The 56,530-nt window shown below is 64.2% G+C and carries 50 protein-coding genes and 1 pseudogene (2 of these 51 cut by a window edge); 13 read left to right on the top strand and 38 right to left on the bottom strand.

Annotation, left to right across the window (positions count from 1 at the left end; all coding sequences use genetic code 11):
* The 11 genes from HNO53_RS16605 to HNO53_RS16655 all read right to left on the bottom strand — a co-directional run.
* Positions 1–946: the 5' portion of a porin gene (locus HNO53_RS16605; RefSeq protein ID WP_209473701.1), read on the bottom strand. The gene continues 203 nt to the left of window position 1, outside the view; only the first 946 of its 1,149 coding nucleotides appear in the window; it begins with the start codon at positions 944–946; the stop codon falls past the left edge of the window.
* Positions 947–1,121: 175 nt separating this feature from the next.
* Positions 1,122–2,855, bottom strand: a complete 1,734-nt coding sequence (locus tag HNO53_RS16610; protein ID WP_209473702.1) for a PAS domain-containing hybrid sensor histidine kinase/response regulator — start codon at positions 2,853–2,855, stop codon at positions 1,122–1,124.
* A 16-nt stretch (positions 2,856–2,871) separates the two neighbouring features.
* Entirely contained in the window at positions 2,872–4,035 is a 1,164-nt protein-coding gene (ercA, locus tag HNO53_RS16615) for an alcohol dehydrogenase-like regulatory protein ErcA (protein ID WP_209473703.1), read from the bottom strand.
* A gap of 120 nt (positions 4,036–4,155) precedes the next feature.
* Positions 4,156–5,310: a pyrroloquinoline quinone biosynthesis protein PqqE gene (gene pqqE, locus HNO53_RS16620; RefSeq protein WP_209473704.1), complete on the bottom strand. Its 1,155-nt coding sequence runs from the start codon at positions 5,308–5,310 to the stop codon at positions 4,156–4,158.
* Positions 5,303–5,578: a pyrroloquinoline quinone biosynthesis peptide chaperone PqqD gene (gene pqqD, locus HNO53_RS16625; protein ID WP_209473705.1), complete on the bottom strand. Its 276-nt coding sequence runs from the start codon at positions 5,576–5,578 to the stop codon at positions 5,303–5,305. Before pqqD ends, pqqE begins: the two co-directional genes overlap by 8 nt.
* Positions 5,575–6,342: a pyrroloquinoline-quinone synthase PqqC gene (gene pqqC / locus HNO53_RS16630; protein ID WP_209473706.1), complete on the bottom strand. Its 768-nt coding sequence runs from the start codon at positions 6,340–6,342 to the stop codon at positions 5,575–5,577. Before pqqC ends, pqqD begins: the two co-directional genes overlap by 4 nt.
* A gap of 57 nt (positions 6,343–6,399) precedes the next feature.
* A complete protein-coding gene (gene pqqB, locus HNO53_RS16635) occupies positions 6,400–7,329 on the bottom strand; it encodes a pyrroloquinoline quinone biosynthesis protein PqqB (protein WP_209473707.1) in 930 nt (309 codons plus the stop codon).
* A 72-nt stretch (positions 7,330–7,401) separates the two neighbouring features.
* Positions 7,402–7,473: a pyrroloquinoline quinone precursor peptide PqqA gene (gene pqqA, locus HNO53_RS16640; protein ID WP_209478690.1), complete on the bottom strand. Its 72-nt coding sequence runs from the start codon at positions 7,471–7,473 to the stop codon at positions 7,402–7,404.
* Positions 7,474–7,671: 198 nt separating this feature from the next.
* Positions 7,672–9,855 (bottom strand): ATP-binding protein, encoded by a 2,184-nt coding sequence (locus HNO53_RS16645; RefSeq protein WP_209473708.1) that lies wholly within the window; start codon positions 9,853–9,855, stop codon positions 7,672–7,674.
* A 27-nt stretch (positions 9,856–9,882) separates the two neighbouring features.
* On the bottom strand, positions 9,883–10,422 hold the full coding sequence (locus tag HNO53_RS16650) for a putative pterin-binding protein (protein ID WP_240549009.1): 540 nt from the start codon (positions 10,420–10,422) through the stop codon (positions 9,883–9,885).
* A 94-nt stretch (positions 10,423–10,516) separates the two neighbouring features.
* Positions 10,517–11,329, bottom strand: a complete 813-nt coding sequence (locus HNO53_RS16655) for a DUF2189 domain-containing protein (RefSeq protein ID WP_209473709.1) — start codon at positions 11,327–11,329, stop codon at positions 10,517–10,519.
* A gap of 237 nt (positions 11,330–11,566) precedes the next feature.
* On the opposite strand from HNO53_RS16655, the gene HNO53_RS16660 reads away from it, so the two are divergent.
* Complete coding sequence (locus HNO53_RS16660; RefSeq protein ID WP_209473710.1) at positions 11,567–11,938, top strand: c-type cytochrome; 372 nt, start codon at positions 11,567–11,569, stop codon at positions 11,936–11,938.
* A 10-nt stretch (positions 11,939–11,948) separates the two neighbouring features.
* The gene (locus HNO53_RS16665; protein WP_209473711.1) at positions 11,949–13,265 is read left to right on the top strand and encodes an NAD(P)/FAD-dependent oxidoreductase; all 1,317 of its coding nucleotides are present in this window, start codon (positions 11,949–11,951) and stop codon (positions 13,263–13,265) included.
* A 17-nt stretch (positions 13,266–13,282) separates the two neighbouring features.
* On the opposite strand, the gene HNO53_RS16670 is transcribed toward HNO53_RS16665, so the two are convergent.
* The 5 genes from HNO53_RS16670 to HNO53_RS16690 all read right to left on the bottom strand — a co-directional run bounded on the left by HNO53_RS16670 (position 13,283) and on the right by HNO53_RS16690 (position 19,544).
* Positions 13,283–13,711: a universal stress protein gene (locus tag HNO53_RS16670; RefSeq protein WP_209473712.1), complete on the bottom strand. Its 429-nt coding sequence runs from the start codon at positions 13,709–13,711 to the stop codon at positions 13,283–13,285.
* A gap of 12 nt (positions 13,712–13,723) precedes the next feature.
* The gene (locus HNO53_RS16675) at positions 13,724–16,321 is read right to left on the bottom strand and encodes a TRAP transporter permease (protein WP_209478692.1); all 2,598 of its coding nucleotides are present in this window, start codon (positions 16,319–16,321) and stop codon (positions 13,724–13,726) included.
* A 128-nt stretch (positions 16,322–16,449) separates the two neighbouring features.
* Positions 16,450–17,430 (bottom strand): TAXI family TRAP transporter solute-binding subunit, encoded by a 981-nt coding sequence (locus HNO53_RS16680; RefSeq protein ID WP_209473713.1) that lies wholly within the window; start codon positions 17,428–17,430, stop codon positions 16,450–16,452.
* Between the two features lie 282 nt (positions 17,431–17,712).
* On the bottom strand, positions 17,713–19,101 hold the full coding sequence (locus tag HNO53_RS16685; protein WP_209473714.1) for a KamA family radical SAM protein: 1,389 nt from the start codon (positions 19,099–19,101) through the stop codon (positions 17,713–17,715).
* A gap of 212 nt (positions 19,102–19,313) precedes the next feature.
* Complete coding sequence (locus HNO53_RS16690; protein ID WP_209473715.1) at positions 19,314–19,544, bottom strand: DUF2798 domain-containing protein; 231 nt, start codon at positions 19,542–19,544, stop codon at positions 19,314–19,316.
* A 153-nt stretch (positions 19,545–19,697) separates the two neighbouring features.
* Between HNO53_RS16690 and HNO53_RS16695 the strand changes: the two genes are divergently transcribed.
* Positions 19,698–20,213, top strand: coding sequence for a macro domain-containing protein (locus tag HNO53_RS16695; RefSeq protein WP_209473716.1), 516 nt, complete (start codon positions 19,698–19,700; stop codon positions 20,211–20,213).
* On the opposite strand, the gene HNO53_RS16700 is transcribed toward HNO53_RS16695, so the two are convergent.
* The 3 genes from HNO53_RS16700 to HNO53_RS16710 form a co-directional block, all read right to left on the bottom strand.
* Positions 20,201–21,505, bottom strand: a complete 1,305-nt coding sequence (locus HNO53_RS16700; protein WP_209473717.1) for a TRAP transporter large permease — start codon at positions 21,503–21,505, stop codon at positions 20,201–20,203. The two genes, HNO53_RS16695 and HNO53_RS16700, sit on opposite strands and share 13 nt — an antisense overlap.
* Positions 21,495–21,974, bottom strand: coding sequence for a TRAP transporter small permease (locus tag HNO53_RS16705; RefSeq protein ID WP_209473718.1), 480 nt, complete (start codon positions 21,972–21,974; stop codon positions 21,495–21,497). The genes HNO53_RS16700 and HNO53_RS16705 overlap by 11 nt, the downstream gene beginning before the upstream one ends.
* 70 nt (positions 21,975–22,044) lie before the next feature.
* The gene (locus HNO53_RS16710; RefSeq protein WP_209473719.1) at positions 22,045–23,055 is read right to left on the bottom strand and encodes a DctP family TRAP transporter solute-binding subunit; all 1,011 of its coding nucleotides are present in this window, start codon (positions 23,053–23,055) and stop codon (positions 22,045–22,047) included.
* Positions 23,056–23,246: 191 nt separating this feature from the next.
* Between HNO53_RS16710 and HNO53_RS16715 the strand changes: the two genes are divergently transcribed.
* Positions 23,247–24,104: a DMT family transporter gene (locus HNO53_RS16715; protein ID WP_209473720.1), complete on the top strand. Its 858-nt coding sequence runs from the start codon at positions 23,247–23,249 to the stop codon at positions 24,102–24,104.
* Here HNO53_RS16715 and HNO53_RS16720 read toward each other — a convergent pair.
* From HNO53_RS16720 to puuE, 10 genes and pseudogenes are all read right to left on the bottom strand, one after another.
* On the bottom strand, positions 24,093–24,599 hold the full coding sequence (locus HNO53_RS16720; RefSeq protein WP_209473721.1) for a DUF192 domain-containing protein: 507 nt from the start codon (positions 24,597–24,599) through the stop codon (positions 24,093–24,095). The genes HNO53_RS16715 and HNO53_RS16720 overlap by 12 nt on opposite strands.
* A 4-nt stretch (positions 24,600–24,603) precedes the next feature.
* A complete protein-coding gene (locus HNO53_RS16725; RefSeq protein ID WP_209473722.1) occupies positions 24,604–25,353 on the bottom strand; it encodes a GntR family transcriptional regulator in 750 nt (249 codons plus the stop codon).
* 105 nt (positions 25,354–25,458) lie between these two features.
* Positions 25,459–26,947: pseudogene (gene pyk / locus HNO53_RS16730) on the bottom strand (pyruvate kinase).
* Positions 26,944–28,248 (bottom strand): glycerate kinase type-2 family protein, encoded by a 1,305-nt coding sequence (locus HNO53_RS16735; RefSeq protein ID WP_209473723.1) that lies wholly within the window; start codon positions 28,246–28,248, stop codon positions 26,944–26,946. The pseudogene pyk and the gene HNO53_RS16735 overlap by 4 nt, the downstream one beginning before the upstream one ends.
* A 221-nt stretch (positions 28,249–28,469) precedes the next feature.
* Positions 28,470–29,354: a 2-hydroxy-3-oxopropionate reductase gene (locus HNO53_RS16740; RefSeq protein WP_209473724.1), complete on the bottom strand. Its 885-nt coding sequence runs from the start codon at positions 29,352–29,354 to the stop codon at positions 28,470–28,472.
* A gap of 229 nt (positions 29,355–29,583) precedes the next feature.
* The gene (gene hyi / locus HNO53_RS16745; RefSeq protein ID WP_209473725.1) at positions 29,584–30,357 is read right to left on the bottom strand and encodes a hydroxypyruvate isomerase; all 774 of its coding nucleotides are present in this window, start codon (positions 30,355–30,357) and stop codon (positions 29,584–29,586) included.
* 79 nt (positions 30,358–30,436) lie between these two features.
* On the bottom strand, positions 30,437–32,212 hold the full coding sequence (gcl, locus tag HNO53_RS16750) for a glyoxylate carboligase (RefSeq protein ID WP_209473726.1): 1,776 nt from the start codon (positions 32,210–32,212) through the stop codon (positions 30,437–30,439).
* A 174-nt stretch (positions 32,213–32,386) separates the two neighbouring features.
* Entirely contained in the window at positions 32,387–32,872 is a 486-nt protein-coding gene (locus HNO53_RS16755) for an ureidoglycolate lyase (RefSeq protein WP_209473727.1), read from the bottom strand.
* 202 nt (positions 32,873–33,074) lie between these two features.
* Positions 33,075–33,908 (bottom strand): bifunctional allantoicase/(S)-ureidoglycine aminohydrolase, encoded by an 834-nt coding sequence (locus HNO53_RS16760; protein WP_209473728.1) that lies wholly within the window; start codon positions 33,906–33,908, stop codon positions 33,075–33,077.
* Between the two features lie 180 nt (positions 33,909–34,088).
* Complete coding sequence (gene puuE, locus HNO53_RS16765; protein ID WP_209473729.1) at positions 34,089–35,021, bottom strand: allantoinase PuuE; 933 nt, start codon at positions 35,019–35,021, stop codon at positions 34,089–34,091.
* Between the two features lie 571 nt (positions 35,022–35,592).
* On the opposite strand from puuE, the gene HNO53_RS16770 reads away from it, so the two are divergent.
* The 3 genes from HNO53_RS16770 (at position 35,593) to HNO53_RS16780 (ending at position 39,368) form a co-directional block, all read left to right on the top strand.
* On the top strand, positions 35,593–36,339 hold the full coding sequence (locus HNO53_RS16770) for an aspartate/glutamate racemase family protein (protein ID WP_209473730.1): 747 nt from the start codon (positions 35,593–35,595) through the stop codon (positions 36,337–36,339).
* Between the two features lie 119 nt (positions 36,340–36,458).
* Positions 36,459–37,835 carry an NCS1 family transporter gene (locus HNO53_RS16775; protein WP_240549010.1) on the top strand — a complete coding sequence of 459 codons (1,377 nt, stop codon included), beginning with the start codon at positions 36,459–36,461 and terminating at the stop codon, positions 37,833–37,835.
* A gap of 75 nt (positions 37,836–37,910) precedes the next feature.
* Positions 37,911–39,368: an NCS1 family nucleobase:cation symporter-1 gene (locus tag HNO53_RS16780; protein WP_209473731.1), complete on the top strand. Its 1,458-nt coding sequence runs from the start codon at positions 37,911–37,913 to the stop codon at positions 39,366–39,368.
* 136 nt (positions 39,369–39,504) lie between these two features.
* Here the strand turns inward: HNO53_RS16780 and HNO53_RS16785 are convergent, their stop codons facing one another.
* The 3 genes from HNO53_RS16785 to uraH all read right to left on the bottom strand — a co-directional run bounded on the left by HNO53_RS16785 (position 39,505) and on the right by uraH (position 42,009).
* Complete coding sequence (locus HNO53_RS16785) at positions 39,505–40,251, bottom strand: GntR family transcriptional regulator (protein ID WP_209473732.1); 747 nt, start codon at positions 40,249–40,251, stop codon at positions 39,505–39,507.
* A 122-nt stretch (positions 40,252–40,373) separates the two neighbouring features.
* Positions 40,374–41,576 (bottom strand): urate hydroxylase PuuD, encoded by a 1,203-nt coding sequence (locus HNO53_RS16790; RefSeq protein ID WP_209473733.1) that lies wholly within the window; start codon positions 41,574–41,576, stop codon positions 40,374–40,376.
* 79 nt (positions 41,577–41,655) lie between these two features.
* Positions 41,656–42,009, bottom strand: a complete 354-nt coding sequence (uraH, locus tag HNO53_RS16795) for a hydroxyisourate hydrolase (RefSeq protein ID WP_209473734.1) — start codon at positions 42,007–42,009, stop codon at positions 41,656–41,658.
* Positions 42,010–42,201: 192 nt separating this feature from the next.
* On the opposite strand from uraH, the gene uraD reads away from it, so the two are divergent.
* Entirely contained in the window at positions 42,202–42,726 is a 525-nt protein-coding gene (gene uraD, locus HNO53_RS16800) for a 2-oxo-4-hydroxy-4-carboxy-5-ureidoimidazoline decarboxylase (RefSeq protein WP_209473735.1), read from the top strand.
* 130 nt (positions 42,727–42,856) lie between these two features.
* Here uraD and HNO53_RS16805 read toward each other — a convergent pair whose 3' ends face one another.
* Positions 42,857–44,521: a methyl-accepting chemotaxis protein gene (locus HNO53_RS16805; RefSeq protein ID WP_209473736.1), complete on the bottom strand. Its 1,665-nt coding sequence runs from the start codon at positions 44,519–44,521 to the stop codon at positions 42,857–42,859.
* A 418-nt stretch (positions 44,522–44,939) separates the two neighbouring features.
* Here HNO53_RS16805 and HNO53_RS16810 point away from each other — a divergent pair, with 418 nt between their 5' ends.
* On the top strand, positions 44,940–46,331 hold the full coding sequence (locus tag HNO53_RS16810; protein WP_209473737.1) for a uracil-xanthine permease family protein: 1,392 nt from the start codon (positions 44,940–44,942) through the stop codon (positions 46,329–46,331).
* A gap of 186 nt (positions 46,332–46,517) precedes the next feature.
* On the opposite strand, the gene HNO53_RS16815 is transcribed toward HNO53_RS16810, so the two are convergent.
* Positions 46,518–47,369, bottom strand: a complete 852-nt coding sequence (locus tag HNO53_RS16815) for an outer membrane protein OmpK (RefSeq protein WP_219790479.1) — start codon at positions 47,367–47,369, stop codon at positions 46,518–46,520.
* A gap of 110 nt (positions 47,370–47,479) precedes the next feature.
* Entirely contained in the window at positions 47,480–48,898 is a 1,419-nt protein-coding gene (locus HNO53_RS16820) for a uracil-xanthine permease family protein (protein WP_209473738.1), read from the bottom strand.
* Positions 48,899–49,213: 315 nt separating this feature from the next.
* Here HNO53_RS16820 and HNO53_RS16825 point away from each other — a divergent pair, with 315 nt between their 5' ends.
* Positions 49,214–49,825 (top strand): phosphoribosyltransferase, encoded by a 612-nt coding sequence (locus HNO53_RS16825; RefSeq protein WP_209473739.1) that lies wholly within the window; start codon positions 49,214–49,216, stop codon positions 49,823–49,825.
* Positions 49,826–49,921: 96 nt separating this feature from the next.
* On the opposite strand, the gene HNO53_RS16830 is transcribed toward HNO53_RS16825, so the two are convergent.
* Both HNO53_RS16830 and HNO53_RS16835 read right to left on the bottom strand, forming a co-directional pair.
* Positions 49,922–50,275 carry a phasin family protein gene (locus HNO53_RS16830; RefSeq protein WP_209473740.1) on the bottom strand — a complete coding sequence of 118 codons (354 nt, stop codon included), beginning with the start codon at positions 50,273–50,275 and terminating at the stop codon, positions 49,922–49,924.
* 119 nt (positions 50,276–50,394) lie between these two features.
* On the bottom strand, positions 50,395–51,102 hold the full coding sequence (locus HNO53_RS16835) for a glutathione S-transferase N-terminal domain-containing protein (RefSeq protein WP_209473741.1): 708 nt from the start codon (positions 51,100–51,102) through the stop codon (positions 50,395–50,397).
* Positions 51,103–51,462: 360 nt separating this feature from the next.
* Here HNO53_RS16835 and HNO53_RS16840 point away from each other — a divergent pair, with 360 nt between their 5' ends.
* Positions 51,463–53,166 carry an L-lactate permease gene (locus tag HNO53_RS16840; protein ID WP_209473742.1) on the top strand — a complete coding sequence of 568 codons (1,704 nt, stop codon included), beginning with the start codon at positions 51,463–51,465 and terminating at the stop codon, positions 53,164–53,166.
* A gap of 33 nt (positions 53,167–53,199) precedes the next feature.
* On the opposite strand, the gene glcC is transcribed toward HNO53_RS16840, so the two are convergent.
* Positions 53,200–53,976 carry a transcriptional regulator GlcC gene (gene glcC / locus HNO53_RS16845; protein WP_209473743.1) on the bottom strand — a complete coding sequence of 259 codons (777 nt, stop codon included), beginning with the start codon at positions 53,974–53,976 and terminating at the stop codon, positions 53,200–53,202.
* 199 nt (positions 53,977–54,175) lie between these two features.
* Between glcC and glcD the strand changes: the two genes are divergently transcribed.
* Positions 54,176–55,672, top strand: coding sequence for a glycolate oxidase subunit GlcD (gene glcD / locus HNO53_RS16850; protein WP_209473744.1), 1,497 nt, complete (start codon positions 54,176–54,178; stop codon positions 55,670–55,672).
* A 12-nt stretch (positions 55,673–55,684) separates the two neighbouring features.
* Positions 55,685–56,530, top strand: partial view of a glycolate oxidase subunit GlcE gene (gene glcE, locus HNO53_RS16855; RefSeq protein WP_209473745.1) — the 5' portion only. 246 nt of this gene lie beyond the right edge of the window; 846 of the gene's 1,092 nt are visible here — the first part of the coding sequence; the start codon lies at positions 55,685–55,687; the stop codon falls past the right edge of the window.

Consider the following 56,530-nt stretch of genomic DNA (forward strand, 5'->3'; position numbering starts at 1 on the left):
GGTTGGCACCGAAACGATAGCCGCCCTGCAGCAGGTAGCCGTCGCTGTCCACTTCGCGCAGCGCCGCATTGCCCACGTTGTTGGTGAAGAAGGCATTGATGCCTTTGGCATTGAACCCCGACGCGCTAAGCGTGAGGGACCCCATGGCGGCCTGCACGCCATAGCCCAGACCGCGCGACGTCACCTCGTCCACATCGTCATCGCTGTTCTCGGACGTCTGGTACTGACCGTTCAGCCAGGTGTAGACATCGATACCCCCCAGCGTGGTTTCCCAGGTGAGCTCGGACTCGAAGCGCGGCGCTTCTTCGTAGCGGCGCCCCAGCGGGCTCTCGTCGGCGGTATGCACCGGGTCGAAGATACCCGCGGCCAGGCGCAGTCCACCGGCCTTGGGCGTACGATAGGTGATCTGGGCGGAGGGAAACGGATAGGGGTAGCCAGAGCCGATGTTGCCGAACGAGACGCCACCGAAATCCACCAGCCCCAGGGTGTCGCTGACCTGTCCATGACCGGACAGCAATTGGTCGAGGAAGATATTGGAACGGGCGAAAAGGCCGAAGTCCTTGCCCACCAGCACCTCGCCCCAGTCCCCCTCGATGGTACCGTAGAACTGACGCACATCGATGCCGGTCTCGGTACCGTTGTCGTCGCTGTCGTTGATGGTCACCCAGAAGGAGGAACGGGCCGCCAGCGTCAGCGCACCGACCTCCCGCGAGGCATTGAAGCCGATCCAGTTGGGCAAGAAGCCCATCTTGACCCGCGACTGGCGCCGGTCGAAGCGAGAGTCGGCCGCATCGACCTCGGTATTGACGTAGAAGGCATTGATGTAGCCATCGGCGCTGAAACGGGTGCTATCGCCTTCGAAGAGGGTGATCTCCGCCTGGGCGGTATGGGCAGCGGCGGCCAACACGGCGGCCAGGCCCAGCGACAATGGGGTTTGCATACGCATTTTGATTGTTCTCCCTTTTCCTTGCAGGACCACGGATTGCGGCCCCCGGGAGGGAGTATCCGGAGCGCTTTGCTTCACCTCCATGCCTCCTGGGAGGGAGGGATGACTGGCCTTGGTGGCTGATACCGAAGCCTTACGCCTCGGTACGCAAGCAGGACATTGGCGGCATGTCGCCCTATGGGTCGACTCCGCTGGAGAGCAGTTGGCTGAGCACGGCCCGCAGCTTGCCTGAGCGCAGCGGCTTGTTGAGATACGGCAGGCCAGCCGCGCGCAGGCGCTGCAGCCAGGCGTCGCTGCGCTCGGCGGTGAGAACGACCGCGGGCAGTCGTGGGTGATCCCAGTGCTCGCGCAGGCGCCACACCAGTTCGTCACCGGTCACCCCGTCATCCAGGTGCAGGTCTACCAGCAGGAGATCCGGCGGCGATACGGCGAGCGCTTCCTCGGCATCCACCGCCAGCGAACAGGTCATGCCCCAGCCTTCCAACAGCCCTTGCATGCTGGCCAGGATACTCGGCTCGTTGTCGACCACCAGCACCCGGTAGCCGCTCAGATCCGATTTGGGCAGCATAGCTGGCGCTGCCAAGCGTGGCTGGCAACCCGGCGTGCCCGACGGTACGCGCACCGCGAAGCAGGAGCCCCGCCCGGGCCAGGAGCGTACCGTCACCTCATGCTCGAGTCGTGCGACGATGCGTTCGACGATGGCCAAGCCCAGCCCCACCCCCTTGCGGTCACGGGCGTGGCGCGATTCGACCTGGTGGAATTCGCGGAAGATCGCGTCGAGCTGATCCGCCGGGATCCCGGTGCCGCTGTCCCAGACCTCGACCCACAGCGCACCGCCGCGACGACGCGTCCCCAGCAGTACCCGGCCCTGGGGCGTATAGCGACAGGCATTGGAGAGCAGATTGCGCAATACCCTCGCCAGCAGGCGATAGTCGCTGACGACCCAGGCATCGGCAACGCAGTTACGCAGCGCGAGCCCCTGGCTGTCGGCCAGCGTGGTGAACTCCGCCGCCAGGGATTCGGTCAGTTCGCGCAGGGCGAAGGGTTCCAACTGCGGCTCGACACGGTCCTGATCGAGACGGGCGATATCCAGCAGGTCGGTCAGCAGCTCCTCGGCGCCCTCCAGCGATAGATGGATGCGCTGCGCCAGCTCCTGCACCTCGGTCTCCAGACGACGTTCGAGCAGGGTGGCGACCAGCAGGCGCGCGGCGTTCATCGGCTGCAGCAGGTCATGGCTGGCGGCGGCCAGGTAGCGATCCTTGCTGCGGTTGGCCTGCTCCGCGGCGTCACGCGCCTCGCGCAGCTCGACCTCGATGCGACGACGCTCGGCGATTTCCTGGCGCAGTTCGTCGTTGAGCCGTTCCAGCTCACGGGTACGGTCCTGGACGCGCGCCTCGAGTTGCTCGTTCAGTTGCTCGAGGCGACGCCTGGCCTGCTCGCGCTCGGTGATGTCGGCGACGAAGGCCTCCATCACCAGCTCGTCGTCCGCCGATGGCTTCTGTACCACCGTCATGGCCACCGGCACACTGCGCCCTCCCTCGCCGCGCAGGTGCGTCGTGTAGCCCACGACCCGACCTTCATCGAGCAGTCGCCGTTGCACCTCGCGGGCATCCGCGGGGTCGACGAACAGGGCCGCCAGGGTGGTACAGCGCGCCAGAGTGGTAGCAACATCGCCGTCGCCCAGCATGCATGCGAGTGCGGGGTTGGCGGCCCGCAGCCCGCCGTTCAGCGATGCCTGGAAGATGCCGTGCAGGGCATTCTCGAACAGCCACTTGTAGCGGTTGCGCTCTGCCTCGAGCTCTGACATGCGTGCCGTCAGCTCGGGGTAGTAGCTCTTGCGCGCCGACTGGCTGCCGAGACCGATCAACTCGCTGACCGAGAGTCCATCCGGGTCGGAAGGTTTCTTCAAACGGCCTCCCAAGGCGCTAGAGTGCCTCTTCGTAGACCACCGCCACGTCCCGCAGGCAGGAGCGCCGCGGGTTAGTGAGGATGCAAGGATCCTCCACGGCGTGTTCGGCCAAAAACGGCACGTCGCTGCTGCTCACTCCGGCGCTGCCCAGCGTTCCGGCGAGCCCTACCGCCCGCTTGAGTTCGACCAGATGAGCGATGAGCCGCTGCTTGATGCTCTGCTGAGATAGCCCGCGGCAATCGATGCCAAGCGTCTGCGCCACCCGAATGAAGCGCTCCGGAGCCGCCTCGAAGTTGAAGGCGACCACATGCTCGAGAAGCATCGAGTTGCACAGCCCGTGGGGCAGGTCGAGAAAACCGCCCAGGCTGTGCGACATGGCGTGTACCGCCCCCAGGATGGCATTCGAGAAGGCCAGCCCCGCCTGCATGCTGCCCAGCATCACCTGGGCTCGCAGCTCCCCGTCGTGTGGATTGTCCACCAGTGCCACGAGGTTGGCATTGATCAGGCGCATCGCCTCCAGCGCATGGCTGTCGGTCAACGGTCCGCTGCCGGTGGAGACGAAGGCCTCGATGGCGTGCACCAGCGCATCGACCCCGGTACAGGCGGTGAGGAACGGATCCATGGTCAGCGTGACCTGGGGATCGATCAGCGAGACGTCGGGCACGACCGACTTGCTGATGATCGAGAACTTCATGCGCCGCTGGGGATCGGAGATGATCGCGAACTGGGAAACGTCGGCCGAGGTGCCCGCCGTCGAAGGAATGAAGATCAGTGGCGGAATCGGCACGCGAATGGTGTCGACCCCCTCGAAGTCGAGAATGTGCCCGTCGTGGGCCACCACGATGCCGATGCCCTTGGCGCAGTCCATCGGGCTGCCACCGCCCACCGCGACGATGGCATCGCAGCCATAGTCGCGGTAGACGCGAGCACCTGCCATGACCTCCTCGGCGCGCGGATTGGGCGACACCTGCAGGAAGCGATGACAAGGGATGCCGCAGGCGGCCAGATCGGCCTCGACCTCGGCGACCCAGCCGGCGGCCAGCACCCCCGGATCGGAAACCAGCAGGATGCGGTGCGCCCCGAAGGTCTGGGCGTAGTTGGCAACGGCATGACGAGAGCCGTCACCGAAGATGATCTCCGGAGCCACGAACTTGCGTAACTGGGCGATGCTGTTCGACATGGCGCCCGCACCTCGTTGTCGTTGTCATGGGTGTCATCGCTGAGAGTACCCGATGCCATCGGGCGCTTCCCTACATCCATGGTCTCAGCCTCATGCGCACCGGCAGAGTCGCATGACGACTCACTGGCGACAGAACACCCGCGACGCACGCACGCTGCGCTGGGTCAATTGCTCGACACGACGTTGATCGGCCTCTGCCTCGCGGCGAGCGGCCTCGACCAGGTGGTGGTCCGGCGACAGCGAGCAGACCGGGTCGGTGGCGGTGGCGTCGCCGGTGAGCAGGTAGGCCTGGCAGCGGCAGCCGCCGACGTCCTGGTGGCGCTCGTCGCAGCTGCGGCAGGGTTCGCGCATCCAGCCGTCGCCGCGGTAACGATTGAACGCCTCGCTGTCGTACCAGATCTCCCGGAGGCCCCGGTCGCGCACGTTGGGAAAACTCATCGGCAGCATGCGTGCACTGTGGCAGGGCAGTACCGCACCGTCGGGTGCCACGGTCATGAAGATCGCGCCCCAGCCGCCCATGCACGCCTTGGGCCGCTCGGCGTAGTAGTCGGGCACCACAAACAGCAAGCGCATGTCGCGGCCACGTTCGGCGAGACGCTCGCGCCAGCGTGCGGTGGTGGCCTCGGCCGTTTCGAGCTGCTCGCGGCTGGGCAGCAAGCCCTCGCGGTTGAGGTGGGCCCAGCCGTATATCTGACAGTTGGCCAGCTCCACCGCGTCGGCGCCCAGCTCGTCGCACAGGGCGATGATCTCGTCGAGGCGGTCGATGTTGTGGCGATGCAGCACCACGTTGAGCACCATGGGATAGCCGGCCGCCTTGACCGATCGGGCCATGGCCAATTTCTTGGCGTGGGCCTTGGGCGAGCCGGCCACCGCCGCGGCGACGTCGGGGTCGGAGGCCTGCAGGCTGATCTGGATATGGTCGAGTCCGGCCGCGTGGAGCGCCTCGATGCGCGCCTCGTCGAGCCCCAGCCCGGAGGTGATCAAATTGGTATAGAAGCCCAGGCGGCGCGCCTCGGCCACCAGCGTCTCGAGGTCGCGCCGCACCAGCGGCTCGCCGCCGGAAAAGCCCATCTGCACGGCGCCCATGGCGCGGGCCTGGGTCAGGACATCGATCCACTCCTCGGTGGAGAGCTCCTCCTTCACCGCGGCGAAGTCGAGCGGATTGGAGCAGTAGGCGCACTGCAGCGGGCAGCGGTAGGTCAGCTCGGCGAGCAGCCACAGCGGTTGACCGCTGCCGCTTGCCTCACCGGCCTGGGAGCGGGCGATCTCAGACATGGCGAATCCAGCCCTGTTGCATGGCGTCGACGCAGAAATCGATGACGTCCTGGGCGAGCTCTTCGCTCGACGCCTCGGGGTAGCGCCGGCTGAGCTCGTCGATCAGCGCGGCGACATCCCGTTCACCGTCGACCAATGAGAGGATCGCGCCGGCACTCTCGTTGAGCTGCACCATGCCCTCGGGATAGAGCAGCACGTAGCGTTCCTGGGCCTGTTCCCACTGCAAACGCCAGCCGGGGCGTAGCGTCGGTACATCGCGTGCGTTCATGCCAGCCCCCGGTGGTACACGGCTTGGTCGGTGACGCTGTGGTAAGGCGGTCGCTCGAGCTGGTAGGCCAGGGTCATGGCATCGAGCATGCTCCACAATACGTCGAGCTTGAACTGCAGGATCTCCAGGGCGCGCTGCTGGGTTTCCACGCTGGTGCACACCGTCAGTGCCACCTCCAGCCCGTGCTCGACGTCACGCCGCGCCTCCTTCAGGCGCTTGCGGAAGTAGCCGTAGCCGGCCTCGTCGATCCAGGGGTAGTGGCCCGGCCAGGTGTCCAGCCGACTCTGATGTGCCAAGGGAGCGAACAGCTCGGTCAGCGACGAGATGGCCGCCTCCTGCCAGCTCGCCCGGCGCACGAAGTTGACGTAGGCGTCCACGGCAAACCGAACGCCAGGCAGCACATGCTGCTGGGACATCAGTTCTTCGCGGGACAACCCCACCGCTTCGCCCAGTGCCAGCCACGCCTCGATGCCGCCGGCGTCGTCATTACGACCGTCGTGGTCGAGCAGGCGCTGGATCCAGCGGCGGCGCGTGGCGGCATCGGGGCAGTTGGCCAGCAGCGCCGCGTCCTTCTGCGGAATCATCACCTGGTAGTAGAAGCGGTTGGCCACCCAGCCGCGAATCTGCTCCGGGGTGGCGCGCCCCTCGGCCATGTCGACCTGGTAGGGGTGGTGAATGTGGTAGTAGGCCCCCTTGGCCATCAGCGCCTGGCGGAAGGCCTCGGGCGACAGTGCAGCGGCGTTTGGTGTTTGAGCGACGTTCATCTCGGGCCCCCTTTGTGGTTGTTGGTAGAGGTCTGTGGCGAGGTGCTGGCCCGGTCGCTACAGGGTGAACTGCATGCCGTCATGGGCCACCTCGATGGCGTGCTGCGCGAGTACGGCGCGCTCGGCGGAGGTTTCGTCGAGGATGGGGTTGGTGTTGTTGATATGAATCAGAATGCGCCGTGTCGAAGCCGGCAAGGCATCGAGCTCTTCGATCATGCCGCCCTCCCCGGCCAGCGCCAGATGACCCATTTCGCTTCCGGTGGCGTCGGTGATGCCAAGGCGTATCATCTCGTCGTCGTGCCACAGCGTGCCATCGACCAGCACGCAGTCGGCCTCGGCCATCAGCGCCCTTGCCGCGGCGCTCGGCTGCCCCAGGCCGGGGGCATAGAACAGCGTCTTGCCCGTCGACCGGTCGCGGAACAGCAGTCCCAGATTGTCGCCGGCCGCCGGTGCTCCGCGACGCGGCGAATAGGGTGGCGCATTGGAGTGCAGCGACAGGACCGTGATGTCCAGCTGCGGGCAGCTTGGCACCTGGAAGGTGCAACTCGGCGCATCTTGGGTCATGGGAATCTCGTGCCAGGCCAGGCCACCGTTCCAGTGGGAGAGCATGGGAAACAGCGGGAACCCCTCGACCAGGTCGCCGTGAACGCTAGCGGTACACCAGACGTCCAGCGGGCAGCCCTCGCGCAGCGACAGCAGCCCGCTGACGTGATCGATCTGGGCATCCACCAGCAGCACCTCGGCGATGCCGCTGTCACGCAGGCCACGGGTCGGCCAGAGCGCCGGATGAGCATTGAGCTGCGCGCGGATATCGGGCGAGGCGTTGCACAGCAGCCAGCGCTCGCCGTCCATGCTGACGGCGATCGAGGATTGCGTTCTGGGGCGCAGGCCGGCGCGCCCCTGGCGCACCCCGCGGCAGTTGTCACAGTTGCAGTTCCACTGCGGAAAGCCGCCCCCGGCGGCCGAGCCGAGTATGAGCACCTGCATGACGTCTCCCCCCCCTCGAACAGAACGGGGCCATTCAGCCCCGTTCGCAGATGACATGATCCACAATCGAGATCAGCGATTGGCGATATACAAGGTGACCTCGAAACCGAGGCGCAGGTCGCGATAGCTGGGCTTGGTCCACATGGTGTCTCTCCTGTCGGCAGGGTGGGTGACAGCCGTGCCTTGCGGCAACGACTCGAACCCAGTAAAGCATTCAGGGAGAGTTCGGGGGGCAGTACTTTGGAGGGAGGCTGCCTCCTACATTGGCGTCAGTCGGGAAGTTGGGAGCGCACTCGCGGCAGGCGCGACGCAGACCAAGCCAGGTATCTGCGCGAGTCCCGGCTAGCGAGACTCCACGTGGGCATTCCGCCACTGCTCGAGTGCCTCGAGCGTGACGGGAATACCGGCCAGCAAGGCGCGGAGCTCGATACCCGCCTCGTGATGCTGCCCAGCATGGGCGTATCGCTCCAGGCGCTGGGCCATTGCGGCCAGCCGGCACCCGCCGACGCTGCCGGTCTCGCCCTTGATACGGTGTGCGCTTTCCTCCAATCGCGTCATGTCGCCGCACTCCCAGGCGGACCGAAGGTTGTCGATATGCTGCTGCAGTTGCTCGCGGTGGACACCGAACAGTGTATCGAGCGCCTCCGCGCCCAGTGTTGCCCGCAAATCGACCAGCACGGCCTCATCCACGATACCGTCAGGCGAGTTCTCCTCCACAAGCAAAACCGGCAAGTCAGCCCTCGCTCGCCCGCCCAGGCCATGCCGAAGCGACGCCGCCAGTTCATCTCGCCGCAGCGGCTTGGTCAGGTAGTCGGTCATCCCCGCGGCCAGGCAGCGCTCGCGCTCGGCGCCCGGTCCGCCTGCGGTCATTGCCACGATCGGCACTCTGGCACTCCAGCCAGTGGCCGCCCGCAAGCGCCGGGTAGTTTCCAACCCATCCATGCCGGGCATCTGCACGTCCATGAAGATCAGATCGAAAGTCTCTCTGGCGGCCAGTGCCAGCGCCTTGCTACCGCTCTCCGCCACACGCACCTGGCAACCATGGCGCTCGAGGAGCGCTACCGCCACCTGCTGGTTCACCGGGTCGTCTTCCACCAGTAATACCCTGACACCTATCGCCGGCTCCAGCTTCGCCGGCTCGGGCGCTTCCGGCTCCTGTTCGTCGTGGGACGGCTCCAGCGGCAGCTCTAGCCAGAAACGGCTACCGCGGCCGAGATGGCTATCGACGCCGATGCTGCCCCCCATGGCCTCGGTCAGGCGTCGGCAGATGGCCAGCCCAAGCCCGGTACCGCCATAGCGCCTTGCCGTCGAGGCATCACCTTGCCGGAAGGGCTCGAAGAGCCACGCCTGCTTGTCCTCGGGTATGCCAGGGCCGGTATCGCAGACCGCCAGGCTCAGGCGTCCTTGCGCACTCACCTTGGCTTCGATACGGATCTCGCCCTGTTCGGTGAACTTGATGGCATTGGAAAGCAGGTTGAGCAGCACCTGGCGCAAGCGTGTCGGGTCGCCCATCAGCGGCTCGGGCAGGTCAGGCGACACATACGTGACCAGCTCCAGCCGCTTGGCCCTGGCGCGGGGGGTGAAGAGTTCGCAGGCATCCCTGATCAGCGCAGTCAGGCGGAAGGCGCGTCGCTCGAGTTCCAGCTTGCCCGATTCGATCTTGGAGAAGTCGAGAATGTCATTGATCAACTCGAGCAGACGCGCCGCGCTGACGTGCAGCGTGCGGGCATACTCGCGCGACTGTGCGTCGATCGGCTGGTCCAGGAGCAGATCGCTCATGCCTATGACGCCGTTGAGAGGCGTGCGAATCTCGTGGCTGACCGTGGCCAGGAATTCCGACTTCGCCTGGCTGGCGGCCTCGGCCCGACGGGCAGTGGTTTGCAGCTTGCGACTCAGAGATTCCAGCGAGCGGCGCGCCTGGGCATTGTCACGCGCCTCGCGTACCAGAAAGACGATCACCAGCATGGCGGCCAGGCTCATGGCAAGGATCAGCGCCAATAGCAGGGCGTAGAGGGTCTGCAGCACCTTGCGATCATGAGTCGCCGATTCGGCAAGATGGCCGTTGACGGCAATGATCAACTGCTCGGTCAGTCCCCCTACCCGCTCCAGCCGGTCGGACAAGACCCAGCGCTCTTCCTCTTCCAACTGCCCGATCTCTTCAAGCAGGCGATCCAGGTCATCGATACGCACGATCAGGTCGGACAGCAATCGGTCGGCCAGGGGCACCTGGGCGACCGCTCGGCTGATGTCGCCGCGCTGCAGCAGATTGACGCGGCTGTAGATCAGTTCGAAACGCAGCCTCACCGACGACAGGGAGCGCGCATTGGCCGCTTTCAAGGCCAGGTCGCTACGCAGTTGCGTAACGTCACGATCGAGTTTGTAGGCGTGCCAAGCCGCATCTTCGATCACGCTCTGGTGGAGCTGCTCCTGGCGCCAGGCTGCCAGCCCCACCACCACCAGAGCGGCCGTGAAGAAGATCAGCGCCGCCGCTGATACCAGCTTCAGGCGTAGCGGATAACGCAGCATGCGACGATGCCTCGCATCGGGCCAAGATTACGGGACATGGACGCTGCCCACATGCCACACCGAGCGGTGGCGAATGGTCTCGTTGAGCAACTCAGGGTGCTCATCGAAGGGGTAGAGGACGAACATAGGACCCAGATCACGCACGGCAATGGGCGCCCCATCACGTTTCATCGCCAGAATCACGCCGTACTGGTGAAAGTCGGCTACCGGCACCTCGGCTTCGTAATCGTTCAACGCCCGGATCCGCACATGCTCGCTGTCAACACCGGCCACTTCAAGCAGAGCCCGTAGCAATGGACCCTCGAATCGACCGACGCCCTCGGTCCAGGGCGTGCTCGTCTCGATCACGCCCTGGTCGAGCGCCATCAGCATCGCGCGGTCGAGGTGCAGCTCAGCTCCGACGTTGGGATGGTCGAGGTCGCCCGTGACCCTGAGCAGCACCTCGCCTTCCGGGGGAGGCAGGGACTCAGCCAGCGCGGCGGTCGTGATGCTGCACAGGAGTAGGCTAAGGGTCAGGACGGCGCGGCAGGGCCACAGGGCATGCATCGGTGGGGCTTCCGTATTCATGATGAAGCCCCAAGCCTACTCGAATCCCAAGAGAAGTTCAGTTCCTCAGCGGCAATGTCGAGCCGCAGGGGGCGATCCCCCTGCGGCCCCATCGTCACGGATTCCCGTCTCTCTGCTCACAGCGCACCAGATCCTCGTAGGCGTGCCAGCTGGCATGTCCCAGCACGGGCAGTATCAAGGCCAAGCCGATATAGAAGGTGAGCACGCCCACCAGGACGCATGCAGTCAGGATGAGGGCCCACAGCAGCATGGGACGAAAATTGCGTGCGACGGCACGTATACTGGCCTCGATGCCCTCCATGAAGGTCAGATCCTGATCCATCAGGGTCGGGATCGCGACCACACTGATCGTAAAGGCACCGAAAGCCAGCACGGCCCCCACCGCGGTGCCTACCGCTATCAGGCCAAGCCCGTCGGGGGTGGTCAACAGCGAAGCGTAGAGCTCCGTCGCCCCAGGCGCCTCGAAACCGAAGAAGAGCGCGAACAGCAGCGTGGCCAGGCGAATCCAGGCGAGGAAGAAGATCATCATCATCACGCCCATCATCGCCAACTGCCCGGCGTGCGGACGCCAAGCACTGAAGGCGTCACCCAGATGCGGAGCGCGGCCCTCCTCGATGGCACGACTGATACCGTAGGAACCGACCGCTACCAGCGGCCCCAGGAACATGAAGCCTGCCACCAGCGGCAGCAGCCAGTGCCACAGGCCAAGCACGATGGCACCCGCCGTGATGGCGATACTCAAACCGACCCAGAACATGCCGTAGGCGAGGCTGACGGCGGCGGCCTGGCGGAAATCCTCGAAACCGGCCAGCAACCAGGCCTTGGGCCTGTCCATGCCGATCGAGTTGATGATGATCTTGACGTTGGGAGTGGAGGGTTGTCCGGCGCTTCTTGCGGCTGCGTTCATTGTCGTACCCCGTCTGGTCGCCATGAGAAGGACGATGCGAGCGTTCTACCGGCCGGGAGGTCCGGATCACGTCTTGTTGTCTTAACGCAGTTTTAATGTAGTTGACCGAACGCAAGACTGCCGCGCGAAGTTGTCAACGCAACAGGTCGACCTGCTCAACTCATGCATGTCGTCCTCACATGAACGGGCACGCCAAAGGCGTGGTCCAACCAAGGACATGCTACTCAGGACCTGCCGATGAAACGGACTCTTCACCTGGCATCCTCGGCGCTGCTCGTTGCGCTATCGGGAGTCGCCCTCCCCTGCCTTGCCGAAACCACCTCCTCCACCGAACGTACCGCCCTGATGGCCGACGGCTGTGCCAACTGCCACGGCACCGACGGACGCCTGGTTGGAAGCGTGCCAACCATTGCCGGAAGACCGGCGGCCGTTCTCGAAGCGCGGCTGCTCGCGTTCAAGCACGACGAAGCGAGCGATGCCACCATCATGGATCGCATCGCCAAGGGCTTCACCGACGACGAGCTGGCCGTACTGGCCGAGCATTTTTCCGCTATCGACCCGGAAGAAGCCGACGACACCGGGGATACCGAACCACAGCAGCAGGAGTGAGACGTACGCCATGACGCAGCATTCCCCACGTTCGGGCCTCGACCGGCGCCAGCTGATCAAGGGTCTTGGAGCCGTCTCGCTGCTGCCCCTGATCAGCAGCGTGCCCCCTTTCACCATCGGCAATCAGCATGCCGGACAGGTGGTCGTGGCGGGAGGCGGCTTTGGTGGTGCCACCGCAGCCAAGTACCTCAAACGGGCCAATCCCGCCATCGAAGTGATACTGGTAGAGCCCGCCGAGGTCTTCCACACCTGTCCCGCCAGCAATCTGTACCTGGGCGGGATACGCAGCATGGAGTCCCTCGCCCAGGTCTATGACGAACTCAAGGATCGCCATGGGGTTCGCGTAATCCATGCCAGCGTGGATGATGTCGACCCCACCGCCCATACGGCGAGACTGTCCACCGGTCGCGAGCTGGAGTACGACCGTCTGATTCTCTCGCCGGGCATCGACTTCCGCTGGAACGCGCTGGAGGGCTACGATGAGGCAGCCGCCCAGCAGGCACCGCATGCATGGAAGGCCGGCGCCCAGACGGAGCTGCTGCGCTCACAGTTACTGGCCATGGAAGAAGGGGGTACCTTCGTCATGGTCGTCCCGGCCAACCCTTACCGCTGCCCACCCGCCCCCTACGAGCGCGCCAGTCTGGTGGCCAGTTTCCTGGCCCGGTACAAGCCGAAAGCCAAGGTACTGATTCTCGACGCCAAGGACAGCTTCTCCAAGCAGGCGCTGTTCCAGCAGGGGTGGGAGGAGCTTTATGGCGATCGCATCGAGTGGGTGGGGCATTCGGGCGGCGGTCGCGCTATCCGGGTCGATGCCGCACGCCGGGAGGTCGAGACCGAGTCCGGCACCGTGCATCGGGCCGACGTGCTCAACGTGATACCACCGCAGAAGGCCGGCACGATCGCCGAGCGTGCCGGCACGACCGACGACTCAGGCTGGGCACCAGTCAAGCCCGAGACTTTCGAGTCGCAGCACGTCGAGGATGTCTTCGTCATCGGCGACGCCGCCATTGCCGACCCGATGCCCAAGTCGGCCTTCTGTGCCAGCGCCCAGGCCAAGGTAGTGGCGGCAGCCGTTGCCGCCTCACTGGAGGCACGCCCGGCACCGGAAGCGTACTGGACCCATGCCTGCTACAGCCTGATTGGTCCCGAGTATGCCGTCTCGGAGGCGGGCGTCTATCGCGTTCAGGACGGCGTCATTGCCGAGGTCGCAGGAGCCGGCGGCCTGAGTCCGCAGGATGCCTCCAGGACCACTCGCGCCCTGGAAGCCGAGTACGCCATCGGCTGGTACAACGCGATCTGCCAGGACACCTGGGGAACCAAGGCCTGATGTCCCGGCACGCCAGCTCAGCGCACGATCATCACCGACATCTTCGAGTGGTGCACTACGTGTTCGGCATTGGGTCCCAGCACGTAGTCGGCGAACTTGCGCTTGTTGTGCGAGGCCATGACGATCAGGTCGACCTGGAGCTTCTTGGCCGCCTTGACGATCGCCTCCCAGGGTGAGCCGTCGACGATCACCGACTGCACCTTGACGTCCTCTGGCACATGCTCCTGGATGAAGCGGTGCTGCGCCTGCGACAGGGCCTGGTGCGCCTTCTCCTCGAAATCGCTGGGGAAATAGGAACCGACCAGCGGCATGTGGTAATCCGGTAGCACCGTCACCACGTGCAACGAGGCACCGAAGGTGCGGCACAGGGTCAGCGCCGTGGGCAGTGCCTTGGCCCAGGAAGCTTCCTCATTGAGGTCCACCGGCAACATTATCTTGTCGTACATCGTCTCCCCTCCTCAAGCTGCCTGGGCGGTCGACGGCTGCCGTTGGCGCCGCCGACGCTGCAACAGCACTACCAAGCCGAACACCAGGAAGCCCGGCAACCACATCCACTCCTTGGCCCAGCGATCCACCGGGGCCAATACCTCGACGATCTCCTGGTCGAAATCGAAGCCGAGATCTTCGGCCGTGCTGCCGAACTCGACGAAGTCGACGAGGGTTCGATCGTCCTCGGTCAACAGCTCGAATCCCAGGCGCTGCATGCGCTCTTCGGCAGTGTCGCCGCGGGGTACCGGTACCTGGATATAGGTGGTCATTGGCTCGCCGTAGGGGTTCAGGCCCTCGATCTGCACCCTTAGCTGGCTGTCTTCGTCGACATTGCCCAGGGCCTCGACGAACTGCTGCGGCGGTACCGACCGGTAGGGGTCGTGTATGCGATCCATCCAGAAGCCGGGGCGGAACAGGGTGAAGGCCACCAGCAGCAGCAGCAGCGACTCGTACCAGCGACTGCGCACCAGGAAATAGCCCTGGGTGCCGGCGGCGAAGATGAGCATGGCGATCGTCGCGATGACGAAGATCACCATTCCCTGCAGCCAGTCGACCTCGATCAGCAGCAGGTCGGTATTGAAGATGAACAGGAACGGCAGCGCCGCGGTACGCAGACTGTAGTAGAACGCCTGGAAGCCAGTGCGCAGAGGATCTCCTCCGGACACCGCGGCCGCGGCAAACGAGGCCAGCCCCACCGGCGGTGTCACGTCAGCCATGATGCCGAAGTAGAAGACGAACAGATGCACAGCGATCAGCGGCACGATCAAGCCATTCTGCTGGCCCAGCAACACGATGACGGGGGCCATCAGCGCCGACACCACGATGTAGTTGGCGGTGGTGGGCAGCCCCATGCCCAGGATCAGGCTGAGCAGGGCGGTAAACAGCAGGATCAGCAACAGGTTGCCCATGGCCAGGATCTCGACCACGTCGGCCAGTACCAGGCCCACGCCGGTTTGGGACACCGCCCCCACCACGATCCCCGCGGTCGCCGTGGCGATGCCGATGCCGATCATGTTGCGCGCACCGGCGATCAGCCCGTCCCACAGGTCGACGAAGCCCTCCTTGATGTCGGCCGCCAGGCGGCTACGGCCACGGAAAAAGGCGGTGATGGGTCGCTGGGTGAGCATGATGAAGATCATCAGCACGGTGGCCCAGAAGGCCGACAACCCCGGCGAGAGGCGCTCCACCATCAGGCACCAGACCAGCACCACCACCGGCAGGATGTAGTGCAGGCCAACCATGACCGTTGGCCGGGTCTGCGGCAGGTTGATCACCGGCGAGGTAGGGTCGTCGAGTTCCAGCTCCGGGTAGAACGAGCCGAGCTTGAGCAGGCCGACATAGACGACGGCCAGGATGATCCCCACTACCCAGGGCGTGGCATCGCCCAGCACCGGCTTGAGCCAACCGAGGCCATAGTAGACGGCAAACGAGAGCCCCATCAGCAGCAGCAGGCCGGTCAGGAAGCCAATCGCCTTGTTGAGGAAGGGGCGCGCGGGATTGCTCGACGGCAAGCCCTTCATATTGGCCTTGAGCGCCTCGAGGTGGACGATGTAGATCAGTGCGATATAGGAAATCAGCGCCGGCAGGAAGGCATGCTTGATCACCTCCACATAGGAGATGCCGACGTATTCCACCATCAGGAAGGCCGCAGCCCCCATGACCGGCGGCATGATCTGGCCGTTCACCGAGGACGACACCTCCACCGCACCGGCCTTCTCGGCCGAGAAGCCGACCCGTTTCATCATCGGAATGGTGAAGGTACCGGTGGTCACGGTATTGGCGATGGATGAGCCGGAAATCAGCCCCGTCATGCCGGAGGCCACCACCGCGGCCTTGGCAGGCCCGCCCTTGTAGTGGCCGAGCAGCGAAAAGGCCACCTTGATGAAGTAGTTTCCTGCGCCCGCCTTATCGAGCAGGGCACCGAACAGCACGAACAGGAACACGAAACTGGTGGAGACGCCCAGGGCAATGCCGAATACGCCCTGAGTAGTCAGCCACTGGTGATTGATGAGCCCATAAAGGCTGACCCCACGGTGGGCCAGGATGCCCGGCATGTAGGGACCGAGCAAGGTATAGAGGATAAAGACCGAAGCCACGATCATCAGCGGTGGGCCGAGAGCGCGCCGGGTCGCTTCGAGCAGGACCAGTATACCGGTGATACCAACGATGACGTCCTGCAGGATGGGGGCGCCAGGTCGCTGGGCCAGCGCGTCGTAAAAAATGAAGATATACAGGCTGCAGAAGGCACCGACCAGGGCCAGTCCCCAGTCCGGCAGCGGAATGCGATCGCGCGGTGAGCGCTGGAACGCCGGATAGGCCAGGAAGGCCAGAAAAATGGCGAAGGCCAGGTGAATCGAGCGCGACTCGGTTGCGTTGAAGACACCGAAGCCGACCATGAAAGGCAGCGGCGAGGCGATCCAGAGCTGAAACAGCGACCAGGCGGCGGCAACGCCGACCAGCAGCCTGCCTGGCGCGCCGAGCGGCTTGCGAGCCCCCGAGTCGCTCGAGGCCACCATATCCTCGAGATCCACCTCGGACTTTTGTGGATGTGTCTTTTCGTCAGTCATTACCGTCATGCCCCACGATCGCTGCAGCCCTCAAGGGCTTTGGTAGTCTGTGCAGGTCCAAACGGACGCGCGGACCCTTCAGGGTCCGCGCATCTCAGCAGAGGGACGCCTTACCCCTCAGTACCGGATCACTCGATCCAGCCACGCTCACGATAATAGCGAGCGGCACCGTCGTGCAGCGGTGCGGTCAGGCCGTCCGAGATCATTTCTTCTTCGCTGAGATTCTCGAACGCCGGGTGCAGGCGCTTGAAGCGATCGAAATTCTCGAACACCGCCTTCACGGTCTCGTAGACGATCTCTTCGTCCACTTCGGCTGAAGTCACGAAGGTGGCTGCAACGCCGAAGGTCTCGACGTCCTCGTCGTTGCCACGATACAGACCGCCGGGAATGACCGAACGGGTGTAGTAGGGATGCTCCTCGATGAGGGCATCGATCTCCTCGCCGGTCACCGGGACAAGGCGAGCGTCGATAGTGGTAGTCGCTTCCTGGATGGAGCCATTGGGATGTCCCACCACGTAGACCATGGCATCGATGTTGTTGTCGGCCAATGCCGCGGCCTGCTCGGCGGCATCGAGCTGAGAGGCCAGCGAGAAGGTGTCGGTGTCCCAACCCATCGCATCCATCACCACGTTCATGGTGTTGCGCTGGCCGGAGCCCGGGTTGCCGATGTTGACACGCTTGCCGGGGAAGTCGGTGAAGTGCTCGATGCCGGAGTCGGCGCGCGCGACCACGGTCAGCGGCTCGCCGTGCATGGTGAAGACGGCACGCATGTCTTCCCAAGCGCCGTCAGACTCGAAGTTGTCCTCGCCGTGGTAGGCGCGATACTGGACGTCGGATTGCACCACGCCCATGTCGAGCTCGCCACTGCGCATGCCATTGACGTTGGCCACGGAGCCCCCCGTGGACGGGGCGTTACAGCGAATGTTGTGCTCGTCACTGCCGCGATTCACCATGCGGCAGACGGACTGGCCCACGACATAATAGACGCCCGTCTGGCCACCGGTACCGATGGTGATGAAGCGTTCCTGGGCCACGGCCGGCGCGGAGAACATGGCGGCGCCCAGGAGCGCTCCCGAAAAGGCTGCCGCGGAAAAAGCATGGCGTTTCATTAACACACCTCTTTGACGTTATTGGCGATTCGTCATTGCTGACGAACTGATCCCTGAGTCGTCAGTCGCTGACGCCACTGGCTGGCGGAAACAACCGCTCCTCTCTACTTTAGCGAAAAAAACGTCGGGATGATGGGTCTTTTTCCATCCGACTAAGTTTAGTCCGCCTTTTCGTTAAGTGTGCGTTAATTCCTCATATGCATACCCCATGAGCCCCCTAAACCTTCGCGCCGGCAAGCTCGCCGACTGGCGGAAGCAGGCAAGGCCGCTCGACGAAAGCTCTCAGGATGCCGTCATGATCAGCGCCTGTTTCTCCTCCTTCATCGCGGCGAAGCCGGCCTCGAAGAAGAACTCGCTCTCGCCCAGTGCCGGTTTCAGGTGGTTGAGCCAGGTGGCGGCCTCGTCGTACCTGGCGAAGAACGGCTGCTGCACCCAGTCACTGTCGCGGCCCTGGATGAAGCGCAGCACGAAGACCTTCTCGCCGTGGATCTCGGCCACACCCTGTATCTCCACCTTGCCCGGATCGGCGGACATTGACGGTCCGCGGGCGGTGCGTGCCAGCCCCGGCACCTGTTTCATCGCCTCACGGTAGATCTCCCAGGCGCGCACCAGCGGTACTTCGAAATAGTGGCGGGCGCCGGTATCGCGCTCCACGAACATGTAATAGGGGATCATGCCCAGGCGAACCTGGTTGGTCCACATGCGCGCCCACTGCTCGGCATCGTCGTTGATGTGCTTGAGCAGTGGCGCCTGGGTGCGGATTTCGGCCCCGGTGGCACGAATGCGGCGGATCGCCTCACGGCAGATGGGGGTGTCCATCTCCTTCCAGTGGTTGAAATGTGCCATGAAGGCCACATGCTTGCCGGCGGCGGTCAGTTCACGAAACAGCGCCAGGATGTCTTCGGCATCCGGGTCGGTGACGAAGCGATAAGGCCAGAAGGTCAGGCTCTTGGAGCCGATGCGAATGTCCTGTACGTGGTCCAGCTCAGGCGCCATCAACCCTTCCAGATACATGCGCAGATGCTTGGCCTTCATCACCATCGGGTCGCCACCGGTCATCAACAGGTCGGTCACCTCGGTATGCTCGGCCAGGTAGCGGTGCAGGGAATCCGCCTCGCTGGAGGCGAACTTGAGATCCTTGTCGCCGACGAACTGCGCCCAGCGGAAGCAGAAGGTGCAATAGCTATGGCATACCTGTCCCTGGCTGGGGAAAAACAGCACGGTCTCGCGATACTTGTGCTGCATGCCGGGGAGCGGCTCGCCATCGAGCAATGGCAGATTGAGGTCCATCTGCCCCGCCGGGTGCGGATTGAGTTCGGTACGAATGCGCTCGATGACCGGCTTCATTTCGTCGGCGCCGGCGTCGCGGCGAACCAGTTCGGCAACCTCAGCGTAATGCTCGGGCAGCAGCATGCCGCGCTGTGGGAAAGTGAGTTGGAAGATGGGATCGGACGGCACATCGTCCCAATCGATCAGCTCCTCGATGACGTATTCGTTGACACGAAACGGCAGCACCTGGCTGACCACCCGCATGTCGAAACGCAGGTCGTCAGGCAGACGCTGGATCGCCTCGATCTTGTCCAACTGACGATGGGTATAGACCTTGAATTGGCGGGCCTCGATGGCCTCGACCCCAGCGTTGCCGAGATCGAGATTCACATGCTGGTTCATGTCTCCTCCTATTGTCGTAGGCCATGGCCGGCAACCCTGCATTGCGGCGCAGCAACGCCGACACGCCAAGCGGGAGTCGGCGAGCCGTGGCTTATCGGGGGGGAGCACATTGGTACCGCCTAGACAGGCGAGTTGCAAGTTTTCGCAGCCTTTTGCAACGAATGTCGCGAAAAATAGCAAAAAACGTTACGCAGCGTCTCGTCCGGCCTCGTCTAGTCCTTACGCACCAGACGCCCCACCAGCCGCTGGAGGCGCGGCGCGCCGAGCAGGATAAGGGCAAAGGCTATCGGCCAGGCGATATAAAAGGCGCGCCACCAGCGTGCAAGAAACTCAGCATCGAGTCCGGTATTGACCCACGTGATGACGAAAGTCATCAGCGTCACCATGTAGATCGACATGAGCAGTGCAAAAGTCAGCGGCGCGTAGCGCGGAGCAATCGACATCGTTCGCCTCCGTCACAAGATTAATATAACCATATAACCGTATTAACATCGCTCAAATACGGCACGATGCCGCAGCTTCTCGCATGGCCACGCGCCTTAGACATCGGCGCTTCATACCGCCACACTCAAGGTTCAGGCAAGAGGAGACCGCCCATGACAGGCCAACTAGAGTGCCGCCAGGGAGATATCGCCCGGCAGTCCGACATGGATGCCGTGGTCAATGCCGCCAACGCCGAACTGCGCCCCGGCGGGGGCGTGGCCGGCGCCCTGCACCGGATGGCCGGGCCGGAGCTGGAGCAGGCCTGCCGCCCACTGGCGCCGATCGTACCGGGCCAGGCGGTGCTCACCGAGGCCTTCGGCCTGCCCAACCGCTACGTCATCCACTGCCTGGGACCGGTATACGGCCGCGACACACCGGAAGCGGAACTGCTCGCCGCCTGCTATCGCAACGCACTCGAGCTGGCCGAACGCCATGGGCTAGCCAGCGTTGCCTTCCCGGCCCTGTCGGCTGGCGCCTTCGGCTACCCCCTCGAGGAAGCGGCCCGGATCGCCCTCGCCACGGTTCGCGAGACGCTGCCGCGCTGCCCAGGCATTGAAAAGGTGCGCTTCGTGCTGTTCGATGCCAGCAGCACTCAGGTTTTCCAGCGCATCCTGGATCAGACGTTGTAGCCGAGTGTCCTCGGCAACCACAGCGCTATCTCCGGAAAGATCGCCACCAGCGCCAGGGCACTGGCCATGGCCAGTACGAACAGCAGTGCCCAGCCCAGGGTCTGCTCCAGACGAATCCTGGCAATTTCGGTGGTTACCATCAGGTTGACTGCCACCGGCGGGGTAAACTGGCCGATGGCGATGTTCATCGCCAGAAGAATGCCGAACCACACCGGGTTCCAGCCGAAGTGCTGCATCACGGGAATGAGGATCGGCATCATGATCAGATAGATCGAGATGGCATCAAGCAGCATCCCCGCCAGTAGCACCGCCAGCATGACCAGAATCAGCAGCAACGCGCCGTTGTCTGACAGGCCGATGACCCACTCCGCCAGGTGGCGGAAGGTGCCGAGCATGGTGCCGGCCCAGGCGAAGATGCCGGCCAGGGCGATGATCAGCATCACCACGCCGGAGATGACCGCCGCCTCGCCGAGCAGATTCCACAGATCGCGCAAGCCGATCTCACGGGTCAGCAACAGCCCCACCAGGGCGCCGTAGGCTACCGCTACCACGGCCGCCTCGGTCGGCGTGAACAGACCCGAGCGCAGCCCGCCGAGGATCAGCACCGGAGCGAACAGCGCCGGTAGCGCCTGCTTGAAGGTCTCGCCCACTGCGAGGCGTTCAGCCCTCTCCCCGGGCGTGCCGCCCTCCCAGCCGTAGCGCCGGGAGACCAGCAGCGCCGGTACCAGTAATGCCAAGCCAGCCAGCACGCCAGGGAAGAGCCCGGCAGCGAATAAGGCCCGCAGGTCGACCCCAGGCACCACGATGGAGTAGAGAATCAACGCCACCGAGGGCGGGATCAGGATCGCCGTGGAGGCGGAAGCGGCGATCAGCGTGGCCGAAAAAGGCCTGGGGTAGCCCGCCTTGGTCATGCTCGGCAGCATCACCATGGCCACCGCGGCGGCATCCGCCGGACCGGAGCCGCTCATGCCGCCCATGATCATGCACACCAGTACCGCCACCAAGGCCAGGCCACCGTGACGGGGACCGATCAGCGCCTGGGCGAAGCGCACCAGGCGCAGCGCCACCCCGGCTCGCTCGAAGATCAGGCCGGTGAGAATGAACAGCGGGATGGCAATCAACGGGTACTTGGCAATGCTGTTGTAGGTATTGGTACCGAGCGTGGCCAGCATTGCCGGCGAGAGTCCCGAGAGGATGCCCACCGCACCGGCCAGCGCCAGCGAAAAAGCCACCGGCACACCGGCGACAAGCAGCACGGCGAAGGCCAGAATCATCCACAGGTCAGGGTTCATCGTCGAGCCTCCCGCGCAGGCGGTCGACGGTCTGCTGTACCAGCCGAACCAACATCGCCGTCGTCAACAGTGGCAGCCACGCCAAGTACCACCACTGGGGCAGACCGAGTCCCGGCGACAGCGATTCCCACTGGTACTCCTGCCAGGTCAACTTGGCGCCGTACCAGATGATCAAGCCCAGCACGACGGCGGTACACAAGCCCTGAAACAGGATCAGCACCCGGCGCGGCACGTCCGGCAGCGCACGCTCGAGCATCCCGATGCGGATATGGCCGTTTCGCCGCAGCGCTACCGAAGCGCCGGTGAAGGTCAACACCACCAGCAGAAACACCGAGAACTCCTCGGTAAAGGCCAGCGAGCCACCGGTCACGTAGCGCGTCACGACATTGCCCAGGCTGATCAGCGAAATGATCGCCAGCGCCAGTGCGCCCAGCCAGCGCTCCGGCCTGGCGTCGGGGGAGAATTTCATCGCAGCCTCGCGGTCACAGGCCCGGCGTCGTGAAAGACGCCGGGATCAGGCTTGTTGTACCACTAGGGTCTCAGCGCGACTCGATGGCCTCACGCGCGGCATCGACCAGTTCCTCGCCGATACGCGGGGTCCACTTTTCGTGCACGCTCTGGGTCGCGTTGACGAACGCCTGATGCTGCTCCTCGGTTAGCTCGGTGACCTCCACGCCGCGCTCTTGAATGGCGGCCAGACGCTCGCTCTCCTGCTCACGGGTCATGGCAATCTCCCACTCCCCCGCCTCGACGGCGGTCTCGCGCAGGATCGTGCGCTCCTCCTCCGAAAGCGTCTCCCAAACCTGTTGATTGACGGCGAAGACCAGTGGATCGTTCATGTAGTTCCACAGCGTCAGGTATTGCTGGCCGACCTGGTCGATACGCGCCACGTCGAACACCGAGAGCGGATTCTCCTGGCCATCCACGGCACCGGTGGTCAGCGCCGGCTTGGCATCGGCCCAGCTCATCTGGGTCGGGTCGGCACCGAGCGCGGTGAAGGTATCCTGGAACAGCGGCGAGCCGACCACGCGAATCTTCAGGCCATCGAGGTCAGCGGGCTCGTCGATCGGCCCGCGGGAGTTGGAGAGCTGGCGGAAGCCGTTCTCGCCCCAGGCTAGCGGGATTACACCGCGCGACTCGATAGCTTCGAAGAGCATTTCACCGGACGCACCGCTGGTCACGGCGTCCACGGCCGCTTCATCAGGCATGAAGAACGGCAGCGAGAAGAGATTGAGTTCGGGTACCTGGGGAGACCAGTTGATGGTCGAGCCCACGGCCATGTCGATCAGCCCCGAACGCATGGCCGAGAACTCCCGTGTCTGGTCACCGGCGACAAGCTGCGAGTTGGGGTAGACACGTAGGGTGAGCTCTCCGCCGGTACGTTCCTCCACCAGTTCGGCCCACTTCTCCGCCGCTTGGCCCCAGGGGAACGCATCGGAGAGCACGGTGGAGACAGAGAGTTCACGCGCCTGGGCGGAGAGAGCAGCGGTCAGCACGGCGGCACCGGCAACGGCCGCGGCGATACGGGAGATACGGCTTGCTGATTTCATGGCGTGTCCTTGCGACTGAGGCCGGCTGCGATATCACCGGCCATGATTATCGTTCTGGCGGGCAGCGACGAATGTAACATCGCGACTCGACATTCTACGATGTCGCGCGTTGAATGGTAGCCCGTTAACGATATTGGCCGACGACGGGCACAAGACGCCACCCGGCCGAGCCAACGACATGAGGAACCACCGTGCCGCTGCGCGACCTGCTGCTTGGCCTAGCGATCGTGGCGATCTGGGCCCTGAACATCATCGTCATCAAGCTGGGCGTCGCCGAGCTGCCGCCGCTGCTGCTGACGACCCTGCGCTTCATCCTGGTCGCCATCCTGCTGGTGCCCTTTCATCCCGTGGCGCGCCACCAGCTGCCCTTCCTCGTGCTGATCTCGGCGACCTTCGGCACCCTGCACTTCGCCCTGCTTTTCATCGGCCTGGGACAGGCGGAGGCCGGCACCGGGGCACTGCTGGTGCAGATGGGCACCCCCTTTGCCACCCTGCTGGCGGTCATCTTCCTAGGCGAAAGACTGAGCGCCAAACGGCTGGTCGGCCTCGCGCTGTCGTTCGGCGGGGTGGTGGTACTCGCCGGTGGCCCCAGCCTGCCTTCGCCGTTGCCCATGGCACTGCTGCTGCTCAGCGCTTTCGGCTGGGCGGTCTCGCAGTTGCTGATCAAGAAAGGACCCAATCTCGCCCCCATGGCACTGGCGGGCTGGACGGCACTGTTCGCCGTGCCCCAGGTGGCGCTCGGCTCCTGGTGGTTCGAGCAGGACCAGGTGGGCGCCCTGTTCACGGCCGGCTGGTTCGGCTGGGGCGCGGTGTTCTATACCGCGGTGATGTCGTCGATCGTCGCCTATGGGATGTGGTACGGCCTGCTGCGCCGTCATCCGGTGAGTCGACTGGCGCCACTGAGCCTGCTGGTGCCGGCGGGCGCCGTGGTGCTTGGCATCGTACTGCTGGATGAGACCCTCAATGCGCACATCGCCGTTGGTGGGGCCATGGTCATCGCCGGAGTGGGGTTGATCGTGATTCGCTTCCGCGCGCTGCTAGGGCGTTGAGCGGCAACCGCCCTGTCGCCCGGACCAGACGATGCAGGCCCCCTCCTCGATCCCACGCGCCTCGAAGTAGCCTGCATTGACCTCCAGAGCGGCATGATAGTCGGCGCCGGCCACGGTGACCGGGCAATCATAGGGGTTGCTCGAGGTACAGGGCTGCATGGTGTGCACGGCGACGACAATTCCCTCGGCGTCGAGGAAGGCGATGTCCAGCGCAATACGGGTGCGGTACATCCAGAAACCTGCCTGTGCTGACTGGGGCTCATCGTAGAGGAACAGCATGCCGCCATCCTCGGCGAGATGGTCCCGATCCATCAGCCCCCTGCGCCGTTCGGCTGCCGTACGTGCCAGCTCTACCTCCAACCGGTAGCTCTCATCCTCAACATGGATGACCAGTGGGGCACGCGGAAGCGCTGACGACACGTCGGCCCAGACCGGCGATTGCCAGGCCAGCAGCATCGTCAGCCCGACGACAGAAAGCATGCGCTTGGCAAGCATGACGTCACCCCCTGCTCAGGCTCATCCGGGCTCCCTCACCCTGCCCGAGGATCGCCATCAGGTCGATACGCGTCTCACGGATGGACAGGTCGAGCAATCCCTCGAGTGCCTGAAGATGCTCGTGGATGCTGCGCCTTGCGGCCTCGGCATCACCGCTGCGCAAATGGGCAAGCAGCGCCGGATGATCCTCGGCCAGGTAGCAGCTGGCGAGTCCCGCGCGCTTGTACAGGGCAATGACGATGGAAGTGCGCAGGATCAGGTCGGTGAGCATGGCGCCGAGCACGCGATTGGGTGAGTGCTCGGCGAGCAGATGATGGATGGCCAGCGAATGCTCGATGCGCGCCGGTTCGGCACCACGAGCATGGGCCTCGGCCTCACGTTCGACCAGCAGGGCGATCTCCTCCAGCAGCGTCGGAGTACTCCCCCCGGCCAGCAGTGCCGCCACCTCGCCTTCCACCAGGCGGCGGGCGGCGAAGGTCTCGCGGGTCTCTTCGATGCTGGGCGCGCGCACCCGGGCCACCTGATTGGGCTGCTGGCTGACGACATGGTCGGCAGCCAGCCGGGTCAGCGCCTTGCGCACCACCGAGCGGCTGACGCCGAAGATCTCGCCCAGCGCCACTTCCGGCAGGCGTGTACCCGGCGGCAGGCGCTGGGTCAACACGGCAGCACGCACCTTGTCGACAATGAAACGATCGCTGATCCGTCTCCCGGCGCGTGTCTCGGCGGCGATCTCATCCTGCCAGGTCGTGCTCATGGGTCACCCTCGTCTCCCTCGTTCATGAGCTTACCTTCGCACGTTTCGCCTATCCTGGCCACACGAAAGCCAACCTTATGTATACAAAAATTCAGGTCCCGAAACTCAGGTCTCGGCGTGCCTCTCGGAGACGTCGAGTATCTTCAAGGTATTGGTACCACCGTGGGCGTTCATGTGATCGCCCCGGGTCAGGATGACATGATCCCCCGGTTCGGCAATGCCCTTCTCCACCAGCAGCGCCAGCGCCCCGGTCGTTGAGCTCGCCGGCCGCCATCGCGCTGGTGTCGAACGGCAGCGAGACCACCCCGCGGTAGAGCGCCATGCGCCGCTGGGCGATGGGGCTGTGGGCGAGCCCGACGATCGGTAGCCCGGAGCGGATGCGCGAGGCGATCAGCGGGGTGTAGCCGGTCGAGGTCATGCAGGCGATGGCGGCCACGCCGGTGAGGTGGTTGGCGGCGTACATGGCGGAGAGCGCAATGGTCTCGTCGATGCGCGAGAAGCCCTCGTGGATGCGGTGGCCCGACTCCTGGGCGACGCGTTCGCGCTCGGCGCCGAGACACACCCGCTGCATCGCGTCCAGGGTCTCCACCGGGTAGTCGCCGGCGGCGGTCTCGGCCGAGAGCATCACCGCGTCGGTGCCGTCGAGCACGGCGTTGGCGACGTCGAACACCTCGGCACGGGTGGGCAGCGGCGAGGTAATCATCGACTCCATCATCTGGGTCGCGGTGATCACCGCGCGGTTGAGCGTGCGGGCGCGCTTGATGATGCGCTTCTGCATGCCGATCAGCTTCTCGTCGCCGATCTCCACGCCGAGGTCACCGCGCGCCACCATCACCGCCTCGCTGGCCTCGATGATGCCGTTGAGCGTGGCGTCGTCGGCCACCGCCTCGGCGCGCTCGAGCTTGGCCACCAGGCCGATCTCGCGGCCCGCCTCGCCGAGCAGGCGCCGCGCCTCGTGCATGTCCTCGGCCGAGCGCGGGAAGGAGACGGCCAGGTAGTCGACGCCGATCTCGATGGCGGTCTCGAGGTCGGCCTTGTCCTTGTCGGTGAGCGCCGGGGCCGAGAGCCCGCCGCCCTGCTTGTTGATGCCCTTGTTGTTGGAGAGCTTGCCGCCGGTGACCACGGTGGTGTGCACCTGGGCACCCTCGACGCGTTCGACCTCGAGCACCAGGCGGCCGTCGTCGAGCAGCAGGCGGTCGCCGGCGGCGACGTCGTCGGCCAGCTGGGTGTACTCGCAGCCGACGCGGCTGGCGTCGCCGGCCTCGGTGTCCATGCCCATGTCGAGGACGAAGGGCTGGCCCTCTTCGAGCACCACCGCGCCGTCGCGGAAGCGGGCGATGCGGATCTTGGGCCCCTGCAGGTCGCCCAGGGCGGCGACGCTGCGTCCCAGGCGGTCGGCGATCTGGCGCACGGCGATCAGCCGGCGGCGGTGGTCGGCGGCGCTGCCGTGGGAGAAGTTGAGGCGCACCACGTCGACGCCGGCGCGGATCATCGCCTCCAGCACGCCCTCGCGATCGCTGGCCGGCCCCAGGGTGGCGACGATCTTGGTGCGGCGAATGGGTTCGTGAATCGGGGCATGGGGCGGAAGCGTCATGGAGTCCTCGGCAAGACCAGGATGGCACGGAAGTCGTTGACATTGGTGCGGGTCGGCCCGGTGACGATCAGCCGATCCAGCGCCTGAAAGAAAGTATACGCATCGTTGCGTGACAGGTAAGCGGCGGGATCGAGGCCCTGCGCCTTGGCGCGGGTCCAGTCGTCAGGCGAGAACAGCGCGCCGGCGTTGTCCTCGGAGCCGTCGATGCCGTCGGTGTCGATGGCCAGGGCATGAATGCCTGGAGCACCTTGCAGCGCTTCGAACAGCCCCAACAGGTACTCGACATTGCGCCCGCCACGCCCGTCACCACGAACGGTGACGCTGGTCTCGCCGCCGGACAGGATCAGCAGTGGCGAAGCGATCTCATCGCGCGCCTCGAGTGCCATGCGCGCCTGGTCCCGCCCCAGTTCACGGGCCTCGCCCTCCAGGTCGTCGCCCAGCACACGTACCAGCACGCCTGCCTCCTCCGCCGCGTTCCTGGCGGCTTCCAGGGCGTCGCGGGCTCGCGCCAGGGTTACGCTGTCATCACGCTCAAACGCCTTGTCTTCGGGCGAGAGAGCAGAGCGATCCCGCTCGAGATGCTGGCGTACATGAGCAGGTATCGCTATTGCGTAGCGCTCGAGTACCGCCAAGGCATCGGCCGGAGTCGAACGATCCGGCAGGGTCGGCCCCGAGGCGATCTGGGTGGCCACATCGCCGGGGATGTCGGAAATCAGCCAGGTCACCACCTGGGCGGGATGTGCCGCCGCCGCCAGGCGACCGCCCTTGATCGCCGAAAGGTGGCGACGCACCGTGTTCATCTGCCCGATCGGCGCTCCGCAGCGCAGCAGCTCGCGGTTGATGGCCTGCTTGTCGGCAAGCGAAATGCCCTCGGCCGGCAGTGTCATCAGCGCCGAACCGCCGCCGGAGATCAGCGCGATCACGCGGTCGTCCTCGCCCAGGTCCGTGACTGCCTCGAGCATGCGACGGGCCGCCTTTTCGCCCAGATCGTCAGGCATCGGGTGAGAGGCCTCCAGTACCTCGATCACGTCGCAGTCGGCACCATGGCCATAGCGCGTGACCACCAGTCCGGTGAGCGGTGCGTTGGGACAGCGCGACTGCCAGGCGCGCTCCAGCGCCGCGGCCATGGAAGCGGCCGCCTTGCCGGCCCCCACCACCACGGTACGCCCCGGAGGCGGATCGGGCAGCAGGTCAGCGACCAGGGAATCGGGATGTACGGCGGTCACGGCCACGTCGGCGAGCCGGCGCAGCCAGTCCGCCACGTCCCATTCAGGATCGAAGGATGGGAGTACAGAAGTCATTCTTGGCACACCTCGCAGGGCGACAGGCTTCGACGTTAACAGCCGGAAGGGGCAGAAAAAAGCCCGACGGCGGGCGGGGTCCAGCCGGGGATCCCGCCGCCGGGTAAAGCCGCACAGGGTACGGCCGGTTGGCGAGCGCCGAACCGACGCCCGCCGGAGGGAAATTTGGCCTACCGTCTGCGCGACTGGCGGACCGAATAGCACCTCCTCGTTGATGACTGTCAGCTACCTACCTCATGGCCGGCCAGCGACTCCAGCGCGCGCAGGATACCGGCGTGATCCCACTCCTCTCCGCCATGCGCGGCACAGGCCTGGAACAGCTGCTGGGCATTGGCGGTACCGGGCAGCGCCAGGTTGAGGCTGCGTGCCCCTTCCAGCGCCAGGTTGAGATCCTTCTGGTGCAGCTTGATCTTGAAGCCCGGGTCGAAGGTGCGTTTGATCATGCGCTCACCGTGCACGTCGAGGATCTTCGACTGGGCCAGGCCGCCGAGCAGAGACTCGCGCACCTTGGCCACGTCGGCGCCCGCCTTCGAGGCGAACAGCAGGCCCTCGGCCACCGCCTCGATGGTGAGTGCCACCACGATCTGGTTGGCCACCTTGCAGGTCTGGCCGGCACCGTGGCCGCCGATGTGCGTGATGGTCTTGCCCATCACCTCGAGGAGCGGCTTGGCACGGGAAAAGCCCTCTTCGGTAGCCCCGACCATGATCGTCAGCGCCGCGTTGATGGCGCCGCCCTCGCCGCCGGAAACCGGCGCATCGACGTATTCGCCGCCGGCCTCATGGATGCGCTTGGCGAAGCCCTGGGTGGCGATGGGAGCGATGGAGCTCATGTCGATCACCAGGGTGCCGGGCTTGAGCCCTTCGCTGACGCCGCCCTCGCCGAACAGCACCTGCTCGACGTCGGGGGTATCCGGCACCATGGTGATGACCACCTCGGCCTGCTCGGCCACGGCACGGGGACTGTCGAGTTCGGTCATGCCCTTCTCGGCCAGGGTGGCATCCAGCGTGCCGCGCTTGACGGTGATGAGTTCGTGGCCGGCATCCAGCAGATGCCCCGCCATGGGACGGCCCATGATGCCGAGGCCAATGAAACCGATCTTGCTCATGATGGTTCTCCTTTCCGCTTGTCTTTGTCGTTTCAAACTACCCGACGGCTGTTGCAGACATCGTCGCCACTCGGGGCTGAGCCGTCGTCGGGCGGAAGGGGACCGGTCGAAGAGGAGGTCTTTTGCCATGGATGGCAAAAGTAGCACCCAGGTATGGGTTCACAGCGCCTCCTCGCAGACCGGTCGCCGACGCCTCGCGCCCTGCTCCGTTGCCTGCTCCCGCTAGCCTCTATGACCGATCGAGCCAACCCAGCCCCTCTTTCGTTGTCGTGGCCGGCTTGTACTCGCAGCCGATCCAGCCGTCGTAGCCCAACCGGTCGAGGTGGGCGAACAGGAACGGGTAGTTGATCTCGCCGGTGCCCGGCTCGTGGCGCCCCGGGTTGTCGGCCAGCTGCACGTGGGCGATGTGCTCCAGGTGCTTCTCGATGGTCGGCGCCAGGTCGCCCTCCATGATCTGCATATGGTAGATGTCGTACTGCAGCTTGAGGTTATTGCTGCCCACCTCGTCGAAGATCGCCAGGGCCTGCTCGGTGCGGTTGAGGAAGAACCCGGGAATGTCGCGAGTATTGATCGGCTCTGCGAGCAGCAGGATGCCGGCGGCTTCGAGCTTCTCCGCAGCGTAGCGCAGGTTCTCCACCAGGGTGCGCCGCGCTTGCTCCAGGCTCACCCCCTGCGGCTGGATGCCGGCCAGGCAGTTGACCTGCTTGCAGCCGAGCGCGGTGGCGTAGTCGATGGCCTTCTCCACACCGGCACGAAACTCCTCGACGCGATCCGGGTGGCAGGCGATGCCGCGCTCGCCGGCCCCCCAGTCGCCCGCCGGCAGGTTGTGCAGCACCTGGGTAAGGCCGTGCTCGTCGAGACGCGCCTTGATCTCGGTGGCGGGGTAATCGTAGGGAAAGAGATATTCCACCCCCTTGAAGCCCGCCTCGGCGGCGGCCTTGAAGCGGTCGAGGAAATCCTCCTCGGTGAACAGCATGCTGAGGTTGGCGGCAAACTTGGGCATGTTGGGTCTCCCTCTATTTGTGTTGTCGAGTATGGAACGTTGCCGCGTCACCGTCCCCACGATGACGCAGCGCAAGGCGTCAGGTGAGCGCCGCGATCGAGGTCGGCGCATCCTCGCGGTTCTCGGCCAGCGCCTCGAATTCGTTGACGCCGTCGAGGTCGGTGCCCATGGCGATGTTGGTCACCCGCTCAAGAATCACCTCGACCACCACCGGTACCCGGTGCTCGGCCTTAAGCCGCTTGGCCTCCTCCAGCGCCGGGGCGATTTCCTCGGGCCGGGTGACGCGCAGCGCCTTGCAGCCCAGCCCCTCCGCCACCGAGACGTGATCGACGCCGTACTCGTTGATCTCGGGGCAGTTGATGTTCTCGAACGAGAGCTGCACGCAGTAGTCCATTTCGAAGCCGCGCTGGGCCTGACGGATCAACCCCAGGTAGGAGTTGTTTACCAGCACGTGGATATAGGGCAGCTTGAACTGGGCGCCGGCGGCGAGCTCCTCGACCATGAACTGGAAGTCGTAGTCGCCGGAAAGCGCCACCACCTCGGCGTCCGGGTCGGCCTTGCACACGCCCAGCGCGGCGGGAATGGTCCAGCCCAGCGGACCAGCCTGACCGCAGTTGATCCAGTGGCGCGGCTTGTAGACGTGCAGGAACTGGGCGCCGGCGATCTGCGACAGGCCGATGGTGCTGACGTAGCGGGTGTTCTTGCCGAACACCTTGTTCATCTCCTCGTAGACCCGCTGCGGCTTCACCGGCACGTCATCGAAGTGGGTCTTGCGCAGCAGGGTGCGCTTGCGCTCCTGGCAGGACTCGGCCCAGGCGCTGCGATTCTTGAGCGTGCCTGCCGCCTTGCGCTCGCGGGCCACCTCGACGAACAGCTCGAGAGCTGCCTTGGCGTCGGACACGATGCCGTAGTCGGGGCCGAAGATGCGACCGATCTGGGTCGGCTCGATGTCGACGTGGACGAACTTGCGCCCCTTGGTATAGGTCTCGAGGTTACCGGTATGGCGGTTGGCCCAGCGGTTACCGATACCCATCACGAAGTCGGACTCGAGCAGCGTGGCGTTACCGTAGCGATGTGAGGTCTGCAGTCCCACCATGCCGGCCATCAACGGATGGTCGTCGGCGATGCTGCCCCAACCCATCAGGGTGGGGATGACCGGCACGCCGGTAAGCTCGGCGAACTCGACCAGCAGTTCGCTGGCATCGGCATTGATGATGCCACCTCCGGCAACCAGCAGCGGACGCTCGGCTTCGTCGAGCATGGCCATGGCCTTCTCCACCTGGGCCCGTGAGGCGCAGGGCTTGTAGGCCGGCAGCGGCTCGTAGGTGTCCGGGTCGAACTCGATCTCACTCATCTGCACGTCGATAGGCAGGTCGATCAGCACCGGGCCCGGGCGCGAGCTGCGCATCAGTTGGAAAGCCTGCTGGAAGGCGCGCGGCACCTGGGCCGGCTCCAGTACGGTCACCGCCCACTTGGTCACCGGCCCGGCGATGGCCTGGATGTCGACGGCCTGGAAGTCCTCCTTGTGCAGCTTGGCACGCGGCGCCTGGCCGGTGATGCACAGGATCGGGATGGAATCCGCGCTGGCCGAGTAGAGCCCGGTGATCATGTCGGTGCCGGCGGGGCCCGACGTGCCGATGCACACCCCGATATTACCGGCCTGGGTACGGGTATATCCCTCAGCCATGTGCGATGCCCCCTCGACGTGGCGGGCCAGCACATGGTCGACGCCACCGACCTTGCGCAGGGCAGCGTAGAACGGGTTGATGGCGGCACCGGGCACGCCGAAGGCAACGTCGATACCCTCCTTGCGGAGCACGTGAACGGCGGCCTCTGCTGCTGTCATTCGAGCCATGACGGTTCCTCCCGTGAGTGGCGATCGGATTGTTTTTGGAAAATATTTCTGTATTACGAGATTAGGAGCCGACACGCACCGCGTCAATATTTTCTGGAAAATATTTTTATAAAACCAATAAGGCACAAAAAACCCAGGCCAAAACAGCAACCTGGGCAATTCTAGACCGAAAGCTTAGAGCGTGACGCGTATCGCCAGCGGGTACTCGTCGCAGTTATTGCCCTCGCCGCCGCGATCGACGACCAGGAACTCCCCTTCGCGCTCCAGCACCGATTGGATGGCGTGCCAGGTACCGGCGCGGTAGTTGACGCCCTGGCGCCCGTCGGTGACGAAGGCGCGAACCTCGGCCGGGTCGATGGTCTCGCCGGGTGGCGCCACCACGATCACGAAGCGTTCCTCGTGCAGCGGCATGAAGGCCTGGCTGCCTTGGGGGTGGCGCTCGAGGAAATCGAGCTCCAGCGGGATCGAGACCGGCTGGCTGACGAAGATGCTGATCAGCGCCCTCGCCTGCTCGCCCAGGGTCTCGACCCTGGCCAGGTCGTGGTAGCGCCGGGTACGCCCGGCGTTGATGTGAAAGTAGTCCGCCGTGCGCGTATCGATGACGTCGCCGAAGGGCGCGAAGGCCTCCGGCGTCAGCGGCTCGGCTTTGAGATCCAGCATGTCAGCCTCTCGTTTTTTCGGCAGTCGCCCATATCGCCGGGGCTGTTCCGGCGGCAGGCCTGCGAGGAGGCGCTGTGAACCCATCCCTGGGCGCTACTTTTGCCATCCCTGGCAAAAGACCTCCTCTTCGGCCTGCCCCCGGCGCCCCTCACGTCGCTGAGATTCGGAAAACTCGGTGATACTAATGCAAGTCCGCTACGCCTTAGCGAGCACCAAGCCGCAGCGCCGCGTGGCGGTTCACGTCCTTATAGAGCAGATAACGGAACGGCCCCGGCCCCCCGGCATAGCACGCCTGCGGGCAGAAGGCGCGCAGCCACATGAAGTCGCCGGCCTCGACCTCGACCCAGTCCTGATTGAGATGGTAGACCGCCTTGCCCTCGAGCACGTAGAGGCCGTGCTCCATGACGTGGGTCTCGTCGAAGGGGATCACCCCGCCGGGCTGGAAGGTGACGATGTTGACGTGCATGTCGTGGCGCACGTCGGCCGGATCGACGAAGCGGGTGGTGGCCCAGCGTCCCTCGGTATCGGGCATCTCGTTGGGCGCGATGTCGTTCTCGTTGGTGACGAACGCCTCGGGTACCTCGATGCCCTCGACGTACTCATAGGCTTTGCGCACCCAGTGGAAACGTACCGGCGCATCCGACTCGTTACGCAGCTGCCAGTGGCAGCCCGGCGGCAGGAAGGCGTAGCCGCCCGGGCTCATCTCATGGCGCTCGCCTGCGATGGTCAGGATCATCTCGCCTTCGACCACGAACAGCACGCCTTCGGCGGCGGGGTCGAGCTCGGGACGCTCGCTGCCGCCACCCGGGCCCACTTCCATGATGTACTGCGAGAAGGTCTCGGCGAAGCCGGAGAGCGGACGCGCCAGCACCCACAGCCGGGTCTCCTCCCAGAACGGCAGGTTGCTGGTGACGATGTCGCGCATCACGCCCTTGGGAATGAAGGCGTAGGCTTCGGTGAACACTGCCCGGTCGGAGAGCAGCTGGGTCTGGGGCGGATGACCGCCGTGGGGGGCATAATAGGTGCGTTGGCTCATGAAAGTTCCTTAACGATGAAGTTGGCCAACCTTGTGGCACTCGGGGCTACCCCGGCGACAGACCTTTGAGGAGGCGCTGTGAACCCGTCCCTGGGCGCTACCTTCGCCATCCATGGCGAAGGACCTCCTCTCCGGCCTGCCCCGGCGCCCCGCCTCAAGCAGTCCTGTCGGGATGCGGCGTTATCGACCCGGCGCCGGATGGTGCTCCATCCAGTGCCTGGCGATATCCACTCGGCGTGTCACCCACACCCGGTCGTGGGCCTCGATATGGTCGAGGAAGCGCTGCAGGGCGCGGAAGCGGCCGGGGCGACCGAGCAGCCGACAGTGCATGCCCACCGAGAGCATCTTGGGTGACTCCTCGCCCTCCGCGTAGAGCACGTCGAAGGCGTCACGCAGGTAGGTGAAGAAGTGGTCGGCGGTATTGAAGCCCTGCGGCGCGGCGAAGCGCATGTCGTTGCTGTCCAGAGTGTAGGGAACGATCAGGTGGTCATGCTCGTTGCCCTGACTGTCCGCGGCACGGGTCCAGAACGGCAGGTCGTCGCCGTAGTTATCGCTGTCGTAGAGGAAGCCGCCCTCATCGAGTACCAGCCGGCGGGTATTGGGGCTGTCGCGTCCGGTGTACCACCCCTGCGGCTTCTCGCCGTAGAGACGCTGGAAGATCTCCATGGCGTGCTGCAGATGCTCGCGCTCGACGTGCTCCGGCACCTCCTGGTAATGGATCCAGCGGTAGCCGTGGCAAGCGATCTCGTGGCCCAGCTCCTTGAAGGCGTGGGCGACCTCGGGATGGCGCTCCAGCGCCATGGCCACCCCGAACACCGTCAGCGGCAGGCCACGACGCTCGAATTCCCGCAGGATGCGCCACACGCCCGCACGCGAGCCGTATTCGTAGATCGATTCCATGCTCAAGTGGCGGTCGGGAAAAGCCGGCGCGCCAATGATCTCGGAGAGGAACTGCTCGGAGCCGGCATCACCATGCAGGACGCAGTTCTCCCCACCCTCTTCATAGTTGAGCACGAACTGGACGGCGACCTTGGCTCGCCCCGGCCAGTTGGCATGAGGCGGATTGCGGCCATAGCCGATGAGATCACGGGGGTAGTCAGGGCCAACGCTCATGAGCACTTCCTCTTGTTTTTGCTGCTGTTGCGCGGCTCGGCATCGCTCTCAGCAGCCTCTCGCAACACCTAATGTATACAATAAATAAGATAGACTGTATCCCACGTAGCTGCAACCAAGCGCCGACTGTTCGTATGGTCTTTCACAGCACTTGGGTCACGCCTGCAAGATGCGCTCGCTTCTCCTTGTGCAGGCGATGGTAGAACGCACTCGCACTTTGTATACAAAAAATACCCCCACTTGCAACTGTGCTTCAAGTCCAGCTGCCCCCTGACTCTCATTCTCGCTTTCTTGCGGCTCAGACCGGGCAGGAGCGCACAGAAAATCCAACAAATTGTATACATTTGCATAGATAAATAGTCGCCACTCAATCCTTTATTATCGCAACTTCGACCTAAGTCTAGGTACAAGAAACCTCCCCCATCAAGAAAAATAAATCCTAAGTTATTGAATAAAATTGATTTTTTCAGGATCAGCCAGATGGAACGAAGTACTTGCGCCCGGTGCTTGCAGCGCCTATTTTGTGTACAAAGAGATTTTTTATTGTTCACATGAAGACTTCGGAGTTCGCATGCGCCTACGCATCATCAATCCCAACACCACGGTCGCCATGACCCGAAAGATCGGTGAAGCGGCACGGCGCGTTGCCGCCGCCGATACCACCATCGTGGCGACACAGCCGGCGGACGGCCCGGTGTCGATCGAGAGCCACTTCGACGAGGCCATCAGCGCGGTTGGCGTGGCGGAAGAAGTGCTGGCCGGAGAAAGGGATAGCACCGATGCCTACGTGATTGCCTGTTTCGGTGACCCGGGCCTGCTGGCGGCGCGCGAGCTGACCCGCGCCCCGGTAATCGGTATCGCCGAAGCGGCTTTCCACGCCGCCACCCTGATCAGCACGCGGTTCTCGGTGGTGACCACCCTCTCGCGCACCGGCATCATCGCCGAGCACCTGCTGGAGCAGTACGGGTTTCGCCACCATTGTCGCCGTGTCCGCGCCGCGGAGATTCCCGTGCTGGACCTTGAGGAGAACGGTTCGGCGGCGCTTTCGCGCATCGTCGAGGAGTGCCGCCGGGCGCGCGACGAGGATGGCATCGGCGCCATCGTGTTGGGTTGCGGCGGCATGGCCGACCTGACCGACACCATTTCGCGCGAGGTCGGCCTGCCGGTGATCGAGGGCGTCACGGCCGCGGTCAAGCTGGCCGAGGCCCTCGTCGGCCTGGGACTCGGCACCAGCAAGCATGGCGACCTGGCGTTCCCGCGCCCCAAACCCTTCACAGGTCGCTTCGAGAGGTACTCGAACCTGACGCCGGAACACTGAGATTCCCTGACCAACAACGACATTCATAACAACATGCCTTGAGCACGTCTCGCCACAGAGCCCGAGAGCAGCAGCGGGCACAACCACAACACAGAGCAACGACTCGCGAGGACAGACCCATGCAACATACCAACCCACACAGCACGGCGGCCGACCCTGCCTCCTTGGCTGCCTCCGAGCCCGGCGCCTCCAAAGCGCTTGGCGAGGAGTCGCTGGCGCCCCAGAAGACCCGCATCATGGGGCGTACCTCCTACTTCCTGGCATGGTTCGGTGGCTGCGTGTCGATCGGTACGTTCGCCATGGGCTCCAGCGTGGTCGGCACCCTCAACCTGATCCAGGCAACCCTGGCCATCGCCATTGGCTGCTTCGTGATCGGCATCGCGCTGGCGATCAATGGTGCCGCCGGCTACAAGTACGGCATTCCCTTCATGGTGCAGGCACGCAGCGCCTTCGGCTTTGCCGGCACTAGGCTGCCCGGCCTGGTCCGGGCGGTGCCCGCGGTGGTGTGGTACGGCTTTCAGAGCTGGATCGGCGCCGGGGCGCTGAACATGGTCTCGGCGACCCTGTTCGGCTTCGACAACCTGGTGTTCTACTTCATCACCTTCCAGTTCCTGCAGATCGGCCTGTCGGTGATGGGCTTCCAGGGCATCAAGTGGCTGGAGAATATCGGCAGCGCCTTCATTCTCGCCTCGCTGACCTACATGTTCTATGCCACGGTGCAGCGCTACGGTGACGAACTTTCGGCCAGCCTGCTGACCATGGAAGGCTCATGGGGCATGCCGTTCTGGGGCGCCACCATGCTGTTCCTGGGCATCTACAGCACCATGATGCTCAACGTCAGCGACTACTCACGGGAGCACAAGCACGGTACCGGGCCAGGCATCCTGACTACCATCTATGCCATGTCCATTCTTCCCTGCACGCTGTTCATGGGTCTGATTGGCTACATGGTCTCCGAAGCCACCGGCACGGCCGACCCGATCCAGGTGTTCGCCAATGCCGTGGACAACACGCCGCTGCTGATGACCACGCTGCTGTTCATCGCCTTCGCCCAGGTCACTACCAACGTGCTCAACAACGTGGTGCCGCCGACCTATGTGCTGATGGATGTGTTCAAGCTGAAATTCTCCACTTCCACGGTCATCGTCGGCCTGCTGGCCTTCGCCACCTTCCCCTGGAAGCTGGTGCAGCCCGATTCCGCCGCCGGCCTGCAGCTGTTCGTGCAGACCTATTCCGCCTTCCTCGGCCCGATCTTTGCCATCCTGGTGGTCGACTATTATCTGATCCGCCGCCGTACCCTCGATCTAGGCAAGCTCTACGACGAGAACGGCCCCTACCAGGGTGTCAACAAAGCGGCGCTGGTCGCCACCGCTGTGGGCATCGTCGCGGCGTTGTCCTTCTCCGCCGTCTCCTGGTACGCCAGCCTGGTCCCGGCAGGCCTGACCTACTATCTGCTGATGAAGCACTGGGCCCCCTGCCAGCGCTTCCGCCAGTAGTTCCGCGCGCCCCTGCTTCGCCCTCCCGCTCATGGCGGGGGGCGAAGCTGCCTAATAATGACAATGGTGACGACGATGCAAGACAACGAGCTGAACATTCAGAACATCGATCCCACGCTATATAACGAGGACCTGGCCCCGCTGAAACACAAGGATCGCAGCTGGGGCGCCTTCGAGATCTTCAACGTCTGGTCCAACGACATTCAGAGCCTGTTCGGCTACACCCTGGCCGCCTCGCTGTTCCTGACCCATGGGCTCAACGGCTGGGCGGTCATGGCGGCGATCATCCTGGCAGGCTTCATCGTCATGTATCTGGTCAACCTCACCGGCAAGCCCAGCGTGAAGTACGGCATTCCCTTTCCGGTCATGGTCCGTGCCAGCATGGGCGTGCGCGGCGCCAACCTGCCGGCCATGCTGCGCGCCATCATCGGCATCTTCTGGTACGGCGTGCAGACCTACTTCGCCTCCACCGCGGTGGCACTGTTGATTACGGCATTCGTCGGTGCCGGCGATGGCAGCACCTTCCTCGGCCTCTCCGGCGTCGCCTGGGTCTCGTTCGTGATCGTCTGGCTGTTCCAGATCGCGATCTTCTGGTCCGGCATCGAGCGCATCAAGCACTTCCTCAACTGGGCGGGACCGCTGGTCTACGTGGTGATGGTGGCGCTGATGATCGTGGTCTGGTACCAGGCCGGCGACGAGCTGCTGCCCGCCATCGACACCATCTTCAGTGCCGATGGCGAGCGCAGCGGCAGCTCGGTGGCGGCCTTCCTGGCCATCGTCGGCACCATGGTGGCCTACTTCGCCGCGGTGGTGATCAACTTCGGCGACTTCACTCGCTTCGTCAGGACCGAGCGCCAGATGAAGCTCGGCAACCTGCTGGGACTGCCGCTCAATGTGGCCTTCTTCTCCTTCATCGCGCTGATCATTACCGCCGGTACCCTGGTACTTTTCGGCGAGGCACTGACCAACCCTGCGGATATCGTCGAGCGGGTCGATTCGCTGCCGCTGACCATCATCGCTGCGTTGACCTTCTTCGCCGCCACCGTCGGCATCAACCTGGTCGCCAACTTCATTCCGCCGGCCTATGATCTGGCCAATCTGTTCCCCAGCAAGATCAGTTTCAAGGTGGGCGGTCTGCTCACTGCCATCGTGGCCTTCTTCGTCGGTGCGCTGTGGGTCTCGCTGATCAGCCAGATCGGCGTGCCCGGCTTCGTCAATGCGCTTGGCGCCGTCGTGGCCCCCTTCTACGGCATCATCGTGGTGGACTACTATCTGGTAAAGCGTCAGCACCTCGACATGCAGCAGCTGTTCTCCTCCGAGCCGGGCAGCGCCTACTACTACGTGAAGGGTTGGAACTCACGTGCCCTCGCGGCGTTCGGCGGCGCCGCGCTGTTCTCGGTATCCACCGTTGTCGTGCCGGCACTCTCCGGCCTTGGCGGCTACGGCTGGATGATGGGCGCCGCGCTCGGCGGCCTGTTCTATTACGGGCTGATGGCCAGCCATCGCCCCATCACGGCCACTCCCGCGGCCTGACAGGCTCGGCTTCCACACGCCCCGGCGATAGCTGGGGCGCACTACAAACGATAGCCGATGGGGGTAACCGCAACGAGAACCGCCGAAGGCAGAAGCTTCGGCGGTTCTCGTTGCGTATCGAAGGTAGCAGCGCCGCTCAGACGCCGAAGATACGCTGCAGGTCCGGCGTGTCTTCCTCTTCCTCGACGATGGAGAGCGAGGCTTCGATGGCCTTGAGGTGTCGACTCATGAAGGCGGCAGCACGCTCGCCGTTGCCGGCGTCCAGATAACCGATCAGGTCGTCGTGATCATGGGATTCGCAGCCCAGGTGCCCCGAGCTGCCGTAGACAGCGAGAATCAGCGACGAACGTGAACAGAGCTGGCCGACGAAAGACGCCAGGGTGGCATTGCCGGAAAGCTGGGCGATACGTTCGTGGAAGGCGGCGGAAAGCTTGATCGCACGGCTCTGCTCACCCGACTTGAGCGCCTCGCGCTCGCGTCGGGCCATGTCACGCAGTTCGCGCACGTTCTCGGCGGTGATGCGACGAGCCACTTCGGGCATCAGTCCGCATTCCACCATCTGGCGCGCGTCGAAGACATCTTTGGCCTCGTCGGCGGTCGGACGGGTGACGCTGGCTCCGCGCCGCGGCGTCAGGGTGACCAACTGCTCCAGGGCCAGGCGCTGAAGAATCTTGCGAATGCCGGTGCGGCTGATGCCGAACACCTCGGCCAGGGCATCCTCGCGCAGGCGCGCTCCGGGGCGCAGGCGGTGCTCGATGATGGCATCGCTGATCGTGCGATAGATCGCCTCGTGGCGCTCCGCCCCATCGCCGTTCTTGCCCAGGCGCCGAGGCTTGGCCTTGCTCGAATCGCCCGCCTCGGCCAGGCTCTGCCGCTGGTTCATGGTCGCCCTCCTCGCATACCGTCACTGCCAATCATTGTATACGTCTTCCGCCAACTATCGAACCAGAAGCCCCCAGCACCGTCGACAAGCGGGCTGGGGGCCAGCGGATCAGCCAACGCGGTCTACTCCGACCAGGCGGCGATCGCGTCGCGCTCCTCGTCGGTCATTCCGGTCATATTGCCAAGTGGCATGTACTTGCTGGCCACGACCTCCTGGATCTTCTCGCGATGCCCCTCGATCTGCGCCGTGGTGTCGTAGATCACCCCTGCCGGCGCCGAACCGAAGCCCGCCTGGGTCGGGCTGGCCGAATGGCAGGCGACGCAGCGTGACTCGATGATGGCCTCGACCTCAGCCAAACTCGGCCCCTCGCTGCTTGCGGCCCCCTCCGACGCACTGTTGGCCGGCATGCCGATCCAGAAGGCCACGGCGATCAGCGCCGCACCGGCCACCGGGTAAGCGGGCTGGATCTTGCCGGCGTGCATCAGCACGAAGAACTGGCGAATCAGCGCACCGGCGAAGATGAACAGCGACATCAGCACCCAGGCGTATTCGTGGTTGTACACGAAGGAGTAGTGGTTGCTGATCATCAGCAGCACGACCGGCAGGGTGAAGTAGGTGTTGTGCACCGAGCGCTGCTTGCCGCGCTTGCCGTCCAGCGGATTGGGCGCCTCGCCCGCCTTCATGGCCTTCACCATGCGCCGCTGGCCGGGAATGATCCAGAAGAAGACGTTGGCCGACATGGCGGTGGCCATGACGGCACCGGTGAGCAGGAAGGCGGCGCGACCGGAGAACAGGTGCACGCTGAGGTAGGACACCACGACCATCAGCACGGCGACCGCCAGGCTCAGGATCCCGTCGCGATCCATGTTGGGACTGATGCGCTTGCACATCTCGTTGTAGACGACCCAGCCCCCCAGCAGGAATGCCAGCGCCAGCATGTTGGCCTGCCAGCCGCTCAAGTCGGCGGCCCACGCCCAGTCGCTGTTGGGGTTGACCAGGTAGAAGCCCGGGTTGGCCATGTACAGCAGCACGAACAGGGCAAAGCCGGAAAGCCAGGTGGTATAGGCCTTCCAGAACGACCAGTGCAGGTCTTCCGGCAGCTTGGCGGGCGCCGTGGCGTACTTCTGGTTGTGATAGAAGCCGCCGCCATGCACGGCCCACATCTCGCCGAATACGCCCTTGTCGCGATCCTCGGCTGCCTTGGGCTTACGCAGGCCGTTGTCCAGCATCACGAAGTAGATCGACTCGCCGATCCAGGCAATTGCCGCGATGACGTGAAGCCAGCGCAGCATGAAATTGACGAACTCCAGTAGGTAAGCTTGCATCTGAGGGGTCTCGATCGGTGTTGTTGTTCAGTGGCCCGGGGCCAACGCAGCGACTCTCAAGGCGAAGAGATGCCCTTTCCTAGCTGCCGCGGTAGGTGGAATAACCATACGGGGAGAGCAACAGCGGCACATGGTAGTGCTGCGAATCGTCGGCCACGCCAAAGCGCAGCGGGATGACGTCGAGGAAGCGCGGTTCGTCCGCCTGGATGCCCTGCTGGCGCAGGTAGTCACCGGCATGGAAGACCAGTTCGTATTCGCCGGCCTTGAAGTCGTCCCCTTCCAGGATGGGCGCATCGCAGCGGCCATCGTCGTTGGTCGTGACCGTCTTGAGCGGAGTGCGCTGCGCCCCCTCCAGGCGATAGACCTCAATGCGAATGCCATCTCCGGGGCGGCCCTGGGCGGTATCCAATACGTGCGTGGTCAGTCGTCCCATTTCGTTACTCCCATCGTTAGCCCGGTAGCTGCCGGCTCCGGGTCGAGCCAATACCTGGCGGGCTTGAGCCCGCCGCTCTATCATGAAGACAGTTTTAGCTTGTTATATGGTACATTTCAAAGATTTTTTGTATACACTTTGAGTATGACACGCTACGAGCACTCTCTTGCAGCCCGACCAAGGAGGATCACGATGAACGATAAGAAACTGACGCCACGCCCCAGCACGCTCGACCGCGATGACTTCGTCACCAGCTTCGGCGACATCTACGAGCACTCACCCTGGGTGGCGGAACTGACCTGGGAACGCGGCCTGACGGATCAGCACGACACGCCGTCCGGCCTCGCCGATGCCATGGGCACGACGCTGCGCAGCGCCACGCCGGAGCGTCAGCTCGAGGTGATTCGCGCCCACCCCGACCTGGCCGGCAAGGCCGCCATTGCCGGTGAACTGACCGACGACTCCACGCGCGAGCAGGCCGGCGCCGGGCTCGATCAGTGCACCCCCGAGGAAATGGCTCGCTTCGAGCGCCTCAATGCTGCGTACAAGGACAAGTTCGGCTTTCCCTTCGTCATGGCCGTGAAGGGCAGCGACCGGCATGCCATTCTCGCGGCCTTCGTGACCCGCCTGGAAAATTCCCCTGAAGAAGAGCGCCGCACCGCCATCAAGCAGATCAACCGCATCGCCCGCTTCCGGCTCGACGACCGCGCGCGCTGACCCTCACCATGACGCCAAGACCCGTGGGGCTTCACCGCGGGTCGTGGTGTGTACGAAGTACCGCTCGCCAGCCCTCCCGAGCTGCGCCGGTGCTGCCGGACCGTCACAGCGTTAGGTACGAGTCAGCCAATCAACCAGCCGGCTGAGTGGTGAGATCCGGCAGGGCGGCACCGGCGAGGCCATGTGATGATGAGGGGGGAGCCGCATCCCCGTGGTCATGCGCTCGCGACGAATCTTGCTCGCCAAGCCGGAAGCGCTCAACGGCCGTCTGCAGATCGCCAGCCACGCCGCTCAGCTGATTGGCCGCCTCACTGGCCTGCAACACCATGGCGGCATTCTGCTGCGTCGTGTCGTCCATGTCGGACACAGCGCGATTGATCTCGTCGATGCCGGCTTCCTGCTCGCGCGAGGCATGGGCGATCTCTCCCATCAACCGGTTAACCTCGTGGATCGACTGCCGGATGGCCTCCACGGCTTCGCCGGCCTTGTCGGCGCTCGCCGTCCCCGCCCGGGTCTGCTCGACGGAATGCACGATCAGCGATCGAATTTCGGCGGAGGCGTCCGCACTGCGGGTGGCCAATTTCCTCACTTCATTGGCGACGACGGCAAAGCCTCGCCCGTGCTCACCCGCACGTGCCGCCTCGACCGAGGCGTTAAGGGCGAGAATATTGGTTTGGAAGGCGATCTGGTCAATCAGGCCGATGATGTCGGTAATGCGCTCCGCCCCTTCGCGAACCTGATGCATCTGCTCGACGAGACCGGCCACGATACTCCCGCCCTCCTCGGCCTGACCGGCGGCGCGCTCCGCCATCTGGCTCGCATCGGCGGCATTCTGGCTGTTGCTTCTCACCGTCGCCGTAATCTCCTCCATACTCGAGGCGGTCTCGGTCAGCGCAGCGGCCTGGCGCTCGGTGCGCGCCGAGAGGTCGCGATTGGCACTGACGATTCGGGATGCACCGGCATACACCTCGCCACTGCTATCCCGCATCCGTGAGACCGTGTCGCGAAGTGCGGCCTGCATGTCGCCGAGAGCGGAGAGTAGCTTGCCGATCTCGTTACTCCCCCGGCGCTCGACCACTTCGGCCAGGTTACCCTGGGCCATCTGCTGGAAATGTTCGATGACCCGCTCGAGCGGACGGATGAGGTGCTGGGTCACGCCCCAGAAGACGACCACGATCATGACGATCGCACCGATGAAGACGACTATGATGGCCTTGCGCGTGACATCGACCACCCAGCCGAAGTCGCTGGCCCGTGCGGCCCCCTCCGCCTCAGCCGTACGAAAAAACCCTACCGCTGCCTGGTAGAAGTCGTCGTAAGCGGCATAAGCGACATCCCTCGAACGCGCATAATCCTCCCACCTGCCTTCGGCCAGGGCACTTAACTGGGGCTCCACGGCTCTCTCCAGCAACTGGGCAAAGCGATCCTGGACAGGCGTAATGAGCGCATCCTGCCCCGGCTGTCGCGGCAGCGATGTGAACTCCCCGAAGACCTCCGAGGCCATGGCCAAACGCTGCTGCAGGTCGTCTAACGGCTCCCTATCGACCCTCTGCCGGTTCTCCAGGGCCTGCTCATAGTGCCGTGCCATGTCGAGCCGTACGCTCTGCAACATCGAATTGGCACGGTTCAGGGTTGCCTGCTGGTTCACGTTTACCGCCTCGAACGCATCGAAGTTCCGCTGGCTATGAGTAACGGCCCACAGGCCGATGGCACTCAAGGCCACCAGCATCGTCAAGAAACCCAGCAACACCAGGAACCAACTGGCCCGCACCGTCAGGTTGTGTAGTTGTCGCATATCGATAACCCTGTATCCATTTTTTGTATACAACAATCTCTGAAAGCATACCGTACCATGCCTCGCCCAAGAGACCTTTCAACGCTGCACAAGATCGTCAGACTGTGAGAATTGAACAATAATATCAGTTACTTACCATTGAAAAGATCAGCGTTGACAAGCCCATTGAGGCCAATGGTGGCCTCGCACTTCGCCTCTCTCCAGAAAGGTCTTGGCCTGACCAATCGGTCAATTAATTTCTTATAAGCCACTGTTTCAAAAGAAAAAGTAAAATAAATCCGCCCTGTACACGACAATTGTCTTTTAAAAAACAAGCATTGTGTACATTCACTATTGACTCTGACGCACAGAGGTAAAGGCAGACCGCCAGTCCTCAACCAGGCATCCTTCCCAACAACAACGAATCGTGAGCTTGAACATGTCCACAACCCGCTCCGCACCTCATCCCCAGCGTAATCCCACACGCACCATCAATCAGGACCCTGACGCCATGCCGCCGCTGTCCAAGGCCATCCCTCTCGGCCTGCAGCACATCATGGCCATGTTCGCTGGCAACGTGACCCCACCGATCATCATTGCCGGCGTCATCGGTGCCAGTGCTGGGGAGCAGATCTTCCTGATCCAGGTGGCCCTGTTCGTGGCAGGTGTCTCGACCTTGATCCAGACCATTGGCGTCGGCCCGATTGGCGCCCGCCTGCCGATCGTCCAGGGCACGAGCTTCGGCTTCCTGCCGGTCGCCCTACCACTGGCCAAGGCCTTCGGCCTGCCCGCGGTACTCGGCGCCTCGTTCGTTGCCGGCTTGCTGCAGGTGGTACTCGGAACTTTTCTGAAGAAGATTCGACACTGGTTCTCTCCGGTGGTGACCGGCATCGTGGTACTGCTGATCGGCATCACCCTAATGCCCGTAGGTCTCAAGTACGCGGCTGGCGGCGTGGGCTCCCCTGACTTCGCTTCGCCAACGAACCTACTGCTGGCGCTGTTCGTGCTGGTCGTGTGCATTGCCGTGCACCAGTTGGGGCGCGGATTCGTCAAGGCCTCCTCGATTCTCTTCGGCCTGCTGGCCGGTTATCTGGCAGCGATTGCGCTTGGCATGGTGGACTTCACCAACCTGCGCGAGGCGAGCTGGTTCGCCCTGCCCAAACCGCTCGAATACGGTATGGAGTTCTCACTTACGGCTATCGTCGGCATGGCGCTGATTATGTTCGTGGTGGGCCTCGAGACCATCGGCAACATTTCCGCCATCACCGCCGGCGGCGCGGGGCGTGCGGCCAAGGACCGCGAACTCTCCGGTGGCGTAATGGCCGATGGCGTGGCGACATCGTTCGCGGCGGTTTTCAACACCCTTCCCAATACGGCCTACGCTCAAAACGTCGGCTTGATCACTCTTACCGGCGTGGTCAGCCGACACGTGGTAACCATTGGCGGGTTGTTGCTCATCGCCATGGGCCTGTTCCCCAAGCTGGGCGGTCTGGTCGCTGCCATGCCCCATGCCGTGTTAGGAGGCGCCGGCATCGTCATGTTCGGCATGATCGCCTCGGCCGGCCTCAAGATCATCCAGGAGTGCGAATTGGATCAGCGGGCCATGTTGATCATCGCCGTATCGCTGAGCCTGGGCATCGGTCTGCCCGCGGTGGAGGAGATTTCCCAGACTCTGCCCGGTCAGGTCGGCCTGCTGCTCAAGTCCGGCCTGGTGCCGGCGGCTGTGGCTGCCTTGCTGCTGGATGCGCTGCTGCCCGGAAAGCCTCGCCGTCAGCGCGGTGGTGAGGAACCGGCCACCGGCGAAGCGGAGAAGACCGGCGCCGAAGTCTGATCGTCCCTTTGTCATCACGTGCCGCCGGCAAGCTGGCGGCGCACCGTCGTCTTCTATCCTCTTCTCCCGTTCGGCACCGCTCGACGACACCACGACTTGCATCACCAAACTGACCGCACCCCAGTGCTTCGAAATAAGTAGGGCCGCCTTCTGGGCGGCCCTGCTCGTTGTCGATAAATGTCTGATTTAGAAATGCCACTCCAGCTGCAGGGTGGCCGCATCGGTATCGACGCCCGGTTTGTCATGGTTGCCGAACTTGTTGCGCCAGTATTCATAGCCGACCCCGGCCCATAGGCGATTTTCCTCGCCCCATGCCAGTTGGCCCACGTCAAGCATCAGCGCCGTACGCAGCAGTTGCTCGGCCTCGGTGGCGTTGCCTTGGTAGTCCTCGCCCTTCTCGTGGTTATAGTTGTAGAAGCCTTGAAATTTCATCGGCAGCGCCCCCACGGAGAAGGGCAGCCCCCATGCCAGGTTGAGCTGGTAATAGGGGTCGAACTCGATCTCGTTGATCTCACAGAATCCCGCACCGCAGTGATTCCACTCATGGGCATAGAACAGGCTGAGATCGAGGAAGCCCTTGGGCACGTCGAATTTAAGGGTGGGGCCCGCCACCAGCATGCGCTTACGCGGAGCGAACTCGGTGTTCTTGGTGTTGAGGTCGAACCCGCCGGTTAGCCCCACCTCCTTGACCGGGCCGAAGGCCAGCGGCTCGCCGAACAGCTTGCCGAAATGAAGCTGGTGACGGTAGGTGAGGTAGGCCTCGGTGGCACCGCTCTCGCCGCCGCTGGCCGGATCGGTACTGTCCGACTGCAGCACGTCCACGTTCAGGAAGTTCTGGCCCAGTGTGTAGCCACTTACATGGGTGAACTGAAGGATGTGCTTCTCGACATCATTCGGATTGCCCGGCTCCGTGAACCGGGTGCCATAGCGATAACCGAGGAAGGTATCGCTCCAGGTGGCTGCCTGAGCCGTGCCGACCGACAGGCCGCACAGCAGCGCGACACCAGTGGCAAGACGCCAAGTCGTTCGATCATGCATGGGTAGATCCTTTGTTGTGATTATGAGGCTATAACTGAATACATTTCCCGCTTCCCATGAAAACTAAAATGTATACAGAAATAGTTTCCAAAAAAATAACGTGCTGAAGGTCAGCCACGCGGCGCCTTGCCGAGCGGTTGGCGCATCTCCTGTCGCGCCCCACAGCCAGACTCCCCCTTGTCATCGCTTGCCATCGCCTCGCGCTCGCGAGCCTCGTCGTCCAGGGTCACGTTCGGCAGCAGCAGGTTGAGCACGAAAGCGGTAATGGCGGCCACCACGATGGGTGCGCCACCGACCAGGTTCTGCAGCCATTCGGGGAAGCGTTCGATCGCCGCCGGCACCTCGGCGATACCCAGGCTGAGCGCCAGTGCCAGGCCCACGATGGTCATGTTGCGGGCGGAGAGTTCGTCCTTTATCAGCAACTTGATGCCGGTCATGGTGATCATGCCGAACACGGTGATGGTGGCTCCGCCGAGCACCGGATAAGGGATGGTGGTCATGATCGCACCGAATTTGGGGCTGAGGCCCGCCAGCAGCATGAAGCCGCCGGCCAGCGCCAGCACGAAGCGGCTGATCACCTTGGTCATGGCGACAATGCCCACGTTCTGGCTGAACGTGGAGGTAGGCAGGGCACCGAAGAAGGCGCTTGCCGTCGTGGTCAGGCCGTTGCCCAGCAAACCGCCGGTGAGTTCCCGCGTCTTCAGCTCGCGATTCATGCCGCCCACGGTGGTCGCCGAGAGGTCGCCAATGGTCTGGACCGAGTTGATCACGCAGATGACCACCATGGCGGCGATCGCCGAGGCATGGAATTCCATGCTGAAGGGCATGAGCTGGGGCACCGCCACCCAGCTGGCTTGGGCCACCGAACCGAAGCTGACCATCCCCAATGCCAGCGACAGAAGATAGCCCACCAGAATCCCCACGATGATCGCCGACAGCTTGATCACCCCCCTGCCGAACTGCGAGGCGACGAGCACCGTGATGAGCGTCACCAGGCCCACGGCCCAGTTTTGCGGATCGCCGAACCCGGGAGCGTTGACGTTGCCGTTACCGGCCATGTAGCGCACCGCGATGTCGTAGAGCGACAGGCCAATCACCAGCACCACCGTGCCCGCCACCACCGGCGGAAACAGGTGGCGGATGTACTGTATGAAGTACCCCACCACCATCATGGTGATACCGCCGATCAGTTGAGCGCCGAGGATTCCCTCGATGCCGAACTGTGCGCCCACTGCGATCAGCGTCGGCACATAGGCAAAGCCCACGCCGAAGATTGCCGGCAACCGGGCGCCGAATTTCCAGACACCGTAAAGATGAAACAGCGTGCAGACCCCCGAGGCCAACACGGCGATCTGTATCAGCAAGAGCTTCTCTTCCGGCGTGGCGCCCACCACGCCCGCAATGATGATCGGCGGGGTGATGACACCGGCAATCATGGCCAGCACGTGCTGCAGCGACAAGGGTAGGGCCTTGGTCAGCGCAGGCCGGCCATGAAAGTCGAAAATCGAAGTGTTCTGAATCTTTCGCATGGATCCATCCAGTCGTTGTTGTGTTTCTGTATACGGAAAGCCGGCACCGTGACTTGTTCGAATTGCGGCCAGAGGCTTTCCCGTACACGCCGAGCTAACCGCGCCCGTTGCGACTCGCATTTCCTGTCCAATCGGTCAAAAAATGTATTCCAAATCGCACCTCAATGAGCGACAGTACATCAATTTATTGTATACAGAAATTATTTCCACCTCTTTCTCACTCCGCTCCTGATCCGGCCGCCCGGTACCGCCTCTCTCCCGAGAAAGGGCCAGCTACACTGGGAGAGAATCGGCAGCGGAGGAAAGGAGAGCGACATGTTTCGTGATCGACTGGACGCGGCAGAACGACTCGCCGAGCGCCTGTCACACCTGAAGGGTTCCAATCCGCTCGTGCTCGCCATTCCGCGTGGTGGGGTACCCATGGGGCGTCACCTGGCCGATGCCCTGGAAGGCGAACTCGACGTGGTACTGGTGCGCAAGATCCGCGCCCCGGGCAGCCCCGAGTTCGCCATCGGCGCGATCAGCGAGGACGGCACCATGAAGCTCGACGAGGCGGCCTCCCACTTTTCGCAGGATGCGGTAGAGCGTGAAGCCGAGCAGCAACGCAAGCTGCTCCAGCAGCGGCGCCAGCGCTACAGCCCGGTGCGCCCGCCGATCCCGCCCGAGGGTCGGACCGTGGTGATCGTCGACGATGGCAGCGCCACCGGAGCGACCATGGAAGCTGCGCTGAAGACACTTCAAGGACGCGCCGAACGCCTGATCGCCGCACTCGGCGTAGCCTCGCCCAGCGCCATCACACGGCTGGAGGCGATTGCCGACGAGGTGGTCTGCCTCGACGTGCCGCAGCGTTTCATGGCGGTGGGCCAGTTCTATGCCGATTTCGGTCAGGTGGAGGAAGAAGAAGTGATGGAGCTGCTAGCCGACTGATCGGGTTCGGCAGCAAAAAGCCAGACCAGCAGAAAAGAGAAGGCCGTCGCCCAAGGGGGAGACGGCCTTTGTTACGTCAGCAGTGAACGCTGCGACTTACTTGGTCGCGGCGCTGGCGGCCTTGACGTTCTGCTCGGTCAGCTGCTGGCCCTTCTGCAGGAACTCCTGGCTCAGGTCGACGACCTTCTTGGTGTCGCCCTGCAGACGCTCGCCCAGTTCCTTGACGGCTTTCTGCTGGGTCTCGAGCACCTGCTTGAGGCCCTCGGAGTCCTTGACGTCGACCCAGGCACGGGCTTGGGCCAGGCTCAGGTCGGAGTAGCTACGGAAGGCATCCAGTTGTGCCGACAGCAGCTTCTCGTAGTATTCCAGGGACAGCGAGCCATAAGCGCGCGCCGGGGCGAAGAACAGGGTTTCGAACTGCTGGGTCGCCTTGTCTTGGGTCTTGCTCATGAGACACCTCCTACGTTGCGTTGCCAAGGCAGGATTGCGCCTTGTTGCAATGCAACATAGCAGCTCTTTTTGTGCAGTGCAACATTCTTTGAGAGTCCCCTTCCAAAAGCTTCATCCCTTCAGCGGTAAGCCCCCTCGATATCGGTAATCCGCATCGCCTTTCGACCCAGGCCGTCATGCAGGTCGAGCATGCGCTCGATCCAGCCGTAGACCGGGTCGGCGTTGGACACCAGATCGGCGGTGGAGACCACCCTCGCCCACATGAAGCTGCCGAACACCAGATAGTCGGCCGCCGCCGGTGCCTCGCCGTCGAGGAAGTCGCTCTCCTGCAGTTGGCCACGCAAAGGTGCCAGAGCGGCATCGAGCTGGGCCAGCCCCTTGGCCGGCGAGTGGAACTCCTCGAGTGTGCGGCCGAAGCGCTTCTCGCGGCTCTCGCGGAAGTAATCACGATCCTTGGGATCGATGGCGTTGAGCAGATCCATGATGATGGTGCGCATCATGGCCGGCGCCAGCGCCCGCTCGGCGTAGTGCTTGAAGAAGCGCGCCCGGGCTTCAGCCATGTCATCACCCAGCAGGGGCGCCTCGGGATAGGTCCGGTCCAGATAGCGCAGGATCGCGTAGCTGTCGGTGATCGTCGCTTCGCCATCGACCAATACCGGCACCTTGTCATAGTCGGCGAAGGCCAGCGCTTGCTTGTCGGTGAAGTGCCACGGGCGCATCTCCGCCTCGAGCCCCTTGTGGGCCAGCGCATAGCGTACCCGCCAGCAGTAGGGGGAAAAGCGCAGCCCTTCGTCGATACCGCAGAGGTCGTAGAGAACCCGTGCCATGCATCACTCCTGAGAAATCCGTTGGTCGTCCTCGGATAGTGCCAGCCTCCCCGAGCAGATGCCAACTGGTCCAGGCTCGGCCTGGCCGTGACCGCCCCCCTGTCCATTAGTCTAATAACGAGTAAAGAAGATACTCGTATCAGCAGCGAGAAAGCTCCTCCAACTCATTGATTACAATGAAATAAACTTGGGCCGCCCGGCACAATGACAAGGCCTCTATATTGGTAAGACCAATGAACCATGGATAGCAACTTACCGGCACTCTCCGTATCGTTGCCGCCTGGCCGGCCACGGCAGAAGCGCCACGCCGGGTGACCTTCGCCCTGCCGGACCCAACAAGGAGACATCCGAGGAAACGTCATGACGGATACCACCCTAGCACTTCTTGCTTTCACGCCACTGATCCTGGCTGGCGTGCTGCTCATCGGTTTTCGCCTGGCGGCACGAACCGCCATGCCCATCGTCTTCGTGGTCACCGCCCTGATCGGGCTGTTCGCCTGGGAGATGAGCTTCAACCGGGTACTGGCCTCCACATTCCAAGGCCTGGTCCTGACCGTTTCGATCCTGTGGATCATCTTCGGCGCCATCCTGCTGCTCAACACGCTGAAGCACTCCGGCGGCATCGCGGCCATCCGCAACGGCTTCTCCGGGATCAGCCCCGACCGTCGCGTGCAGGCGCTGATCGTCGCCTGGCTGTTCGGCTGCTTCATCGAAGGCGCCTCGGGCTTCGGCACCCCAGCGGCGGTGGCAGCCCCGCTGATGGTTGCACTGGGCTTTCCCGCCCTCTCCGCCGTGGTGGTGGGCATGATGATCCAGTCCACGCCCGTCTCCTTCGGCGCGGTGGGCACCCCGATCGTGGTCGGCGTGTCCGGGGGCGTCAACATGAATGCCATCACCGAGCAGCTCGAGGCGGGCGGCTTCACCTGGCTCGAGTACTTCCGTCTGATCGCAGCGGAAGTCGCCATCGTGCATGCCATCGTCGGCATCCTGATGCCGTTGATCATGGTGGTGATCATGGTGCGCTTCTTCGGCGCCAATCGCTCCTGGAAGGAGGGGCTCTCGATCACCCCGTTCGCCCTCTTCACCGGCGTGGCCTTCGTGGTGCCTTATGCCCTGGCGGGTGTACTGCTGGGGCCGGAATTCCCCTCGATGATCGGGGCCATGGTGGGGCTTGCCATCGTCGTGCCCGCGGCACGCCGCGGCTTCCTGCTGCCCAAGGACAGTTGGGACTTCCCCGAGCGCGACGCCTGGCCGGCCGGCTGGATCGGCAAGATCGAGATCAAGATCGACGACATCGCCGGCAAGACGCCGCTCTCCACCTGGATGGGCTGGCTGCCCTACGTGCTGCTGGCGCTGTTCCTGGTGGCATCTCGCGTCATCGACCCGCTGCGTGAGGCGCTCACCGCCTTTGCCTTCGGCTGGAGCAACATCCTCGGCGAGACCGGCGTGTCCGGCAGCATCGCCCCGCTCTATCTCCCCGGCGGTATCCTGCTGATGGTGGTGCTGGTCACGGCGGTGCTGCATCGCATGCGCATCGGCGAGCTCAAGGCCGCCTTCGGCGAATCCTCACGCACCCTGCTCGGGGCCGGCTTCGTGCTGATCTTCACCATTCCCATGGTGCGCATCCTGATCAACTCCGGCGTCAACGCCGCCGACCTGGTCTCCATGCCGGTCGCCATGGCCCAGTTCGTGGCCGACAGCGTGGGCAGCGTCTACCCCTTCTTCGCCCCCGCCGTGGGTGCGCTGGGCGCCTTCATCGCCGGCTCCAATACGGTATCGAACCTGATGCTGGCCGAGTTCCAGTTCAACGTGGCCCAGCAACTCGGTCTTTCCACCGCCTTCATGGTGGCGCTGCAGGCCGTCGGAGCCGCCGCCGGCAACATGATCGCCATCCACAACGTGGTGGCGGCATCGGCCACCGTGGGCCTGCTCGGCCGCGAAGGCGAGACGATCCGCAAGACCATCCTGCCGACGCTCTACTACCTGGTATTCGCCGGCGCGATCGGCTTGATCGCCTTCTATGCACTCGGGGTGTCGGATCCGCTGATTCAGGTCGGGGGGTAATCCCCCGGTGCCGCTGTCGTCAGGGCAGCGGCGTCACTCCCACTCCTGCAACCGCATGGCCGAGCGCTCCAGGCGCTGATCCTCGGCCTCGATCTCTCTCAGCTCCGCTTCGATCGCCGACAGGTGATCGAGCGCGGCGCGCCGAGCTGCCTGGAGCTTGCCTTCCATCACGGCCCGGTAGAGCCGGGCGTGTTGGCGGTTGATCATCTGCCGCGGCGCCTCGCGGTGATAGAGGTTCTTCACCGAGGCGAATACCGAACTCAACAGTAGGTCGGTGAGCGACTGCAGCGTGTGCACCAGCACTGGGTTGTGCGATGCCTGGCAGATCGCCAGATGGAAGGCGTGGTCCAGATGCGCCAGCCGCTCCACGTCGATCTCCTGTCCCGCCTCGACGTACTCGACCATCGCCTCGTAGCGACGCTGGATCAGCACCCGATCCGCCGGCGTGGCGCGCTCCGCTGCGAGACTGGCCGACTCGCCCTCCAGCAGCGAGCGAACTTCGAGCAAATCGAACAGCGTGCGCGGGTGGTCGCGAAACAGGTGCATCAAGGGGCTGTCGTCCCCCCCCGGCACCAGCGCCGCCACCGCCGAACCCCGCCCTTGGCGGGTGACAATGATGCCCTTGCTGCGCAGCACCCGCAGGCCCTCTCGTAGAGAGGTCCGCGAAACGCCGAGGCGATCGCACAGGCGTCGCTCGGAAGGCAGCAACTGCCCAGGGCGAAAGACGCCATCGAGTATCAACTCCTCCAGACGCGCCGCCACGGCATCGGGCGTACGCATCGGCGACAGCGGTTCACTATCTTCAAGCATGGGCTCCTCCGGCACGCAAGGCAGCGACTTGTATCCGTCGAGCGGTTGGGCCATGGTGTGACATGAAAATATTTTCCAAGATAGCTGGAAATAACTGGTAATACCAGTGGACCGGATGCTGGACAGGACGACCGGCTGGGCGCAAATTGGGCCCTGCACCAGGACAACCCTGCCGCCAAGACTCGCAACGAGGCGCTAGATGAACATCCTCTACGATGAACGACTCGACGGCCCGGCCCCCGAGCAGGACAGGGCAGCCATCCGCGACAGTCTCGCCCAGGCCATTCCGGACATGACCCTGTTGCACAGGGAGGAGGACATGCGCCCCTTCGAGTGCGATGGCCTTTCCGTCTACCGCACCCTGCCCTTGCTGGTGGCGCTACCCGACTCCCTCGACCAGGTCCAGCGCCTGCTGGTGGAGTGCCACCGCCTGGGCGTACCGGTCGTGACCCGTGGTGCCGGAACGGGGCTTTCCGCCGGCGCCCTGCCGCTCACGCATGGCGTGCTGCTGGTGATGTCGCGCTTCTCGCGCATTCTCGAGATCGACCCCGAGGCGCGTATCGCCCGGGTCGAACCCGGCGTGCGCAACCTGGCCATCTCCGAGGCGGCTTCGCCCTACGGGCTCTACTACGCGCCGGACCCCTCGTCGCAGATCGCCTGTTCGATCGGCGGCAACGTAGCCGAGAACGCCGGCGGCGTGCACTGCTTGAAGTACGGCCTCACCGTGCACAACGTGATCAAGGTCGAGATTCTCACCATCGAAGGCGAGCGCATGACGCTGGGCAGCGATGCGCTGGATGCGCCCGGCTTCGACCTGCTGGCGCTGTACAACGGCTCCGAGGGCATGCTCGGCGTGGTCACCGAAATCACCGTCAAGCTGCTGCCCAAGCCGGAGGTGGCCAAGGTGCTGATGGCCAGCTTCGACGACGTGGAGAAGGCGGGCAACGCGGTCGGCGCCATCATCGAGGCCGGCATCATCCCCGGTGGCCTGGAGATGATGGACAAGCTCGCCATCATCGCTGCCGAGGACTTCATCGGCGCCGGCTACCCGGTGGATGCCGAGGCGATCCTGCTGTGCGAGCTCGACGGCGTCGAGGCCGATGTCGACGACGACTGCGAGACCGTGCGCCGCGTGCTCGAGAACGCCGGCGCCACCGGCATCCAGCAGGCCCGCGACGACGCCGAGCGCGCCAGGTTCTGGGCCGGGCGCAAGAACGCCTTCCCCGCCGTGGGGCGCATGTCGCCCGACTACTACTGCATGGACGGCACCATCCCGCGGCGCGAGCTGGCCCGCGTGCTCAAGGGCATCAGCGACCTCTCCGAGCGCTACGGGCTCAAGGTGGCCAACGTCTTCCATGCCGGCGACGGCAACATGCACCCGCTGATCCTGTTCGACGCCAACCGCGAGGGCGAACTGGCCGTGGCCGAAGCGCTGGGTGGCGAGATCCTCGAGCTGTGCGTCAGAGTCGGGGGCACCATCACCGGCGAGCACGGGGTCGGTCGCGAAAAGATCAACCAGATGTGCGCCCAGTTCCGCCCCGACGAACTGGCCACCTTCCGCGCTACCAAGGCCGCCTTCGATCCACGCGACCTGCTCAACCCGGGCAAGAACATCCCCACCCCGGCGCGCTGCTCGGAGTTCCGCACCATCAAGAGTGCGAGTGCTGATACCGCGCCCGGCAAGTTGCAAGGCTGAACGGGAATGACCATGGCTAACACAACGCATCTCACTGACCATGATGCCAGCGCCGCCCTGGCCGAGCGCATCCGCCAGGCCGGCAGCGAGGGCACGTCGCTGCGCATCGTGGGTGGCGACACGCGCTTCTTCTATGGCCGCGAGGTGGCAGGCGAAGTGCTCTCCACCCGCGAACACCGCGGCATACGCTTCTACGACCCGGTGGAGTTGGTAGTGTCGGTGCGCGCCGGCACCCCGCTCAGCGAACTCGAAGCCACCCTGGCCAAGCATGGCCAGATGCTGCCCTTCGAGCCGCCGCGCTACGGCGAGGTCAGCACGGTCGGAGGCATGGTCGCCACGGGACTCTCCGGTCCGCGTCGCCCCTGGGCCGGCAGCGTGCGCGACTTCGTGCTGGGCGCCCGGGTCATTAATCACGAAGGCATCGAACAGCGCTTCGGCGGCGAAGTAATGAAAAACGTTGCCGGCTACGACCTCTCGCGGCTGATGGTCGGCGCCCAGGGCACCCTGGGGCTGATTACCGAGGTCTCGTTCAAGGTGCTGCCGATCCCCGGCGCCACCCGCAGCCTGCACTTGGAGCTGCCGCTCGACGAGGCCCGCCAGCGCCTGGCCGAGTGGGGCCGCGAGCCGTTGCCGATCAGCGCCGCGGCCTGGCTCGACGGCGCCCTTCATCTGCGCCTGGAGGGCGGCCCCAGCTCGGTGGCCGCCACCCACGCACGCATCGGTGGCGACGACCTCGAAAACGACTTCTGGGCCGCCCTGCGCGACCAGCGCCTGGCGTTCTTCCGTGCCGGCCAGGCGCCGCTGTGGCGCCTCTCGCTGCCTCACCGCACGCCGGCGCTGGACCTGCCCGGCATCGAC

The sequence above is a fragment of the Billgrantia antri genome (genome assembly GCF_017868935.1).
Classification (GTDB): Bacteria; Pseudomonadota; Gammaproteobacteria; order Pseudomonadales; family Halomonadaceae; genus Halomonas; species Halomonas antri.

What these genes read in the sequence shown, in the direction of transcription:
- HNO53_RS16700 (WP_209473717.1), bottom strand. Translation starts at nt 21,505, where the DNA reads ATGAACCCTGACCTGTGGATGATTCTGGCCTTCGCCGTGCTGCTTGTC.
- HNO53_RS16760 (WP_209473728.1), bottom strand. Translation starts at nt 33,908, where the DNA reads ATGAGCCAACGCACCTATTATGCCCCCCACGGCGGTCATCCGCCCCAG.
- pqqB (WP_209473707.1), bottom strand. Translation starts at nt 7,329, where the DNA reads ATGCAGGTGCTCATACTCGGCTCGGCCGCCGGGGGCGGCTTTCCGCAG.
- glcD (WP_209473744.1), top strand. Translation starts at nt 54,176, where the DNA reads ATGAACATCCTCTACGATGAACGACTCGACGGCCCGGCCCCCGAGCAG.
- HNO53_RS16835 (WP_209473741.1), bottom strand. Translation starts at nt 51,102, where the DNA reads ATGGCACGGGTTCTCTACGACCTCTGCGGTATCGACGAAGGGCTGCGC.
- puuE (WP_209473729.1), bottom strand. Translation starts at nt 35,021, where the DNA reads ATGAGCGTTGGCCCTGACTACCCCCGTGATCTCATCGGCTATGGCCGC.
- HNO53_RS16660 (WP_209473710.1), top strand. Translation starts at nt 11,567, where the DNA reads ATGAAACGGACTCTTCACCTGGCATCCTCGGCGCTGCTCGTTGCGCTA.
- uraD (WP_209473735.1), top strand. Translation starts at nt 42,202, where the DNA reads ATGAACGATAAGAAACTGACGCCACGCCCCAGCACGCTCGACCGCGAT.
- HNO53_RS16665 (WP_209473711.1), top strand. Translation starts at nt 11,949, where the DNA reads ATGACGCAGCATTCCCCACGTTCGGGCCTCGACCGGCGCCAGCTGATC.
- HNO53_RS16720 (WP_209473721.1), bottom strand. Translation starts at nt 24,599, where the DNA reads ATGCTTGCCAAGCGCATGCTTTCTGTCGTCGGGCTGACGATGCTGCTG.
- HNO53_RS16805 (WP_209473736.1), bottom strand. Translation starts at nt 44,521, where the DNA reads ATGCGACAACTACACAACCTGACGGTGCGGGCCAGTTGGTTCCTGGTG.
- HNO53_RS16810 (WP_209473737.1), top strand. Translation starts at nt 44,940, where the DNA reads ATGTCCACAACCCGCTCCGCACCTCATCCCCAGCGTAATCCCACACGC.
- HNO53_RS16785 (WP_209473732.1), bottom strand. Translation starts at nt 40,251, where the DNA reads ATGAACCAGCGGCAGAGCCTGGCCGAGGCGGGCGATTCGAGCAAGGCC.
- HNO53_RS16695 (WP_209473716.1), top strand. Translation starts at nt 19,698, where the DNA reads ATGACAGGCCAACTAGAGTGCCGCCAGGGAGATATCGCCCGGCAGTCC.
- glcC (WP_209473743.1), bottom strand. Translation starts at nt 53,976, where the DNA reads ATGCTTGAAGATAGTGAACCGCTGTCGCCGATGCGTACGCCCGATGCC.
- HNO53_RS16710 (WP_209473719.1), bottom strand. Translation starts at nt 23,055, where the DNA reads ATGAAATCAGCAAGCCGTATCTCCCGTATCGCCGCGGCCGTTGCCGGT.
- pqqC (WP_209473706.1), bottom strand. Translation starts at nt 6,342, where the DNA reads ATGAACGTCGCTCAAACACCAAACGCCGCTGCACTGTCGCCCGAGGCC.
- HNO53_RS16780 (WP_209473731.1), top strand. Translation starts at nt 37,911, where the DNA reads ATGCAAGACAACGAGCTGAACATTCAGAACATCGATCCCACGCTATAT.
- HNO53_RS16645 (WP_209473708.1), bottom strand. Translation starts at nt 9,855, where the DNA reads ATGCTGCGTTATCCGCTACGCCTGAAGCTGGTATCAGCGGCGGCGCTG.
- HNO53_RS16830 (WP_209473740.1), bottom strand. Translation starts at nt 50,275, where the DNA reads ATGAGCAAGACCCAAGACAAGGCGACCCAGCAGTTCGAAACCCTGTTC.
- HNO53_RS16650 (WP_240549009.1), bottom strand. Translation starts at nt 10,422, where the DNA reads ATGAATACGGAAGCCCCACCGATGCATGCCCTGTGGCCCTGCCGCGCC.
- pqqE (WP_209473704.1), bottom strand. Translation starts at nt 5,310, where the DNA reads ATGTCTGAGATCGCCCGCTCCCAGGCCGGTGAGGCAAGCGGCAGCGGT.
- HNO53_RS16740 (WP_209473724.1), bottom strand. Translation starts at nt 29,354, where the DNA reads ATGAGCAAGATCGGTTTCATTGGCCTCGGCATCATGGGCCGTCCCATG.
- HNO53_RS16670 (WP_209473712.1), bottom strand. Translation starts at nt 13,711, where the DNA reads ATGTACGACAAGATAATGTTGCCGGTGGACCTCAATGAGGAAGCTTCC.
- HNO53_RS16680 (WP_209473713.1), bottom strand. Translation starts at nt 17,430, where the DNA reads ATGAAACGCCATGCTTTTTCCGCGGCAGCCTTTTCGGGAGCGCTCCTG.
- HNO53_RS16725 (WP_209473722.1), bottom strand. Translation starts at nt 25,353, where the DNA reads ATGAGCACGACCTGGCAGGATGAGATCGCCGCCGAGACACGCGCCGGG.
- uraH (WP_209473734.1), bottom strand. Translation starts at nt 42,009, where the DNA reads ATGGGACGACTGACCACGCACGTATTGGATACCGCCCAGGGCCGCCCC.
- ercA (WP_209473703.1), bottom strand. Translation starts at nt 4,035, where the DNA reads ATGTCGAACAGCATCGCCCAGTTACGCAAGTTCGTGGCTCCGGAGATC.
- gcl (WP_209473726.1), bottom strand. Translation starts at nt 32,212, where the DNA reads ATGGCTCGAATGACAGCAGCAGAGGCCGCCGTTCACGTGCTCCGCAAG.
- HNO53_RS16770 (WP_209473730.1), top strand. Translation starts at nt 35,593, where the DNA reads ATGCGCCTACGCATCATCAATCCCAACACCACGGTCGCCATGACCCGA.
- hyi (WP_209473725.1), bottom strand. Translation starts at nt 30,357, where the DNA reads ATGCCCAAGTTTGCCGCCAACCTCAGCATGCTGTTCACCGAGGAGGAT.
- HNO53_RS16705 (WP_209473718.1), bottom strand. Translation starts at nt 21,974, where the DNA reads ATGAAATTCTCCCCCGACGCCAGGCCGGAGCGCTGGCTGGGCGCACTG.
- HNO53_RS16820 (WP_209473738.1), bottom strand. Translation starts at nt 48,898, where the DNA reads ATGCGAAAGATTCAGAACACTTCGATTTTCGACTTTCATGGCCGGCCT.
- HNO53_RS16755 (WP_209473727.1), bottom strand. Translation starts at nt 32,872, where the DNA reads ATGCTGGATCTCAAAGCCGAGCCGCTGACGCCGGAGGCCTTCGCGCCC.
- HNO53_RS16690 (WP_209473715.1), bottom strand. Translation starts at nt 19,544, where the DNA reads ATGTCGATTGCTCCGCGCTACGCGCCGCTGACTTTTGCACTGCTCATG.
- pqqD (WP_209473705.1), bottom strand. Translation starts at nt 5,578, where the DNA reads ATGAACGCACGCGATGTACCGACGCTACGCCCCGGCTGGCGTTTGCAG.
- HNO53_RS16685 (WP_209473714.1), bottom strand. Translation starts at nt 19,101, where the DNA reads ATGAACCAGCATGTGAATCTCGATCTCGGCAACGCTGGGGTCGAGGCC.
- HNO53_RS16825 (WP_209473739.1), top strand. Translation starts at nt 49,214, where the DNA reads ATGTTTCGTGATCGACTGGACGCGGCAGAACGACTCGCCGAGCGCCTG.
- HNO53_RS16655 (WP_209473709.1), bottom strand. Translation starts at nt 11,329, where the DNA reads ATGAACGCAGCCGCAAGAAGCGCCGGACAACCCTCCACTCCCAACGTC.
- HNO53_RS16790 (WP_209473733.1), bottom strand. Translation starts at nt 41,576, where the DNA reads ATGCAAGCTTACCTACTGGAGTTCGTCAATTTCATGCTGCGCTGGCTT.
- HNO53_RS16840 (WP_209473742.1), top strand. Translation starts at nt 51,463, where the DNA reads ATGACGGATACCACCCTAGCACTTCTTGCTTTCACGCCACTGATCCTG.
- HNO53_RS16735 (WP_209473723.1), bottom strand. Translation starts at nt 28,248, where the DNA reads ATGACTTCTGTACTCCCATCCTTCGATCCTGAATGGGACGTGGCGGAC.
- HNO53_RS16775 (WP_240549010.1), top strand. Translation starts at nt 36,459, where the DNA reads ATGCAACATACCAACCCACACAGCACGGCGGCCGACCCTGCCTCCTTG.
- HNO53_RS16815 (WP_219790479.1), bottom strand. Translation starts at nt 47,369, where the DNA reads ATGCATGATCGAACGACTTGGCGTCTTGCCACTGGTGTCGCGCTGCTG.
- HNO53_RS16675 (WP_209478692.1), bottom strand. Translation starts at nt 16,321, where the DNA reads ATGACTGACGAAAAGACACATCCACAAAAGTCCGAGGTGGATCTCGAG.